The following is a 55699-nucleotide window of genomic DNA, read 5'->3' as shown; positions in this document are numbered from 1 at the left end:
GCTGCGGCGCGCCGCTGAGTTCGAACTGGCCGCCGGGCTCGAGGGAGATGCCGCCGACGGCACCCATGTTGCGTAGCCCGATCGGATTGCCGCGGTCGAAGAACGGATGCCAGCCGGTGCGCTTCTCGATGCCCGCGAGCAGGGCGTGGATGCCGTCATCGCCCGCGTAGGGGACCGGACGCACCGGGGCCTTGCGATAGACGTGCTTCTCGTGCTCGGTGCCAATACGCCACTCTGCCTTGGGCTTGCCGCCGCTAGCCATGACCTCGATCAGGTCGGCCCGCGACTCGATCAGCGGGGCATCTTCTTCACCGGACATGGACACTCTCTAAAGGCGGGCAACCCGGTTCCGACCGGACGGCGGCGAAAATAGCGGCCGTTTCGCTTAAAGCAATCGCTTTTATCGCCAATCGCCGATGATTGCCTGAACCACCGCCAATGCCGCGACAGCCGCGGTGTCGGCGCGCAGGATGCGGGGGCCGAGGCTGATCGGGACCACAAAGGGCTGCGCCAGCAGCAACTCGCGCTCGTCGTCGGAGAAGCCGCCCTCGGGCCCGACGATGAGCCCCACCGGCAAGCCGTCGAGGTCGCGCATCTGCTCCAACGGAGAGACCGAGGGCGCGCTTTCGTCGCAGAAGATCAGGCGCCGCAGCCCCTGCTCGTGCTGCCAATGCGCCAGGAGATCGGAGAGCGCCACCTCGTCCGCAACGGTAGGTACCGACAGCACCTCGCATTGCTCCGCCGCCTCGATGACGTTGGCGACGAGCTTGTCGGACTTCAGCCGGCTGACCTGCGTGTAGCGGGTGATGACGGGCTGGATCACCCCTGCCCCCATCTCCGTCGCCTTCTGCACCAGGTAGTCGAGCCGGCCGGTCCTGAGCGGCGCGAAGCCGAACCAGAGGTCGGACTTCGGCGTCTGGTGCTGGGTCTGCACCACCACTTCCAGCGTCGCGCCCTTGCGGTGATCGTCAGCGATGCGGGCCATCCAGGCACCATCGCTGCCGTTGAAGACGACGAGCGCATCGGCCTTCTTCATGCGCAGCACGGTCAGGAGGTAGTTGGTATGCTCGCGGCCCATCTCCAGCGTCGCGCCCGGGGCGAGCGGCGCCTCGACGAACAGGCGAGGCAGGGTCTTGTGCGATCTGGGCATCGTGGTACGCGTGACTGAAAAGTGGCCGGACGGCCATTAGCTCACAGCCGAGGAACGATGCAAACCCCCGAGAAGGCGACTGGCACGGTAGCGGACGCGGAGCGCGGCAACTGGGTCGATCGCTACGCCCCGGATTGGCTCAAGCCCTATGCGCGCCTGGCGCGCTGGGACCGCCCGATCCCGCTGCTGCTGCTGTTCTGGCCCTGCGCCTTCGGCCTGGCGCTGGCAACGCTCGACGAGCCGTCGCGCGGCTTCGACGTCATGGCGCTGGTCCTGTTCCTCATCGGCTCGGTGGTGATGCGGGGCGCCGGCTGTACCTTCAACGACATCGTCGATACCGATATCGACATGAAGGTCGCCCGCACCCGCTCGCGGCCGATTCCGTCGGGCCAGGTGAGCAAGCGGCAAGCGGCGTTGTTCCTCATCGCGCAGTGCCTCGCCGGCCTTGCGGTCCTCGTGCAGTTCAACGGCACCACCGTGCTGCTCGGCGTCTCCTCGCTGGTGCTGGTCGCGATCTACCCGTTCATGAAGCGGGTGACGTGGTGGCCGCAGTTCTTCCTCGGGCTGGCCTTCAACTGGGGCGCGCTGATCGGCTGGACCGCCGCCACCGGTTCGCTCGCCCTGCCCCCGCTGCTGCTCTACGCCGGCTCGATCCTGTGGACGATCGGCTACGACACCATCTACGCGCTGCAGGACATGGAGGACGATGCGCTGATCGGCGTCCGCTCCACCGCCCGCCTGTTCGGACGCCGGGCCCGGCTGTTCATCGCGCTGTTCTACGCGGGGACTGCGTTGCTGTGGGTCGCAGCGGGGCTCGCGGCCGGGGCACGATGGCCCTTCCTTGCGGCCATGCTGGTGCCGATCGGCATTTTCGCCTGGCAGATCCGCACCCTCGATCCGCGCGACCCCGGCAATGCCCTCGTGCGTTTCCGGGCCAACCACTGGGTCGGCCTGTCGCTGGCGCTGGCGATCCTCGTTGGGCTGATGTGACGAAGACAGCACGAGCGGGCCGGCCTCCAAAAAGAAGCGGGGCCGATCCATTCGGATCGGCCCCGGGCTCGTAAGTGCTTGGAGGTCGCTACGAGTCTTCTGCCGGCAGTTCAAACGTGCATGGGATCGCTGCCGGTTAGTGATCTGTTAACGGCCGGAGGGCCGGAAAGGTTGCAGCCTCAGGCGGATTCCCCCGGCTTGCGACGATTGAGGAAACGGGGGCGGCGCGCGGCTTCGGCGGCCAGCCGGCGGCGCTCGTGCACCGCACCGAGCGCGACGCCATCGACGGTCTGCGAGTAGGGAAGGAGGTTGCCGTCGCCGGCCTTGATGTAGAGCGGCAGGCGCAGTTTCTTTCCCCAGTTCTGCCACTCGGCCACGACGTTGGCGTTACCGACTTCCTCAAACACGCGGTAGTTGAGCGCGGGGTCGCCGTGCACGAGTTCGATGGTGCTCTGCAGCACGCCGTCCTCGGAGATCGAGGTGGACACGGCAACGCCGATGAACTCGTCGACCGGCACCCTGATCTTGATCTCGACGCCGCTCTTTTCCAGCCGCTTGCGCACGGTCACGGTCTTGACCGGCTCGCGGGGGCCGTTGTCGTTGGCCGGGCCGAAATGGCGGGGGATCAGCGGACGAGTGCGAGGCGTGCGTCCCTCGCCGAACAGCAGCACGACGGTCGAACCGTCGATCCCAACATGACCCTGCATCATCAACCTTCCTGTCAACTTTCGAGAGCTTGTTGTTGCCGCCCTCTTGTTGCCCCCAATCTAGCCGCCCCCCTTGCCGGCCCACTTAAGAAACTGGGTTAAGTTTAGGTTGTTTTGCGCGAGGGTTAGCGGGTCGTCACCAAGTGTAACGCGGCATTAAGTGCAAGTTGTTCCAACCGTTTAATGAATATTGCCGCGCGGTTTCCGGAGGCGCGGCGAGCCCCTGCCGGGCCTTGTTCGAGCGGCCTGTTGCGCCTAGAAGCACGGCAGCCTCGCGTACCCGGAATGCTGATGACGACTGGCACCGCAACCACTGCCGCCGAAGACCGCGAACTGTTGCGATCGGCCGCCGTCAATGCCGGCATCATCGCCGCGGGATATTTCCGCACCGAGTTCAGGACCTGGACCAAGGAGAACGCCTCCCCGGTCAGCGAGGCCGATCTGGTGCTCGACCAGTTCCTCGGCAACACCCTGCTCGGCGCGCGCCCCGATTATGGCTGGCTCAGCGAGGAGAGGGCCGACAATGCCCAGCGGCTGACGCATCGCCGCGTGTTCATCGTCGACCCCATCGACGGCACGCGCGGCTTCATCCGGGGCGAGGACAGCTGGACGGTGACGCTCGCGGTGGTGGAGGACGGCATCCCCATTGCCGGCGTGGTCTATGCGCCGGCGCGCGACGAGATGTATGATGCCGCGCTCGGGCACGGCGCCCGCTTCAACGGCCGGCCGCTCGTCCGCCAGCGCCATCCCGGCCGCACCGCGCCGCTCATTCCCGCCCCCGGCGCGGTCCACCAGGAACTGCAGGCCGGCGGGCTCGAGTATGCGCGCGGACCGGCCTATCCCTCGCTTGCCTACCGCCTGGTGCAGGTCGCGACCGGCCACCTCGACGCCGCCGTCACCCGGCGCGGCGCGCAGGACTGGGATATCGCGGGCGCCGCGTGTATCCTCAGGGAGGCCGGCGTGGGCTTCGAGGACGTGTGCATAGGTGCCTTGCGCTTCAACCGCCCGGAAATCCGGCATGGCGCGCTTGCGGCGTTCGGCGAGCCTTCGCTAAAAGCGCCGCTACATGCGGCGCTGGTCAAGGTCTATGGCTGCCCGCAGCCGCAGGAAGTCGATCTGGAGCGTCGTTAAGTCGTGAGCAAAGCCAAGAAGCCCCAGCCCAAGCAGCAGCTCTTGCACCTCGTCCTCGGCGGCGAAGTGGAAAAGGGCGACGAGGTCGTGTTCAAGGACCTCGATGCCGTCGATCTCGTCGGCGTCTATCCCAACTACGCCGCCGCCCATGCGGTGTGGAAACAGAAGGCGCAGCTGACGGTCGACAATGCCGAGATGCGCTATTTCGTTGTGCACCTGCACCGGCTGCTGAACCCGGAAGACGACGAGCAGGGCTGAGCGGGAAGGGCAGTCCGTCTCGGCGCGCGGCCCCAAGGAGCATCTCTTCTCCGGGAGGGCGCTTCCGCTAGTTGCCCACCACCTGCCCCACTAGTTCGGCCGCCAATGTGTCCAGCCGCTTTGCGGCCTCTTCCGATACGGTGCGGAATGCGGCGACCATCTCATCGCGCCGTGGTTTGTCGTCGACAAGCCCTGCGATGACGCCGGGCAACTCCTCCGCACTCGCCACCTGCGTTGCGCATCCCAAGGCCGACAGGGCCGCATGCAGCGGCTTCTGGCGCTCGACATTGGGGCCATAGACGCTGGCCGCGCCCAGGTGCAGCGGCTCGCTGAGGTCGTGCCCGCCGACATCGGAGAAAGTGCCGCACACCACCCCGACGGTCGCTTGGGCATAGACCGCCGCCAGCGCGCCCATCTGGTCGAGCCAGACGAGCGGCCCCGCTTCGGGCAGATCGCCGATCGTATCGATGATGCGCAGGTCCGCGCCGAAACCGGCGCTCAGCACCTCGCCCGGCGTCTTGCCGGGATAGCGCGGGACCAGCACGACGCGCAGGTCGGGTCGCGCCCGGCGCAGGGCGGCAATGGCCGGCGCAAGGCCGGCAATCTCGTCGCGGTGCACGTTGCCAAAGGCAACGAGGGGCGGCGGGGACCTGTCGATCGGACCGGCGGGGCGCGAGGGGACGAGTTTCAGGTTGCCGATCACCTCGATCCGATCAGGCGGCACGCCCAGCGCGGCATAGCGGCTGGCGATCGCCTCATCCTGCGCGTAGATGCGCCCGGCCCTGGCGATGGTGCGGCGGGCAACGGCCGGGTTGCGGCGATGGCGAGCAAAGCTCCGCGCCGACATGGTGGCGTTGACCACCAGCACCGGCACGCCGGCCTCCGCCGCGGCGGCGAACTGCGCCGGCCAGAACTCCGACTCGACGAGAATCACCAGGTCCGGCCGCACCGTGTCGAAGACGCGCCGCTGCGCCGCGAGCGTATCGAGCGGCATGATGAAGCTCGAGGCCTCGCCGGCGATGGCGGCGACGCGGGCAAAGCCGGAATAGGTCGTGGCGGAGAGGACGACCGAGAGGTCCGAGTCACGTTCGAGCAGGCGCTGGCGCAGCAGCTCGGCGACCTTGGACTCGCCTGCCGAGACGGCATGGATCCAGATGCGGCGCCCGCTGGCGGGCTGCGGCAGCGGCGGGGAAAGGCGCCTCCTGAACCACTCCGCGCCGCCCTCGTCGGACCGGCCGAGGCGCGACAGTGCGGCATAGTGCAGCCACGAGGCCGCGCCGACCAGCGCGCCATAGGCCTGCCACGCCAAGGAGACTGGCCGCCTCACCGCAAAGCTCTCAAGTGATCGGCACGACTGGATATCAATGTTCCCACCGGGTCATCCCCGCGAAAGCGGGACTCTCCGTTCTTGCCTCCGGCATCGCAAAAAGAGGTTCCCGCGTTCGCGGGAACGACGCGGATGAGGCTGCGACGCCAAGCTGACTGCCAACCGCTCTAGCCCGCCCGCCGCCCGGGCACAACCTTGCGGGCCTTCGACAAATGCTGCTAATCCAGCCGGCATGTCTTCAGCCAGAAGCGGGCCGGGCCCACAGGTGCGCTACCCCATAGCCAACGATGCGCGACTGCAGCAGCTCAGCCTCGACGAGGCGCGGGCCGCGATCCGCATCGAAGCCGAAGGGCTGGGCGCGCTCGCCGAAACGCTGGACGGCGCGTTCGTGGCGCTGGTCGAGCTGATCCAGCGGGCGCCCGGCCGGGTCGTCCTCTCGGGGGTGGGCAAGAGCGCTCACGTGGCGCGCAAGGTCGCCGCCACCCTCGCCTCGACCGGCACGCCGGCGCAGTTCGTGCACGGCGCCGACGCCAGCCACGGCGACCTGGGCATGATCACCACGGCCGACGTCGTGCTCATGCTGTCGAAATCCGGCGCCACGGCCGAGCTCGAGCCGCTCGCCAACTACTGCGCGCGCTTCGGCATTCCGCTCGCGCTCATGACCGCCCGCCCGCAGTCGCGCCTCGGTCAGGCGGCCAATATCGTGGTTGCGCTGCCGCCGGCGCCCGAGGCCTGCGACGTCACCTCGGCGCCGACGACCTCGACCACGATGATGATGGCGCTCGGCGATGCGCTGGCCGTGGTGCTGCTCAGGCGGCGCGGCTTCAAGGCCGCCGATTTCCACGTCTTCCATCCTGGCGGAACGCTGGGCAGCGCGCTGCTGACGGTCGGCGAGGTGATGCATCGCGGCGACAAGCTGCCGCTGGTCGCGGCCGAGGCCAGCGTTGCCTCCGCCATCCTCGAAATGACCTCCAAGGGCTTCGGCTGCACCGGCGTGATCGACGAGAATGGCGACCTGCTCGGCATCATCACCGACGGCGACCTGCGCCGGCACATGGCGGACGGCCTGCTGCAGCAGAGCGCCGATGCGGTGATGACGACCAACCCGCGCGTCATCTCGGCCGAGGCCCTGCTCAGCGAGGCGTTGCGGCAGATGACGACGCTGGCGCCGCGGGTCACGGCGATCTTCGCCATGGACGGCGCCAGGCCGGTCGGCATCGTGCACCTGCACGACTGCCTGCGCGTCGGGCTCGCCTAGTGGCCGACCTCATCGTCATCCCTGCCCGCTACGGCTCGACCCGCCTGCCGGGCAAGCCCCTGCACCCGATCGCGGGGCGCCTCCTGCTCGAGCGCGTCGCGGGCATCGCCATGGTCGCCGCCCGCAAGCTCGGCGATGTCGAGGTGATGGTTGCGACCGACGACACGCGCATCCTCGACAAGGCCCACGAGATCGGCCTGCACGCGGTCATGACCTCGCCCGACATCACCTCCGGCTCGGGACGCGCGCTCGCCGCGCTCAGGGCCAGCGGCCGTTCGGCGCAACTGGTGGTGAACCTGCAGGGCGACGCGCCGTTCACGGCGCCCGACCATATCGTCGAGATCGTGCGCCACGCGCGCCGGTCGACCGCCGATGTCACCACTCCGGTGGTGCAGCTCGACTGGCCGCGGCTCGATGCGCTGGTGGCGCACAAGCAGATGACGCCGGCCAGCGGCACCACCTGCATCCGCGCCGCCGATGGCCGGGCCCTGTGGTTCTCCAAGACCGTGCTGCCGTTCATGCGCAAGGAAGCGGAGCTGCGGGGGGAACTGCCGCTTTCGCCGGTGCTGCAGCATATTGGGCTCTACTGCTATCGCACCCCGGCGCTCGAGGCCTTCGAGGCCGCGCCGCCCTCGCACTACGAGGTGCTGGAAGGGCTGGAGCAGCTGCGCCTGATCGAGCTGGGACTCGATATCCGCGCCGTGCTCGTCCCCCCGGCCCGCATCACCATGAGCGGGGTCGACAGCCCGCTCGACGTGGAACGGGCCGAGCGGCTCATCGCCGAGCATGGCGATCCGTTCGTTGACTGGCGCGCATGACCCGGCTCGTCATCGTCAGGCATGGCAATACCTTCGAGGCCGGCGAGGCGCCGCGCCGGGTCGGCGCGCGCACGGACCTGCCGCTGACGGAGGCGGGTGTCGAGCAGGCGCGGGCGCTCGGCTGGCATTTTGCCAGGAACCGGGTCGCGTTCGACCGGGTGTTGAGCAGCCCGCTGATCCGCGCCCGGCACACGGCCAGCGAGATCATCGACAAGGAGCCCGAGACGGCCGAGTTCCTCAACGAAATCGACCACGGACCGGACGAGAACCTTTCCGAGGACGCCGTGGTCGCGCGGATCGGACGGGAGGCGCTGGAGCGCTGGGAGCGCGACCTGGTCGCGCCGCCGGGCTGGGACGTCGGCGCCGAGTGGCGCATCGCGGCCTGGCACGAGTTCGCGCGGACGGCCGATGGCACGATCCTCCTCGTCACCAGCAATGGCGCGGCGCGATTTGCGCTTGCGGCGCTGGGGCTGATGCGCGAGGACGGGGCAATGAAGCTGCGCACCGGCGCCTATGGCGTGATCGATATCTACGCGACCTCGGCGCGGCTCGTCGGCTGGGACCAGAGGCCGGGCGCACCCGGCGACAGGGGATTGTTCTGATGCAGGTTTTCGTCGAGGCACCGGGCGGCAAGCGGGTCGAGTTCGGCAGCAGGCTGCCGCTTGCCTTCATCCTCGGGCCATGCGTGATCGAGAGCCGCGACCATGCGCTGAGGACCGCGACCTTCCTCGCCGAACTGGCGGAGCGGCAATCCATCCCGCTCGTCTACAAGTCCTCGTTCGACAAGGCCAATCGCACCAGCGCCAGCAGCTATCGCGGGCTCGGCATGGACGAGGCGCTGCAGATCCTTGCCGACGTGAAGGCGGCGACCGGCCTGCCGATCACCACCGACGTGCATGAGCGCGAGCAATGCGCGCCGGTGGCCGAGGTTGCCGATATCCTGCAGATCCCGGCCTTCCTCAGCCGGCAGACCGACCTGCTCGTCGCGGCGGCCGCGACCGGCAGGGTGGTGAACGTCAAGAAGGGCCAGTTCCTCGCCCCCTGGGACATGAAGAACGTGGCGCGGAAACTGGACGGCGCCGGGGCTTCGGGCGTGCTGCTCACCGAGCGCGGCACGAGCTTCGGCTACAACACGCTGGTGGTCGACATGCGCGGCCTCGTGATCATGGCCGAGACCGACAAGCCGGTGATCTTCGATGCCACCCATTCCGTGCAGCAGCCGGGCGGTCGCGGCGACTCGTCCGGCGGCGAGCGCCAGTACGCGCCGGTGCTGGCCCGCGCCGCCGTCGCCGTCGGCGTCGCCGGCGTGTTCATCGAAACGCACGAGGACCCCGACAACGCCCCCTCGGACGGCGCCAACATGATCCCGCTCGGCGAGATCGAGACGCTGGTCGCCGACCTCAAGGCGCTGGATCGACTGGCGAAGGGGCTACAGTGAAGTTGCGGCGAAGCCTGCGCCGTTTGCGCCACTGGCGCGCATTCGCCGAGTTCCGCGATCCGGTTGCGAACGAGAAGAGCCTCGGGGCCCTGCTGTCGCTTCTCAAGGGCGCCCACGTGGCCATTGTCGGAAATGCCCAGTCGCTGCTGGATACCTCGTACGGCGACGAGATTGACCAGCACGACGTGGTGCTCCGGCTCAACCGCGGGTTGATCAAGGTGCCGGCGGCGCAGGGGACCCGCACGGACATTCTCGGTGGCTGACACCGATCCGCGAGTTGATGACTGACGACCTGCTCAGTCGGCAGCCGAGCTTGCCGTCGTGCCGATTCCGGCGTGGCATCAGCTTCAGCTGAGGATTGGCGGAGCGCGTCCTTCGGCCGGGCTGATCTTGCTCGACCTGCTGATTCACCGTGGCAACTGCGCCGGGATCGACCTGTATGGGTTCGACCGGAAGGCATTAAAGACGTTCTACCACACTGACGAACGCCACCAGCGGGTCAGCGCCAAGCGCCGGTGGCACGACTGGCCGCTGGAGCGGGAACTCGTGCTGCGCTGGGCGGCTGAGAACGCGACGATCCGTATCCGCTAGACGGGCAGAGGCATCGGAGGCGGGCGCAAACGATCCGTCTACTGGTACCGTGGCCGCCCGAGTTGCGAGGCTTCCCAAGAGCGCCACCTGGCTCTTTTGAGGCTTAAGCCTGATCTTGCGAACTGACCGAATGCCTACGCTGTCGGCATGGTTCTGCGATAGACCCGCGACGGCCCGACTTTCCCGCTGACTTCCAGATCGCCTACCGGCGCGAAGCCCCCATTCATGATCATTTCGTGCAGTTCGTCGAAATGGCGCAGTGGCGTACGGGCAACGAAAATGTCGCTGGAGCGACCGAGGATTGCCACTGTCAGGTGCTGCAGGGCCGCTGGTGACATTTGGCCCTTCAGGTGGTGGTGCATGCCGAGGTAGCACACGATGTCGTACTTCGGCCGGAGGGGAAGCGCCGAGAGCGCTGAGGCCCCCCCAGTCAAGTCGACTACGTGAAAAGCTGATCCTTCAAGTTGGACCCTTTCGTTGGCAGTATCTACGGCCGCCCTGGAGATATCGCAGCCCTCCACGCGAATCGCTCCGGCCCGCGCAAACGCCTGAGCTACGGTGCCGTCATGGCATCCTATGTCAAGAACAGTGCAGCCAACCGCTCCTGCCAGAACAGCGTCGAGACCAAGCAGCCGATCCTGTGGCGTCCCAGCTACGAGTCTGGAAGTGTCGGTGACGGTCTTTGCACGGCGCTTGTAGCGGTTGGCGCGATACGCGCGAAGGAGTGAACTGATCTTCATTCGTGATCTAGACCCAAAAATAGTAGCGCGGTCAAGCGATGCGCTCCGGTCCCCCTTGGTAGGCAAGCATCGGCGCGAGCCTCCCCTATCCTGACGCGGCAGCCAGAACGACGCACGACGACGCCACGGGGAGACGGAGTCATCGGGTCGGTCATGGGTCCAAGAGATGCGGTCTTCCCGTGGCCGGCAGGACCGTCTATAGGCACAGACTGTAGCTTCGGTTGGTGCAAGCCGCACGAATGTATTTTCATGCTTTTCGCTTTGCCGGCAGGAAGCGTCGTATCGTGAAGGCGCTTGCGGCGGCAGGCGACACCATACGCTTTGTCTGGATTGGCGGCATCTCATTCTCGGGTTTTCCGGAGACCGGAAAGCGAGCGGCCGAAGCCTTGGCCACTGCCCGCTCACAGCGACGAAGTGCCTGGCTCAACCGCCTGCGATTGGGCCTGTTTGGGCTGCAGTACAACTACTGGCGGCGGTATTTCGGGGGCAATCCGGTCGCCGTCGCGGTTGCCTGGAACGGACTCGTGAGTTCGCGGCGCATCTTCATGCTCGCGGCGCGCGACGCCGGGGCACGCACCCTGTTCCTCGAACGCGGTCCCTTGCCCGACACGCTCACCGCCGATCCCGTGGGGGTGAACTTCCAGAACGGTCTGCCGCGCCTGCCGGCGCCCTACCTCGCCTGGCTGGCCGCGCATCCCGAAGCCGATGGTGCGTGGCGCCCTGTCGCCGAGCGGTTGCGCCAACGCCCCGCCACCGCCCGGCATGATCCCGGCGAGCGCCCACCGCCGCCGCTTGAGGCGCCTTTCGTCTTCCTGCCGCTGCAGAAGCAGGGCGACACGCAACTGCGCTTCTTCGGCAAGGCATGTACCGGCGTGCGGGAAACCGTTGCCTTTGTCGCCGCTGCGGCCCAGGCGCTGCCGGCTGGCTGGCATCTTCGCCTGAAGCAGCACCCGAGCGACAAGTCGCGCTTTGCCGACCTGCTCGCCCCCTTCGAGGGCCTGCCGATCTATCTCGACAATGCCACGGACACCTTCGCGCAGGTGCGCGCCAGCCGGCTGGTTCTGACCGTCAACTCCTCCGTCGGGCTCGAGGCCATGCTGCTCGGTGCTCGGGTCGGAGTGATGGGCGAGGCCTTCTGGGCCATCCCCGGCTGCGTCGCCCCGGCCGGCACGTCCGCGGAGCTGGCGCAACTGCTCGGCAATCCCGACGCGGCGGCCTTTGACGACGCCGCTCGCAACGCGCTGCTCAGCTTCCTGGTCGCCGAATACTATCCGCGATTGATCCGGGGCCGTGATGGCGAGGTCGGTTTTTCCGCAGCCGATCTCGACCGGCTTCGTCGCCGGATATCTTCCGGTCGGGTACTCTGCATGGACGGGCAGACTGCATGAACGCCAAGCCGATCAATGTCGTCTGCATCAAGTGGGGCGAGAAGTACCCTGCCTATTACGTCAACCGGCTGTATCGCGGCGTGACGCGCTTCCTCGATCGCCCGTTTGCCTTCCACTGCTTCACCGACCGGGGTGAGGGCATCGACGACGGCGTCGTGCTCCACGACCTGCCGCGGGAGGATTTCGAGGCCGACCTGCTCGCTGCGATGCAGCGCCGGGGCCGCAAGGGCGCGTGGCGGAAGGTCTCGCTGTTCCGTCCGGGCCTTGCCGGGATGGAAGGCCAGATGCTCGGCTTCGACCTCGACGTGGTCATCACCGGGGACCTTGCCCCTATCGTCGATACCGCCCCGGAGAAGGTCGCGATGCGGCGCGAATGGCGCTATGCCTGGAAGGGCCTGCCGGGCGGGCATGGCTCGGTCTTCGTCTTCGACCCGGCCAAGCACCCCTACCTCTACGAGGACTTTGCCCGCGACCCAGCCGGCGCCGTCGCCGCAAACAAGGGCAGCGAGCAGTACTACACCTCGATGAGCGCCTATCGGCGGGGCGAGCTCGTCTACCTGCCCGGCGACATGGTCTCGAGCTTCAAGTACGATGCGGCGCGGCTGTTTCCGCTCAACCATCTCCTGCCGCCGCGCCTGCCCGGCAACTGCCGGGTGATGTGCTTCCATGGCAGGCCGAAGATGGAAGAGGCGGTAGAAGGATTTCGCGCCGGGCCGCTGGACTCGACGCTCGCCGCCGACTGGCTCCGGCGCTACTGGGTCGAGGCGTGAGCACTAGCTGGGATAGCCGAGCGCCGTGAAGTCGTCGCGATAAAGCTCCGCCACCAGTTGCCGTCGCGCCGGGGTGTAGAACCTGCCCATCTGCTCTGTGGCAGATGTCTTCTTGTCCCGGTCGCCCGGCAGCACGTCTTGAAGGAGTTCGGGCGCGACTTCGATTTTCCACATCTGGAGGAGCGCGCGCATCTCCGATGCGAAATTCTCGAACCGGATGACCGTATCGTATCTGTCGAGCGGCCAGACCATCAGCTTGGTCTGAAGATCCCAGTGTGGATCTTTGTTCAGCCCCCCTGCCTTCAGCCAGGCCAGGAAGGCATCGAACCCGTCTGGATCCAGGGCGAACGCTCCATACCGCTTCCGAAACTCGTGATGTCGGAACTTGTCCAGGAATGCTGACAATACCCTGGAGTATGGATCACGAATGACGATGAAGTAATGATAGCGGGTCAGGCGGCCGAGCTCCGGCAACGGCAGGTCAAACAGTCCGGAGGTACGCCACTTCGCTTCGCGACGACTGACCGACCCGACGCCATCGATTTGGTCGAGCAGCAACACCACCGAGGTGTTCGCGTTCTTCTTCAGCTTGTTGTAGCTGAGACCGAGGCGCGGCCAGTACCCCAGTCTTCGCAAGGCTCGAACGCGGGTACGCCGAGCAGGAAATGCGCGGACAAACGATATTATGGCCACAGGCCAGAACAGAGCCGCCCGGACTTGCTTGACTATGCGCGGAAGATTCACAGTTTGCAGTCCCCCACTGCGGTCTCGGCGGCCTGCAGCGGCAGGCGTGTCCCTGCTGCCCGTTCGGTGCTGCTCAATGTTGCAACTGGCCCGTTTGACTGGTAGCGCAGCCTTGACGCACGGAGGCAGGACCATGCACGCGACCGCGCCTTTCATTAGCGAGTCCGCCCCGCAAATCAAGGACCTGGGGCGCGCGGCGCTCGCCATCATCGTGGTGGCGACGGTGCTGCGCGTGGCGCTCGCGGCGGTGCTGCCGGCGGGCGTGGACGAGGCCTACTCCATTGGCGTTGCTCGACAATTTTCGCTGAGCTATTTCGACCACCCGCCGCTGCATCTGTGGTTGGTGGGCGCATGGGCGCGGCTCACCGGCAGCGAGAATCTGCTCGTGCTGCGGCTGCCGTTCATCGCGCTCGGGGCGGTGTCGTCGTGGCTGATGTACCGGCTCGGGGCGACGCTGTTCGGCGAGCGCGCCGGGTTCTGGGCCCTCATCCTGTTCACGCTGGCGCCGGTGTTCGGCGTCGTGCACCTGACGATGATCCTGCCGGACGGGCCGCTGATCGCGGCGGCGCTGGGGGCGGCGCTGGTGGTGGCGCGGATCGCGTTCCGGCCTGGCGAGCGGACGCTCGGGCCGTGGGCGCTGGCGGGCCTGCTGGCCGGGCTGGCGCTGCTGTCGAAGTATCACGGGGTGCTGCTGATCCTCGGGGTGCTGCTCTTCCTTCTGACGACGCCGGAGGGGCGGAGGCAACTGCTGCGCCCGGGACCGTGGGTGGCGGCGGCCATCGCCGGCCTGTGTTTCCTGCCGGTGCTTGTCTGGAACGCGCAGAACGACTGGGTTTCGTTCGGCTTCCAATCGGGCCGCAGCGGCATCGGCAGCGGCCTCAGGTGGCTCGGACCATTGGAATCATTGGCGATTCAGGGGGGATATCTGCTGCCATGGATCTTCGTGCCGCTCGCCTGGGCGCTGGTGCGCGCCATCGCCGGCGGACCGCAGAACCAGCGGCGCTGGCTGCTCGCCTGCCTGGCGTTGCTGCCAATCGCGATCTTCACCGCGCTGACGCTGTTCAGCCGCGGGCTGGCCCACTGGCAGATGCCGGGCTGGCTGTTCGCGATCCCACTGGCCGGAGAACTGCTGGCCGATGCCGGGAAACGGTTGGGGCGCGCGGCGCGAATTGTGGCGATCGGAACGGGAGTGCTGCTGGTGGCGTTGCTCGGCATCGGGGCGCCGCAGGCGCGGTGGGGGACTTTTGACGCTGTCTTCCACGCATTGGGCGATCCTGCCGACGCTTTGGTTTCGTGGGAGCAGCTTAAGCCCGAACTGGAGACGCGGGGATTACTCGGGCCGCGGACCTTCATCGCCAGCTCGAACTGGATCCGGGCGGGACAGCTCAACGCCCTGTTCGGCAAGGACATTCCGGTGCTCTGCCTGTGCGAGGACGCGCGGCAGTTCCGCTGGCTGAACCCGCCGGAACGCTATGCCGGCTGGACCGGAATCATCATCGACACGCCGAAGCGGATCAACGAGACGAACTGGCCGTTCGCCGAAATTGGGGAGGCGCAGGAGATGGACCTGATGCAGGCCGGGCGCGTGGCCCTGCGGCTCAAGATGCTGATCGGCAAGGATTTTACGCCTTAGCGGCAGGGATTCCGTAGCGCTTGTAGGCTTCATAGGCGGCGGCGGCGTTGGCGTAGGCCTCCTGCCGGTCGACGTTCCAGTAGGTCAGTTCGTCGAGCGGAATGGGCGCGCCGGTGATCGCGCAGCGGACAAAAGTGCCAGGCCGCAGAACGACATAGTCGGCATCGAGATACCGGACCTGGGCCTCGGACGGGCTGAAACTCTTGTCGAAGATGTTCATGGCCAAACCTATAGGTCAGTCCCGCTGCCTTGGGAACACCCCAAGCCTGCCATGCGGATGAACGGATACTGAACAGGTTTTGGGGCGGATTTCGGGTGCCGTCGCCTGTGTGCCCAACAAAGGCCCCCTCACCCGCCGCTACGCGGCGACCTCTCCCCCAGAGGGAGAGGTGAACCGAGGACGCGGCGCTACCCATGCGCTACCTCTCCCTTTGGGGGAGAGGTCGGCCCGAAGGGCCGGGTGAGGGGGCCTTGCCAAAAGCACAGCCCCCGGTGATCAGAACAGGCTGCCCTGGTTGTCTTCGCCCGGTGGGGGCCTGATGCGCTTGCGGGGGCCGGGGGCGCCGCCGACGGTGACGCCGATGGTGCCGTCGGAGACCTGCACATGCAGCGGGTCACCGGGATTGACCTGGGCCGCATGCTTGACGATGCGGCCGTCGAGGTCGGTGACGACGGCGAAGCCGCGGTCGAGGATGTTCTTGTAGCTCACCGCCTCGAGCAGCTTGCCGGCCGCTTCGAGGCGCTTCCGGCGGTCGTCGATCATGCGGGCGAGCGCGGGGGCGAGGCGGCTGGCGGCGGGGGTCAGGCGGGCGCGCAGGTTGCGGACCTCGCCGCGAAGGGTGTTGGGCGACAGGCGCCCGGAGACGCGCTCGAAGGCGATGCGCTTGCGCTGGCCGGTGTGGCGTAGCGCGGCGGCGAGGTTGGAGGCGGCGTGATCGAGGCGCTGGCGGGCCGAGGCGACGAGATCGAGCGGACGCGGCAGGCCGGCCGCGGCGGCGCGCAGGCGATCGCGATAGTTCGAGGCGGTGCGGCGCATGGCATGGCGCTGGCGGCCACCGATCTCGTCGACATAGCCGATGAGGTCGGCGCGGACCGGCACCGCGGCCTCGGCGGCGGCGGTCGGCGTCGGGGCGCGGTGGTCGGAGGCATAGTCGACGAGCGTGGTGTCGGTCTCGTGGCCAACGGCGGTGATCACCGGGATGCGGCTCGCCGCGACGGCGCGGACGACGATCTCCTCGTTGAAGCCCCACAGGTCCTCGATGGAGCCACCGCCGCGGGCGACGATCAGTACGTCGGGGCGCGCGATCGGGCCGTCGGGGCGAAGCGCGTTGAAGCCGTTGATGGCGGCGGTGACTTCGGTGGCGGCGGTTTCGCCCTGCACGCGCACCGGCCAGACGATGACATGGCTGGGGAAACGGTCGGAGATCCGGTGCAGGATGTCGCGGATCACGGCGCCCGTGGGCGAGGTGATGACGCCGATGGTGCGCGGCAGGTAGGGCAGTTCGCGCTTGCGCTCGGCCGCGAACAGGCCCTCGGCGGCCAGCGCCTTGCGCCTCGCCTCGAGCAGGGCCATGAGCGCGCCAGCGCCGGCCGGCTCGAGCTGCTCGATGACGATCTGGTATTTCGAGGAGCGCGGGAAGGTGGTCATGCGCCCGGTGACGATGACCTCCATGCCCTCCTCGGGCTTGAAGGCGAGGCGCGGCCAGGTGCCCTTCCAGACGACGGCGTCGATCGAGGCGTTCTCGTCCTTGAGGGTGAAATAGGCGTGGCCGGAGGAGTGGACGCCGCGGAAGCCAGAGATCTCGCCGCGCACGCGGACATGGCCGAACTCATCCTCGACGGCACGCTTCACGGCGCCGGCAAGTTCGGAGACGGTGAATTCGGGGGCGTTGGTGAGCGGGGCGACCATGGGTGAGAGGTGCGGGATCGGGGCGAGTCCGTCAAGGGTGGGGTGCCGAGATGCGGACACCAGCCGCAGGGCGTGCGCAGGGCTCCCCTCACCCTGACCCTCTCCCCAGAGGGGCGAGGGGACGCTTATGGCACTGCCGGCGCGCCCATCGCCCCCTCGCCCCTCTGGGGAGAGGGCCGGGGTGAGGGGCGACAAGCGTCCAGGCGCCTACTCCGACTTCATGCGGAAGTTGAGGTGCGGCGGGACCGGGTGCTGCTTCAGGCGGGCGGTCACCTCGTCCGCGGTCGGCTCGCGGCCCAACGCCTCGCGCAGGCGGCCGTGCTGCAGGCTGTTCCAGAGCTGGTCGAGGAGCATTTCGCCTTCGCGGATGGTGGCGAAGCGGCGGTCCAGCAGGGTTTCGAGCAGGTCGAGGTCGCCCTGCCGGGCAGCGACACGGGCGCGGCCGAGGTGGACGCGTTCATCGGTGAGCGCCGAGTCCGGGAGATCGGAAACGAAGGCTTCGAGTTCGGCGAAGCGGTCGTGCCGGACAAGGAAGTCGACGATCTCGGCGGCAAGGGCCGGCGGGGCGTCGCGCGTGACCCAGGCGGCGAGATAGTCGCGCGCGGCCGTGTCGCCATCGGTGGCGACGAGGGCCCGCTGGCGCAGGCCGAGCCAGGTGGGCTTCTGCGCTACGGACTGCTCGAACAGCAGGGCGGCGCGGGGGCGATCGTCACGGTCGAGGGCGGCGATGCCGAGCAGCAGGGCGTGCAGCCAGGTGTCGCCGTGCGCCTCGCGGCTCTGCTCGAGGGCCTCGACCCAGAGGTCGGAGACGGCGAAATCGGTGGGGACGGTGGCGCGCGCCGTGGCGGAGAAGCGGCCGGTGTCGCTCAGCTCGTCCCAGGCGTCGGCGGGACGCTCGACGGAGAAATCGAGCCCTTCGGCGAGGGGCCGGAGGGTGAGGCGCTCGTGGCGGGCGCCCCAGGGCGAGCCGGCCGACAGCCGACGCGTGACCGGGCGGCGCGCGGCGGTGGCGAGGAAGCGGTCGGTCTCGGCGAGCGCGGCCTCGGGGAAGCGGCTGTCGATGGCCGCCGTGGTCGCGGCGACGGCGATCGAGTAGTTGGGCTCGTGCGCCTTGCGTGGATCGACCTCGAGCGCGCCGTAGACCTCGGTCCATTCGAGCTGAGTGCGCGGCGGCAGCTCGAAGCGCTGGTTCTGGGTCGGGGCCACGCCGGACTGGATCTCGATGTAGTCGCCCTCGCCGGGGCGGGCGAGATAATCCATCCACTGCTGGCCGCCGGGGGCCATGCCGAAATAGAAGAACTTTCGGCCGACGAGGGCGCCGGTCGAGGCCTCGGCGAGGCCGAAGCCGGCTTCGTCGAGGGCGGCGATGTAGCGGCGGCGGGCGGTGGGGGCGCGGAAGAACACCGAGGTCGCGTCCTGCCAGCGATCCGGGTAGGAGCCGTCGAAGCGGGCGGGATCGGGAAAAGGAAAGCGGGCGAGCTCGTTGCCGGGCAGGACATGCTCGATGGAATAGTCGGCCGGGCTGATGACGCGCATGCCCTGGCGCATGGGCGCGGCGACGTTGGTCCACCAGTAGGCGAGCTTCATGGTGTCGGCCGCGTTGGCGATGCGCCCATGGACATAGAGGCGGTCGTCATCCGCGGGCAGGAACAGGTCGACCTGCCAGGTGGCCTCGACGATACGATCGAATTCGTAGAGGCGCAGGATCGGGCCGCGCTCGGTGTCGACGATGCCGGCGAAGATGCGGGCGGTGGTGAAGGGGGTGTGGCCGGGGATGAGGCCGTTCCATTCGATGCCGCCGGAGAACCAGGCGTTGAGCGCGGCGAGGTTGGCCGGCTGGAACACCGGGTTGGTGAAGACGAGGTCTCTGCCGCGCTTCAGGTCGCGCAGCGACATCAGGCGGCCGCCGAGTTGCGGGGCGACGGTGACCTCGAGCCGGCCGTTGCCCATGGCGATCAGTTCCATGTCGGCGTCGACGAGATGGCGGTCGTAGTCGTCGAAGACGCGATAGGGCAGGATCGAGTCCTTGCCCCACTGGAAGCCGTGGCGGCCTTCCTCGGGCGAGAGGCCGCGATTGGGCGGGGTATCGGTATCGGCGATCGGCTGCTGCCAGCGGAAGCGCGGCAGGCTGCTGGGCGGCCCGAGGCGGGACATCGGCATGCGGCGCGTGGTCGGGGTGATGGTGGTCGGCATGCGAGTCCTCGGTGTGGTGCGGGGGAGGATTGCTGGAACCAGGCGCCAAGGGCAAGGCAGCTCTTGGGAGCAGGACGGCTCCAAGAACTCGATTGTCATCCCTGCGAAAGCAGGGATCCAAGCTTCCACTTGCGCGGGCTGCGAGCTGGGTCCCTGCTTTCGCAGGGATGACAGCTGGTGAGTGGGCTGGATCGCAGATGGAACCTTGCACGCAAGCATGCTAGAGGGCCGTCGAAGCTGGCGCTTCTGGCCGCCCCCTCCACCAGCTTCGCTGGTCCCCCTCCCCCGCTTCGCAGGGGAGGACGACCCTCATCCGGCCTTCGGCCATCTTCTCCCACAAGGGGAGAAGGCGATCACTGCGACTATCGAGGACCCGCATATGCGCATTCTGGTGATTGGCTCGGGTGGACGCGAACATGCGCTGGCTTGGGCTATCGCCAAATCGCCGCGCTGCGAGAAGCTGTTCGTGATGCCGGGGAACGGCGGGACCGAAACAATTGCCGAGAACGTGGCGGTGGACATCACCGACCATGCGGCGGTGGTGGCGTTCGCCAAGGCTAACGGGGTGGATTTCGTGGTGATCGGGCCGGATGCACCGGCGGTGGCGGGGCTGGGCGACGATGTGCGGGCGGCGGGGCTGCTGTGCTTCGGGCCGTCCAGGGCCGCGGCGCAGCTCGAGGGCAGCAAGGCCTTCACCAAGCAGCTGTGCGACGAGGCCGGGGTGCCGACGGCGGCCTATGGCCGGTTCGACTCCGAAATCGAGGCGCTGGCCTATGTGCACGACCAGGGCGCGCCGATCGTCATCAAGGCGGACGGCTTGGCGGCCGGCAAGGGCGTGACCGTGGCGATGACCATGGAGGAAGCGGCCGACGCGGTACGCGACTGCTTCTCGGGCGCGTTCGGGGAATCCGGCTCGACGGTGGTGATCGAGGAGTATCTCGAAGGCGAGGAAGCCTCGATCTTCGCGCTCTGCGACGGCACGAGCATCAAGATGCTGCCCAGCGCCCAGGACCACAAGCGCGTGTGGGACGGCGATCGCGGGCCGAACACCGGCGGCATGGGGGCCTATTCGCCGGCCCCGGTGATGACGCCGGAGATGACGGCGCGGGTCGAGAACGAGATCATCCTGCCCTCGATCCGGCGCATGGCCGAGCGCGGCACGCCGTTCACCGGGGTGCTGTTCGCCGGCATCATGGTGACGCGGGACGGGCCCAAGCTGATCGAATACAACGTGCGCTTCGGCGATCCGGAGTGCCAGGTGCTGATGCTGCGGCTGCAGTCGGACGCGCTCGACCTGCTCGAGGCGACGGCGCGCGGCACGCTGGCGGAGGTCACACCCGAATTCAGCGACGAGGTGGCGCTGACGGTGGTCTATGCCGCCAAGGGTTACCCGGTGAACCCGGAAAAGGGCAGCGAGATCAAGGGCGTCGACGGGCTCGACGGCGACAAGCTGAAGGTGTTCCACGCCGGCACGGCGCGTCGCGACGGCAGGCTGGTCGCCAATGGCGGCCGGGTGCTGAACATCACCGCGCTGGGCGCCACGGTGGCCGAGGCGCGGGAGCGCGCCTATGACGCGATCGACCGGATCGACTGGCCGGAGGGCTTCTGCCGCCGCGATATCGGCTGGCGTGCGATCGAGCGGGAACTGAAGCGCACCTGAAGGAGTTGTAAAGGGGTCGAGCGTACCCTCGTTTCCCATCGTGACCCACGAAATGACAGTGTCGGTCTGGCCCACTCCGCTGCAGCGGCGGGGACAGGAGATTGTCGACCGGCTGCGCGGGCAGTTTCGCGAACATTCCTCCCGGCCGAGCGTGGAGCCGCGCATCGGCGTGGCGCTGGGCGGCGGCTCGGCGCGCGGGCTGACCCACATTCCCTATATCGAGGCGATGGACGAGATGGGGCTGAGGCCCAGCGTCATCGCCGGCACCTCGATCGGCGCGCTGATCGGAGCCGGCTGGGCCAACGGCATGAGCGGGGCGGAGCTGCGCGAGCACTCGTTCGCGGTGCTGGGGACGCTCAAGATCATCGCCGCCCGGCTGTGGGGCGCGCAGGTGCGGAACCTCGGCAATTTCTTCGGCGCCGGCTTCAACGTGCAGCTTGACGCCTGCCGGGTGGTGGATGCGTTCCTGCCCGAGCCGTTCCCGCACGATTTCAAGGATCTCGAGACCAAGTTCTACGTGGTGGCGACCGACTTCCAGTCCTGGCACCAGGCGGTGTTCTCGGAAGGGGCACTGCGTTCGGCGGTGGCGGGGTCGCTGGCCATCCCGGGGCTGTTCAGGCCGGTGCCGTTCGCCAACCACCTGCTTGTCGACGGCGGCGTGGTGAACCCGCTGCCGCTCGACCAGGCGTCCGCCGATACCGACATCCTCATCGGCATCGACGTCAACGGCGACCCCTCGGAGCAGCTGACCAAGACCAACCACAACGTGCTCGACGTCTGGTTCGGCTCGGCGCAGATCATGATGCACTCGCTGACGGCGCACATGATGGCGGCCTATCCGCCCGATGTGTACGTGCGGCCGCACCTCAGTTCGTTCGGGGCGCTGGAGTTCTGGCGCGTGCGCGAGATCGTGGCGCATGTCGAAAAGGACAAGGACAACTTCAAGCGGGCGCTGGAGCGGCGCGTCGAGGCCTTCATCCGGCACGAGGCCGAGACGATGCGGGCGGAGGATCGGTAGGGGCCGGTCACCCACCACTCTCGTCGGCAGTCAGATCCGGCCGACCTTTCGGCGATAGACCGGCACGGTTCGGGCTCGCCCACCCACCGAGCAGTGGGTCCCGACTTTCGTCGGGATGACGGCTGGTGGTCAGCGAGGGCGGCTAGCGCAGGCCTTTGAAGAACTCGCGTAAGAGCTCCGCGGAACGCTGCTCGCCCAGCCCCGCGATGACTTCGGGGCGGTGGTGGCAGTTCGGGCTGGAGAACAGGCGGACGCCGTTGTCGACGGCGCCGGCCTTCAGGTCCTCGGCGCCGTAGTAGAGGCGGCGCAGGCGGGTGTGGGCGATGGCGCCGGCGCACATGGCGCAGGGCTCGAGCGTGACATAGAGGTCGCAGCCATCGAGCCGGCCGGTGCCGCGCGCGGCGAGCGCCGTGCGGATGGCGAGGAACTCGGCATGCGCCGTCGGGTCGTCCAGCTCGCGCATGCGGTTGCGCTCGGCGGCGAGCACGCGCGTGCCTTCGACGATGACGGCGCCGACCGGGGCTTCGCCGGCGGCGGCGGCTTCGGCGGCGAGGGCGAGGGCCTGGTCCATGGGGGTGGGCATGGCTGCGATGTAGCATCTCATGCCGGTGGCTTACACCCCTCACCCGTCCCGGCCTTGCCGGTCCACCCTCTCCCCGACGGGGAGAGGAACAGGGGTGATCGCCGATGCCGCAGTGTTCCCCGTCGGGGAGAAGGTGCCGCGTAGCGCCGGATGAGAGGGACAAGCCCCGCTTGAGAGGGTAATTTCGGCGCAGGAGAATCGCCCTTGCCCATTCGCCAGCTGCCAGAGGACCTCATCAACCGCATCGCCGCGGGCGAGGTGGTGGAGCGGCCGGCGAGCGTTGTGAAGGAGCTCGTCGAGAACGCCATCGATGCCGGGGCGAGCCGGATCGCCATCACCACGGCGGGCGGCGGGCAGAGCCTGATCCGCATCGAGGATGACGGCGTCGGCATGGACGAGGCCGACCTGCTGCTGTCGGTGGAGCGGCATGCGACGTCCAAGCTCGCCGACGACGGTCTCGACGACATCCGCACGCTCGGGTTTCGCGGCGAGGCGCTGGCCTCGATCGGCTCGGTGGCCGAACTGACCATCTCGTCGCGGCGGGCCGAGGATGCTAGCGGGCTCCGGTTGGCGGTCAGGCACGGGATCAAGGCGCGGCCGGTGCCGCTGGCGATGAACCGGGGCACGATCGTGGAGGTGCGCGAGCTGTTCGGCAACGTGCCGGCGCGGCGCAAGTTCCTCAAGTCGGAGCGGGCCGAGGCGGCGGCGATCACCGATACGGTGAAGCGGCTGGCGATGGCCAATCCGGGCGTGCAATTCGTGCTCGACGGGGCGGACCGGACGGCGTCGAACTGGCCGGGGCACGCGGGCGAGGGCGCGCTGCGGGCCCGGCTCGGCGACGTGCTGGGCGCCGATTTCGGCGAGAATGCCGTGCCGCTGGCGACGATCCGGCACGGCATGGTGGTGACGGGGCTCGCCGGGCTGCCGACCTATACGCGGGCCAACTCGCTGAGCCAGTACTTCTTCGTCAACGGCCGCTCGGTGCGCGACAAGGTGCTGGTCGGGGCGATCCGCGCGGCTTACGCCGATTTCGTGTTCCGCGACCGCTTTCCGGTGGTGGCGATCTTCGTCGCCGTCGATCCGGCCGACGTGGATGTGAACGTCCATCCGGCCAAGGCCGAACTGCGGTTCCGCGATGCCGGGGCGGTGCGGGGCGCGGTGATCCGGGCGATTACCGATGCGCTGGCGGCGGCGGGGCATCGGGCGAGTTCGAGCGTCGCCGAGGATGTGGTGGGGGCATTCCGGGCGCCGGAGTTTGGGGCCGCAGGGACGTCCGCGGGTTTGGCCGCCCCCTCCCCCAGCTACGCTGGGCCCCCTCCCCCGCCCCGCGGGGGAGGATCACCGACTGCCACCTCGTTGCGCTTTGCGGACTTCGCTGAGCCAAGTGCGCGGTATGAGCCGGCTCCGGTCGATGAACCGTCGGTGTTCCCGCTCGGCACGGCGCGGGCGCAGATGTTCGACAATTTCATCGTGGCGCAGAATGGCGACAGCCTGTTGCTGGTGGACCAGCATGCGGCGCATGAGCGGCTGGTCTATGAGCGGTTCAAGGCGCAGCTGGCGGCGGGGCCGGTGGCGAGCCAGCTGCAGCTGATCCCGGTGGTGGTTGAACTCAGCGAGGACGACTGCGCGCGGCTCGCGGAGGCGGCCCCGGTGCTGGAAAAGCTCGGGCTCAGCCTCGAGCGCTTCGGGACGCGGGCGGTGGCGGTGCGGGAGACGCCGGCGCTGCTGGGTCAGCCGGACGTGGCCGGGCTGGTGCAGGACCTTGCCGACGGCCTCGCGGAGTGGGACTCGACGGCGGCGCTGGCCGACCGGCTGGAGGCGATCATCGGGCGCATGGCCTGCCACGGCTCGGTGCGCTCGGGGCGGCGGCTGAAGCTCGAGGAGATGAACGCGCTGCTGCGCGAGATGGAAGCGACGCCGCATGCGGGGCAATGCATCCACGGCCGGCCGACCTATGTGGAGCTGAGGAAGGCGGACATCGAGCGGTTGTTCGGGCGGACGCGGTAGGGGCGGGGCGCGACGTCGGCAACGTGCCCGCCACCCCTCACCCGTCTCGTCCTCGGCTTTCGCCGGGGCCGATCCACCCTCTCCCCGACGGGGAGAGGAACAGGGGTGACCGCAGAGGGTGCAGGATTCTTCTCCCCGTCGGGGAGAAGGTGGCGCGTAGCGCCGGATGAGGGGTCAGGCCACCGCCCGGATGAAATGCACCGCCGCAGCGCCGTACTCGCGGCGGTCGTCGACCTCGAAGCCTTCGGGGAGAGCCAGATCGACCGCCGATGACTCTTCCAGCACGATGGTGGCGTTCCTGGCCAGCCAGCCCCCGGCCTTGAGCGAGGCCAGGGCCTGCTCGCCCAGGCCCCTGCCGTAGGGCGGGTCAAGGAAGACGAGGTCGAAGGGTCCCATGGTGCCCGCCTCGCCCAGCGCCGTGGCGTCGCGGCGGAGCAACTTGGCGATGCCGGCGATGCCGAAGGCTTCGATGTGGTCGCGGATGATGCCGCGGGCCTCGGCGCCGATATCGACGAACACCGCGCCGGACGCACCGCGCGACAGCGCCTCGAGGCCGAGCGCGCCGGTGCCGGCGAAGAGGTCGAGCACCTTCAGCCCGTCGAGATGCACGCCGATGCGGCTCGCGAGGATGTTGAACACCGATTCGCGGGCGCGGTCGGAGGTGGGGCGGATGCTGTCGTCGGTGGGCGACAGCAGCGCCTTGCCGCGGAACTTGCCGGCAACGATGCGCAAGGCCTACTCGCGCGGCTTCTTGGGGCCGCGCGGGCGGTCGCCGGAGGGACGGCCGCCGCCAGCCGGCCGGCTGCCGCCGGGCTTGCCGGTGAACGGCTTGCCGCCACGCGGGCCGCCTGGCTTGCCGGCAAAGGGCTTGCGGTCGCCGCCTTCGCGCGGCGGACGGGTGCCGTAGGGCTTGTCGCCAAACTTGCGCGGCGGGCGGTCGCCGGCGTCGGCGCTGCGCGGGGCATAGGGCTTCTTGCCGAAGCCGCCGCGGGCGGGACGGTCGCCGTCAGCACGGGGCGGACGGTCGCCATAGGGCTTGTCGCCGAACTTGCGCGGCGGACGATCACCGGCGTCGGCGCTGCGCGGGGCATAGGGCTTCTTGCCGAAACCACCACGGGCGGGACGGTCGCCGTCGCGGGGCGGACGGTCGCCGAAGTCGCGCTTGGGACGATCGCCGAAATCGCCGCGCGGCTTGTCACCGAACTTGCGGTCGCCAAACTTCTTGTCGCCGAACTTCTTGTCGCCGAACTTGGGCTTGTCGCCGAAGCTACGCTTCGGACGGTCGCCGCCTTCGGGGCGCGGGCCGCGGGCGGGCCGGTCCTCGTGGTGGGCGGGACGGCCGAAGTTGCTGGCCGAGCTGTCGTCGGGATCCCAGCCGCGCGTGCGCTCGCCGTCGCCACGATCGGGACGCTGTGGCCTGACGCGAATCTCGGCCTCGCGGCCATCCTCGAAATGGATGGTGCGGATCTCGCTCGGATCGACCGGACGCGGGCGGCTCGGGGCGCGGGCGGGCTTCTTCTCGAAGCGGCCACCGGGGCGATCCTGGCGCGGACGCTCGGCCAGCGCGGCAGCGGCGGCGGCCTCGGTGTCGTCGTCCTCGAAGCGGAACTTGCTGTCGCGCGACTTGCGCGGCGAATCCTTGACCAGGGCCTTGCCGGGGGCAGCGGCACGGAGCTTGGGATTGGTCGCCTTCTTGTGCAGCAGCTGCTGCGCGCCTTCGGGCATCTCGCTCTCGAAATCGGCATTGGCCTCGGCGGCGAGGCGCTTGCCGAGCTGCTCGCGCAGCACGCGGGCGGCAACGACCTCGACCTCGCCCTCAGGCAGGTCGCCGAGCTGGAACGGGCCGTAGCTGACGCGGATCAGGCGGTTGACCTGCAGGCCGAGCGCGCCGAGGACGTTCTTGACCTCGCGGTTCTTGCCTTCGCGCAGACCGAGCACGAGCCAGGAATTGGAGCCCTGGGTGCGCTCGAGCACGGCGTCGATCGGGCCGTACTGGATGCCCTCGATTTCGATGCCGTCCTTGAGGCCGTTCAGCTGTTCCTGGGTGACCGAACCGAAGGCGCGGACGCGGTAGCGGCGCAGCCAGCCGGTGGCCGGCAACTCGAGCACGCGCTTCAGCCCGCCATCGTTGGTGACGAGCAGCAGGCCCTCGGTGTTGATGTCGAGCCGGCCGATGGAGACGACGCGCGGCAGGCCCTTTTCGTCGAGGGCCTCGAAGATGGTCGGGCGGCCTTCCGGGTCCTTCTCGGTGACGACCAGCCCGGCGGGCTTGTGGTAGAGCCAGACGCGCGTGCCCTGGCGGGCGGCCAGCGGCTCGCCATCGACCTTGATCTTGTCGGAGATCGAGACGTTGAAGGCCGGGGTCAGCACCTTCTTGCCGTTGACGGTGACGCGGCCATCCTTGATCCAGCCCTCGGCATCGCGGCGGGAGCACAGGCCGGAACGGGCGATGACCTTGGCAAGGCGATCGCCGTCCAGCGGGACGGCGGGAGAATCAGACATGTGCTAACTCCTGCGGGACCTTGGCCGAGCGGGATGCCGGCGGGTCAGCGCATCTTTCGAGTTGATGTTACTGGGCCTGGGCCAGCAGAGCCTTGCGGATCTCGGGCGGGCAGGCCTTGTCGTCGAGGGGAACGAGATCGCCGTTGGCGGCGAGGCAGACGGTGTCCTTGCCCTTGACGGTGGTGAAATATTCGTCGGGCGGCAGGTAGAGCGGACGCGGCCCGCTCTGCAGTTTCGCCGCGGTCATGCGGGCGGTCAGCTGGCGCTGCTCGGCTTCGGTCAGCGGCCGGCCGGCAATGGTGCGCAGGTCGACGACGCGCGCGTTGCGCAGGCGCTTCAGGTCTGCCTCGGACAGGTTGGTGGTGTCGATCTGGACCGTGCTGGAGTCCTTGGGCAGCAGCTCGGCGGTCTTGTCGGCCTTGGCGTCCGCGGGCGCGGGCAGCACGGCGGCGGACTTGGGGATCACCAGGGGGCCGCGCGGCACGACGTTCTCGTCCTTCTGCTCGCGGTCCATCATGCCCATGCCCTTGAGCGTCTCGACGGCGACTTCGCGCTCGAAGGTCCCGACATCGGTGAGGGCGTTGGTGCCCTCGGTCGTGGTGCAGGCGCTGAGACCCGCGCCGACAATGAGGCTGAAAGCCAGCAATCCGCCCCGGGACACGGCACTGTAACTGGGCCGCCGCCCGGTCTTACCACTCAGCATTGAGACTTCCCTTGTTCCCCACGTCGGCCCACCCGCAGCGAGACGGGCCTTATAAACCATGAAGGGCCGTAAGGCCAGATTGAGGCACCTTTGCGATCAGGCGGGCTTGCCGCGGCCGATCCCGATGAAGTCGAGGAGCAGCAGCAACACTCCCAGCGTGATCGCCACATCGGCGAGGTTGAAGATGTAGAAGCTCCAATCCTGCCAGTGAAAGTGAAAGAAATCGGCAACGGCGCCATAGAGCAGGCGATCGAGCGCATTGGACACGGCGCCGCCGATGGCGAGCATCAGGCCGAAGCGGACGAGAACATCGGCCGTGCGCGACCACCAGACGAAGAGCGCGGCGATGGCGACGATGGCGATGCCGCCCAGGGCCCAGACCGGCAGGTCGTTGAGCAGGCCATAGGACACGCCGGGATTCCAGACCAGCACGTAGTCGAAGAAGCCGGTGACGGGAACGACCTCGCCGCCGCGCCAGCCGAGGGTGTCCACCTGCAGGAACTTGTGGCCGCGGTCGAGCCCGAAGGCGAGCAGCCCGGCGAGGAGCGAGGGGATGAGCCAGGGGCGGGCAATCATGGGCATGAGGCTGCCACATCGAAGTCAGTGCGTGGGGCACCCCCACCCTTTGTCCCTCCCCACAAGGGGGAGGGAGACGATGGAACCGATCGTGCGGCGCGCGCCTCCCTCCCCCTTGTGGGGAGGGTAGCGCAGCTAGGGCTGAAGGCCCGTAGCGAAGCTGGGTGGGGGTGGTCAGCCACCAGTGCTACCGCCCCGCCGCCTTCAGTTCCCGCATCGCCTGGGCGTCGCGGAGGCTGAGGTCTGGGTATTCGGGGTCGGTGCCGACTTCGGGGAGGATGCGCCAGGAGCGGGCGCAGCGATTTCCCTCGGCCTTGCGGAAGACCACCGCGACACCGTTGACCTCGTCGAGGCGGAAGGCCGCGCCAGGGCCTTCGCCTTCGATCACCTCGATGGCGGAGGTGATCGAGATTTCGGCCATGTCGCTGCCGCGGACCGCGGCGGCGAGCTTGTCGTCGGCGATATAGACCGTGGGCGCCGCCTCGAGCGAGGCGCCGATGACCTTGTCGCGGCGGGCGATCTCGAGGGCGCCGGTGACGACCTTGCGGACCTCGCGGATGGCCTCCCACTTGGCTTCGAGCTTCTCGTCGGTCCAGCTCCCGGTGAGTTTCGGGAACTCGCGCAGGTGCACCGACGAATCGGCGCCGGGATGCCGCTCGAGCCAGGCCTCTTCCATGGTGAAGACGAGGATCGGCGCCAGCCAGGCGGTGAGCGCGTCGAAGACGTGGTCGAGCACGGTGAGGCTGGCGCGGCGGCGGACCGAGCTGATCGGGTCGCAGTAGAGCGCGTCCTTGCGGATATCGAAGTAGAACGCGCTCAGGTCGATGTTCATGAAGTTCGACAGCGCGGCGACGATGCGCTTGTAGTCGTAGCTCTCATAGGCATCGCGCACGAGGGTATCGAGGCCCTTGAGCTTCGAAAGGATCAGCCGCTCGAGCTCGGGCATGTCGCGATGGTCGACGGTCTCGTCGGCCTTGCGGTGGGCGAGGTTGCCGATCAGCCAGCGGATGGTGTTACGGAGCTTGCGATAGCTGTCGACGGTGGAGTTGATGATCTCCTTGCCGATCCGGAGGTCGTCCGAATAGTCGGACTGGGCCACCCAGAGGCGCAGGATATCGGCGCCGTACTGCTTGATGACGTCCTGCGGGGCGACGGTGTTGCCCAGCGACTTCGACATCTTCTTGCCCTCGCCGTCGAGGGTGAAGCCGTGCGTCAAGACGCTCGCATAGGGGGCGAAGCCGTTGGTGGCGCAGCTCTCGAGCAGCGAGGAATGGAACCAGCCGCGGTGCTGGTCGGAGCCCTCGAGATACATGCCGGCCGGGAACTGCATGTCCGGCCATTTCTGCGGGTTGCGCAGCACCCAGGAATGCGTGGTGCCGCTTTCGAACCAGACATCGAGGATGTCGTCGATCTTGGTCCAGTTCTCCGGATCGGGCACGGCATTGCCGAGGAACCGCTCCTTGGCGCCGGGCTTGAACCAGGCGTCGGCGCCCTCCTCCTCGAAGGCCTGGCCGATGCGCTCGTTGACCAGTTCGTCGACGAGGATGGTGTCGGTCTTCTCGTTGTAGAACACGGCGATCGGCACGCCCCAGGCACGCTGGCGGGACAGCACCCAATCGGGGCGGTCGGCGATCATCGAGCGCAGGCGGTTCTGCCCGGCGGGTGGGTAGAATTTCGTCGCATCGATGGCGGCGAGCGCGCGGGCGCGCAGGGTGTCGCCCTTTTTGCCCTGGATGTCGCGGTCCATGTAGACGAACCACTGCGGGGTGTTGCGGTAGATGATCGGCTTCTTGGAGCGCCACGAATGGGCGTACTGGTGCTTGATGCGGCCGCGGGCGAGCATCATGCCCTTTTCGGCGAGCGCAGTGATGACGCGCTGGTTGGCGTCGCCCTTCTTGCCCTGGTCGTCGATGACGCGGGCGCCCTCGAAGCCCGGGGCGGCGGCGGTGTAGAAGCCGGCGTCGTCGACGGTGAAGGGGATGGCGGTGTCGATGCCCAGGTCCTTGAGGTGGCGGGCTGAACTCATCCAGATCTCGAAGTCGTCGAGGCCGTGGCCGGGCGCGGTGTGCACGAAGCCGGTACCGGTGTCGTCGGTGACGTGCTCGCCGTCGAGCAGCGGCACCTCGAACCCGTAGCCGCCGGCGAGGCCGCGCAGCGGATGGTTACACGAGACGATCTTCGCACAATCCACGTCGTGCAGGCGCACGAAGGCCTCGACCTTGGCCTTCTGCAGCGTCTCCTCGGCGAGCTTGTCGGCGAGGACGTATTTCTCGCCCTTCGCTGCCCAGTTGCCCTCGGGCGCCGCGGTGACCTCGTAGAGGCCGTAGCTGATCCGGCTCGAGTACGAGATGGCGCGGTTGGCCGGGATGGTCCACGGGGTGGTGGTCCAGATCACGACGTATGACGAGCCGAAATCCTCGAACGAGCCGGTGCCAAAGGCGCCGTTGGCCGAGTGGATCGGGAACTTTACCCAGATCGCGTCGCTCTCGTAGTCCTGGTACTCGATCTCGGCTTCGGCCAGCGCGGTGCGCTCGACGACGGACCACATCACCGGCTTGGAGCCGCGATAGAGCTGGCCGGAGGCCGCGACTTTCATCAGCTCGCGGGCGATCTGGGCTTCGGCGTCGAAGCTCATCGTCAGGTAGGGGTTCGACCAGTCGCCGACGACGCCGAGGCGCTTGAATTCCTCGCGCTGGGTGTCGACCCAGTACTGCGCAAAGCTCCGGCACTCGCCACGGAACTCGTTGATCGCCACGTCGTCCTTGTTCTTGCCCTTGGCCCGGTACTGCTCCTCGACCTTCCACTCGATGGGCAGGCCGTGGCAGTCCCAGCCCGGCACGTAGGCCGAGTTGTAGCCGAGCATGGTCTTGGAGCGGCTCACCAGATCCTTGAGGATCTTGTTGAGCGCGTGACCGATATGGATGTTGCCGTTGGCGTAGGGCGGGCCGTCATGCAGCGTGAACAGGGGCTTGCCCTGCCCGGCGGCGCGCTGGCGGGCGTAAATGTCCATGTCTTCCCAGCGCTTCAGCCAATCCGGCTCGCGGGCAGGCAGCCCGGCGCGCATCGGGAACTCGGTCTCGGGCAGGAAGAGCGTCGCGGAATAGTCGGTCTCGGCGCCGCTGGTCGCAGTATCGTTCATCACAAAGTACCTTGGAAGCTGCGGGCTTTTAGCAAGCGGGGGCGGTTGGTGAAAGGGGAAATGGCTGCCGGCGCCGACGTGGATGGGCACATTGCCTTCCGATCCCGCCATACCCACCGGCTGTCATCCCGGCGAAAGCCGGGACCCAGTGCTCCGCATGACGATCGCGCCCCCATCGTGCCGATCCAGCACGAAAGGCGGACCCTGGCCGTGCGAGGCCAACTTTCGAGCCGTGGGTCCCGGCTTTCGCCGGGATGGCGACCGAGGTTGAGGCGGGGAGGTCTCTACCCTCTCGCGGTATCTGAACAGCCTACCGGAAGAACCCCAGCTTCTCGTCCAGTTCGGAGACCGGCAGCGTGGCCTGGAGGATGTGGCGGGCGGTGGCGGCGTCGCGGTTGACAGCGGCGATCAGCTCGTCGAGGCCCTTGAACTTCTCCTGGCCGCGGACGGTGCCGAGCAGGGCGACTTCGAGGGTCCGGCCGTAGATGTTCTCGTCGAAATCGAAGATCCAGGTCTCGAAGGGCGGGCGCTCGTTGTTGAACATCGGCTTGCCGTAGCTGGCGACGCCATCGAGCAGGCGGCCGCCGAGCTTGGCGCGCACGGCATAGACGCCCTGCATCAGGCCGAAGCCGGTCGGGGTGGCGACATTGGCGGTGGGGAAGCCGAGCTCCCTGCCGCGCTGGTCGCCCTTCACCACGACGCCGGAGAGGAACCAGTGGTAGCCGAGCAGCTGCGCAGCGCCGGCGACGTCGCCCTCGCCCAACAGGGTGCGGATGCGGGTGGAGGAGATGTGGTCGTCGCCCTCGTCGAGCATGCCGAGGATTTCGACGTCGAAGCCGTGGCGCTGGCCGGCGTCCTTGAGGAAGGCGGGCGTGCCCTTGCGCTGGAAGCCGAACAGGAAATCGGCGCCGACCTCGACACCGCGCACGTTCAGCGCCCCGACGAGGAAGCGGGTGACGAAGTCCTCGGCCTCGATCTGCGAGAATTCCCGCGAGAACGGCATGACGACGATGCCGTCGAGCCCGAGCGCCTCGGCGATCTCGGCCTTCTGATCGGCATGGGTGAGGCGGAACATGAACGGAGCGGGCGCGAAGACGTCGCGCGGATGCGGCTCGAAGGTGAGCATCAGCGCCGGCACGCCGGCGGCGCGGGCACGGGCGATGAGGCCGCGGAAGACATGCTGATGGCCACGATGGCAACCATCGAAGTTGCCGATCGCGACCATGGCGCCCCTGAGGGAGTGCGGGACCTCGTCCAGTCCCGCCAGCCGAATGAAGGTCAAGTTCCCACCCGCCCTTTGAAGTGAAGGCGATATGGCAAGAAAGCCCGGGGATGGCAAGGCGACGTTGGGATGGGCGGGTATGCCGGGGACGCAGGTGGGGGGGAAGTTGTCCTGCGGTCACGCCACTGCCGTCTCGGTCGTCATCCCGGGGACCCACGGGATCCCGCAGCCGTCGCGGGGTCCGCGGATCAAGTCCGCGGATGACGACTGAGGGATTGGGTTTGGGGATGGGAGGGGCGCCGTGCCTGTGGCCGCCCCCTCCACCGCCACGCGGGGGAGGATCAAGAGAGCGGCTTCGCCGCTACCAAGCCAGCTTGGCCATGAAGCCGGCCATAGTGGCGCCACTTGGCTCGACCAGGCGGCGGACGGCCTCGGGGTCCGGGTTGCCGAAGGCGTCGAGTTCGGCGGCGTGGATGGAGCCGGTGATGAACAGCAGGTCCAGCCCTGCCCCGGCGGCGCCGATGGCGTCGGTGCGGACCGAGTCGCCGATGGCGAGGATGCGCGACCGGTCGAGGCTGCGGCCGGCGGCCTGTTCGGCAAGGCGCAGGGCCTCGGTGTAGATCGGCTTGTAGGGCTTGCCGACCATGACGATCATGCCGCCACGCGCCTCGTAGAGGTCGGCGAGCGCACCGCCGCAGTAGATCAGCCGGTCGCCGTGCTCGACGACGCGGTCGGGGTTGGCGGCGATCAGCGGCAGGTTGTGGTCGAGCCAGACGGTGATGCGATCGTTGTACATGTCCGGCGTGTCGCTGTCGGTGTCGAGGTCAGTGACGACCACGGCCGCGGCGGCCTCGGCCGGGCCGATGGTGATATCGAGCCCCTCGAACAGCGAGTCGTTCTCCCGGGGCGGCCCGACATAGTGCACGGTCTGGCCGCGATACTGCTCGAGGATGACGCGGGTGGCATCGCCGGACGTCACCACGTCGTCATAGGCGTCGCGCGGCACGCCGAACCCATCCATCATGGCGATGATCGGCCCCTTGGGCCGCGGGGCGTTCGAGATGAGGACGACGCGGCCGCCCTGGCGCCGGTAGCTGACCAGGGCCTCGACGGCGAGCGGATGGGCGCGGACGCCGTTGTGCACGACGCCCCAGATATCGCTCAAGACAGCTTCATAGCGGGAGGCGATGCCCCCCAGTCCTGCAAGTGCATGCATCGCGTGATCCTGTAGTTCAGGCCTGCCGGCGCTCCGACTCGCGCGGCCGTTCGACCACGAGATCGGCCCGCACCGGGCCAGGCCGGCCGATGTGTGGTCCCTGTACCAGCCCGATGCCGTCCTCGAACAGACTCAGGAGCTGCTGCTCGTCGATAACGCCGGTTGCACACAGTTCGATGTCAAAGCGCCGGGCATAGGGCGCAACGTCGGCGGTGTGGAAATCGGTGAAGGTTTCGGGCCGGTCGAGGAAGCGGGTGGCATCGAACCGCACGGTGGAAAAGCCGAGGCCCTGGAGCTCGGCGAAGTCGATGCGCAGCGAGTCCACATCGGCAAGGACGAACCCCGCGCCGGACTTGCCGAACTCGCCGAGGGCCCGCTTGTCGGCCGCGGACAGCGCCTTGAACTGCGCCTGCTGGATGGCAAAGGCGAGCGAATTCGTGATGGCCTGGTTGGCAACCAGCGTCGCCATGACGAGGTCCAGCGCCTTGCGGTCGGCGATGGTGGCACGGCTCATCGGCACGAACAGGCGGGTCGGCTGTCCGGAGGTCCGCGAGCGGCGCGCGATGGTGACGGCCTCCTCGAGCGCCAGCGCCTCGATGCGCCGGATGAGGTCCTCGCCGCCGCGGCGCGGCATGAAGTCGGGCGCATCGGCGAGCCCGCCCGCGTCCTGCATCAGGCGCGGCACGAGGTCGTAGCCGACAGGCTTGCGCGCCGGCAGCATGACGACCGGCTCGATGTGGAAGACGAGGCGATTCTGGTCGAGCGCGGCGCGCAGCTCGGCCTCGGGAATCAGCGGCTCGTGGAAACTGTCGTCGTCCGACATGCCCGCCGGTTCGGCGGTGACGGCCGCCGGGCGCGAGTCGCCGGCGCGGCGCGCTTCCTCGAAATCGGCCATGGCCTCGGCGAGCTGGCGCGTGACGGTGCCGAGCACCGAGATATCGGCTTCGATGCTCTCGAGCCGGCTGCCGACATTGGTGTCGGTGATGGCGTTGACGCGCTGGCTCAGCACCTGCCCGGCCTTGGCATCGGTGGAGAGCAGGCGCGCCAGGTCCTCGACGGCGCGCTCGAGGCGGGACTCGGAACGCTGGCGCAGGCGCCGCTCCATCAGCATGACGGCGACGGCGCCAAAGGCGATGGCGGTGACGAAGGCCTCGATCGGCGAAAAGGTCAGCCCGAAATAGGCCGCCGCCGCAACGCCGAGCGTGGCCAGCGCGATGAAGATGTAGACGAGGCCTTGCACGGCGGAAACGCGCTCCCAGAGCGGCGGGATTCGACAGCTGGTGTCTTAGCATCGGCACGGGGCGGCAGAAAGGCGCGGCCGCACCTCAGCTGTGGCAAACGCATGGCGGGCGCGGCGCGCGGCGCGGCAGGTGGCCGGGGAACGGTTTGTTTACCCAGATCGTCAACACTCCGTTCAGCACAAGACTTGTCCGAAGGACGTTCCATGCCTGCCGCTGGCCAGGAGATCGCTGCCCGGATCCTGCTCGTCGACCGCGACGAAGCCGGATGCCGCGCCCTGATCGACGTGCTGGATGCCTGCTTCGTGCGTGCGCCCGAGATCGTCGTGGCCGGCACCGGCCGCGAAGCGTCGGAGCGGCTGCGGGCGAGCTACTACCACCTGCTGCTGGCCGACCTTGCCAGCCTCGCCGACCTCGCCGCCGAGGCGGAGGAGGCGGTGGCGCGACTGGCGCGGCTGGCGCAGGGCGCGCTGCTGGTCACGCTGTCGGATGGCGGGTCGGTGTCGGCGACGCTGGCGGCGCTGCAGGCGGGCGCGCACGAACACCTGACGCGCCCGATCGACGGCATCGCCTTTGCGGCACGGCTCGGCGAACTGGCGCAGCGCCATGCGCGGCCGATCGCCGGGGCGTTCCGCGGCCCCGCCGACCGCGAGCGGCTGGCCGGCCTGATCGATGCCTCGAACCAGCTGCAGACAGTGCTCGACTTCGTCGCCCGCGACCTGCCGGGGAGCGTCGAGCATCTCGAAGGCGTGGCGCGCCGCATCGTCGCCATGTTCGACGGGAGCGCGCCCGCCGCGCACGCGCCGTCGCCCGCCGAAGGCATGGCGGATGCCGTGCGTCCGGCCGTGCTGCCGATGTGGCGGCAGGAGCAGAAGATCATCGAGGACGCGATCGAGAGCTTCGGCGGCAATATCGCGCTGGCCGCGCAGGCGCTGGAGCTGAGTCCGTCGACGATCTATCGCAAGCGCCAGGCCTGGGCCGAGATGGAAGAGGGTCGCGGGGCGGCTTAAAGGTTCAAATCCCGTGGCCGATGGCCTATATTGCTTCCTCGATCGGAGGTAGACATGTCGAACGCGGATTGGGCGGAAATCGAGGCGGATACTTCCGCGTGGCTCGAGCGTCTCGAGAAGAATCGAACCAGGGCCGGCGAGCTTCTGGCGGAAAAGGGCCTGACGATCCACCAGGCCACCGACATTCTGTTTTCGCGGATCGCCGAGAGCGGTGTGGTCCCCGAAATATTGCTGACGCCTGAGGACGAGTACGATGCCTGGTTCCGCGCGAAGGTCCAAGAGGCACTCGACGATCCACGTCCTTTGATCCCTGGCGAGGAAGTCGAAGCCTACTTCGCTATGAAGCGGGCCGCGCTGAGCGCACGAATCGCAAACGGCGAAAAGTAGTGCGTGTGAAGTGGTCGCCAGTTGCAATGGCTGACCGCGAGAGCAACTTCGATTTCATTGCCAGCGACAGCCCTTTGGCAGCACTTGCCGTTGACGAGAAGGTCGCCTCAGTCGAGTTGCAGCTGACGCAATTTCCGCACAGCGGACGAAAAGGCCGCGTGCAAAACACCCGAGAGCTTGTCATCCACGACACGCCGTATATCGTCGTGTACGAGGTGCGCGGAGATGTGGTGGCCGTGCTCCGCGTCATCCACGGCGCGCAGCAGTGGCCGCCGCGCCGGTCGACCTAGCCCTTGGCCAGCTTGTCGCGCATCTTCTTGGCCGTGGCGAAGGCGCGGGCTTCCTCGCCGAGGGCCGAGCCCTTCTTGACGACATTGCCTGCGGCGTCGACCAGCGACCAGTCCCACTTGGTGTTGGGGCCGACGCCACCGGTGCGGCGGAGCTTGATTTCGAGTTCTGCGCTTACCGCCATGTGAACACCTTTGTAACCGAGTAGTTGAAGACGACGCTCATCAGCACGCCGAGCAGGCCAGCGATATAGAACTGCCCGTCGAAGGCATAGATCCAGCTGGCGACCGAGACGTTGGCCAGCGCGCCAATGGAACAGACGGCGTAGAAGGTCAACAGGCCAGTGAAGTAGCGCCAGCCGCGCAGCTTCCTGTTGGCATAGGTCAGTTCGTTGTTGAGCACGAAGTTGAAGGTCATGGCAACCAGCGTCGCCAGCGTCTGGGCCCAGACGAAATCGAGCGACAGCCGCTCGTGGGCGAGCCACAGCGTGCCCATGTGGACGATGACGCCGAAGCCGCCGACCAGGCCGAACAGCAGGAAGCTGGTGGGGAGCAGGCCGCGCGTCAGCTTGGAGACGATCAGGCCCAGGAACTGGACCACCACGATCGGGCTCATCTTGCTTTCGCCGGCGTGACGGGGCCGGAAGGTGTAGGGCACCTCGCCGATCCTGAGCCGCTTGCCGCGCAGCGCATGGAAGCGATCGGCCGAGACGATGATGTCGAGCAGGATCTTGAAGCCTTCGTCGCTCAGCGAGGGAGCGATCTGGTCGAAGACGTCGCGGCGCATCAGGAAGAAGCCGCTCATCGGGTCGGAGAGGCCCTGGCCGGTGAGGATGCCCGACAGCAGGGTGGCAAAGCGGCTGCCCGCCTCGCGCGCCTTCGACAGGCCTGCGCCGACGCTGCCCTCGCCGCCATAGCGGGTGCCCACGACGATGTCGTCGCCGGCCATGGCCATCTCCAGCATCGTGGGGAGAATGGCCTCGTCGTGCTGCAGGTCGGCATCGATGACGGCGAAATAGGGCGCGGAGGTCGAGGAGATGCCCTCGATCACCGCCGAACTCAGGCCGCGGCGCCCGATGCGGCGGATGGCGCGCACATTGGCGTGCTGCTGGGCCAGCTCGCGCACCACGCCCACCGTGCCATCGGGCGAGTTGTCGTCGACGACGATGAACTCGAACGGGATGCCGCCCAGCGCGGTCGTCACCTTCTCGTACAGCAGCGCGACGTTGTCGCGCTCGTTGTAGCTGGGGACGATCACCGCCAGTTGCGGGGCCACCCAGGCCTGGGTGGACGTCTTGTGGCTCTCGAACTGGATGACGCTCACGTCGGCTCCACGGGTTCCTGCGGCGGTGGGTAATGCGGTCGCCGCCACTTGGCAACTTAGCATCGGCCGGGTTTACGGATTCTGTCGGGCGAAGGCGCCGCCAGCGGTCGTGGCGCGAACTTGACTCCTTCCAGGGCCCCTCCTATATCCCGGCCAGCGGTTGGCACTCCTCGATTGCGAGTGCTAACAGCGACGAGATCATTGAGGCTTACAGGAGCAAAAATGGCTTTCCGTCCCCTGCACGACCGCGTGGTCGTCCGGCGTGTCGACAGCGAAGAGAAGACCGCTGGCGGCATCATCATCCCCGATACGGCCAAGGAAAAACCCTCCGAGGGCGTGATCGTTTCCGTCGGCCCCGGCGCCCGCGACGAAGCTGGCAAGCTGGTTCCGCTGGACGTCAAGGAAGGCGATCGCATCCTGTTCGGCAAGTGGAGTGGCACCGAGGTGAAGCTCAACGGCCAGGACCTGCTGATCATGAAAGAGTCCGACATCATGGGCGTGATCACCGCGTAAGGCCCTCGCCTCACCCGGTTCTTTCCCACTCGAACGTAAGGAGCGCCTGCAATGGCCGCTAAAGACGTGAAGTTCTCCACCGATGCCCGCGACAAGATGGTCCGTGGCGTCAACATCCTCGCCAATGCGGTGAAGGTGACCCTCGGCCCCAAGGGCCGCAACGTTGTGATCGACAAGTCGTTCGGTGCCCCGCGCATCACCAAGGACGGCGTGACGGTTGCCAAGGAGATCGAACTCGAAGACAAGTTCGAGAACATGGGCGCCCAGATGCTGCGCGCCGTGGCCTCCAAGACCAACGACATCGCCGGTGACGGCACCACCACCGCGACCGTGCTCGGCCAGGCCATCGTCAACGAAGGCATCAAGCTCGTTGCCGCCGGCATGAACCCGATGGATCTGAAGCGCGGCATCGACCTCGCCGTCGCCGAAGTCGTCGAGAACCTCGGCAAGGCCAAGAAGACCATCTCGTCGAACGCCGAAGTCGCCCAGGTCGGCACCATTTCGGCCAACGGCGAGAGCGCCATCGGTGACATGATCGCCAATGCGATGCAGAAGGTCGGCAACGAGGGTGTGATCACCGTCGAGGAAGCCAAGACCGCCGAGACCGAACTCGACGTCGTCGAAGGCATGCAGTTCGACCGCGGCTACCTGTCGCCGTACTTCGTCACCAATGCCGAGAAGATGACCGCCGTCCTCGAGGACCCGGTGATCCTGCTGCACGAGAAGAAGCTCTCGAACCTGCAGTCGATGCTGCCGATCCTCGAAGCCGTCGTGCAGTCGCAGCGTCCGCTGCTGATCGTGGCCGAGGACATCGAGGGCGAGGCGCTGGCCACGCTCGTCGTCAACCGCCTGCGTGGCGGCCTCAAGGTCGCTGCCGTCAAGGCTCCGGGCTTCGGTGATCGCCGCAAGGCCATGCTCGAGGACATCGCGATCCTCACCGGCGGCCAGGTGATCTCGGAAGACCTCGGCATCAAGCTCGAGAACGTCACCCTCGACATGCTCGGCACCGCCAAGCGCGTGGAAATCTCCAAGGAGAACACCACGATCGTCGACGGCGCCGGCTCCAAGGAAGACATCCAGGGCCGCGTCGCGCAGATCAAGGCGCAGATCGAGGAAACCTCCTCGGACTACGACAAGGAAAAGCTGCAGGAACGCCTGGCCAAGCTCGCCGGCGGTGTTGCGGTGATCAAGGTCGGCGGCTCGACCGAAGTCGAGGTGAAGGAGCGCAAGGACCGCGTCGACGACGCGCTGAACGCCACCCGCGCCGCGGTTGAAGAAGGCATCGTGCCGGGCGGCGGCGTCGCGCTGCTGCGCGCCTCGAGCGCCCTGACCGCCAAGGGTGTGAATGCCGACCAGCAGGCCGGTATCAACCTGGTCAAGCGCGCCCTGCAGGAGCCGATCCGCCAGATCGTCAACAATGCGGGCGACGAAGGCTCGGTGGTTGTCGGGAAGATCCTCGAGAACTCCAACGCGAACTTCGGCTACAACGCGCAGACCGGCGAATATGGTGACCTGATCACCATGGGCGTGGTCGATCCGGTGAAGGTGGTTCGTACCGCCCTGCAGGACGCGGCGTCCGTTGCCTCGCTGCTCATCACCACCGAGGCGATGATCGCCGAGGTGCCGAAGGACGCTGCTCCGGCGATGCCGGGCGGCGGCGGCATGGGCGGCATGGGCGGCATGGACTTCTAGGTCCAGGCAACAGCCAAGACATCCGATCTTCTCACGAAGGTCACGAACGGGAGGGCGGTCCACACGGGCCGCCCTTTCGTATTGGGGTGTTGAAGCGCGCAGGCGTGTGTATTATCTTACACGGCGAGGGCGCGATGGAACGGAACAGCCGAAAGCTGATCAAGCTGCTCGAGGCAGATGGCTGGTATCTCGTGGCGGTACGTGGCGACCATCACCAGTACCGTCATCCGACCAGAAAGGGACGTGTCACTGTTCCCCATCCGAACAAGGACATTGTCGCCGGCACCTTGCGTTCTATCTATCGACAAGCCGGCTGGCTGAAGTAGGAACGACATGCGCTACACAGCACTGATCCATAAGGATCCGGACACTGACTTCGGGGTGAGCTTCCCGGACCTCCCCGGTTGCATCGCGGTTGGCGAGACGCTGGAAAAAGCCCTCGACAGCGCGGCCGAGGCTCTTGCTTTCCACGTCGACGGGATGGAGCAGGATGGCGATGCTGTCCCGGCGCCACGCCCGCCTGACGAGATCATGGCCGACCCAGCCCTGGTCGAGGACCTCAAGGGCGCTGTGCTCGCTTCCGTCCCTCTCGTTCGCGACCTGGGCTCGACCACCCGCATCAACGTGTCGCTCGATCTTGGCCTGCTGCAGGCCATCGACTCCGAAGCGAAGCACCGCAAGCAGACCCGCTCTGCCTTCATCGCCTCGGCTGTGCGCAAGGAACTGGCCGCGTAGGCGTGGATTGACTCCGCCCCTGCCCTCGCGCGAATGCTCGAGCAGGCAGCCCAAGGAGTCCCCCAGATGAGCGTCGTGCCGCCGATGATGGCCGTTCCGCCGATGACGGAGCAGAAGTCCAGTCCAGACCAGCCGCTGGACCGGGACTGGTGGCGCGGGGCGGTGATCTACCAGATCTATCCGCGCTCGTTCCAGGACCACAACGGCGACGGGGTGGGCGACCTCGTCGGCATCACCGAGCGGCTCGACTATGTCGCCGACCTCGGTGTGGATGCGATCTGGCTCAGCCCGTTCTTCACCTCGCCGATGAAGGATTTCGGCTACGACGTCTCCAACTACCGCGACGTCGACCCGATCTTCGGCACGCTCGGGGACTTCGACCGGCTGATCGAGAAGGCGCATTCGCGCGGGCTCAAGGTGATCATCGACCAGGTCATCTCGCATACGTCCGACAAGCACCCCTGGTTCGCCGAAAGCCGGCAGAACCGCAGCAATCCGCGGCATGACTGGTATGTGTGGGCCGACCCCAGGCCCGACGGCACCCCGCCCAACAACTGGCTGTCGATCTTCGGCGGCTCGGCGTGGAACTGGGACAGCCGGCGCATGCAGTACTACCTGCACAACTTCCTCACCTCGCAGCCCGACCTCAACTTCCACAATCCCGACGTCCAGGACGCGGTGCTCGCCGACATGCGCTTCTGGCTCGAGCGTGGCGTCGACGGCTTCCGGCTCGATACGGTGAACTTCTACTTCTGCTCGCTGGGGCTCGAATCCAACCCGGTGGTGAAGCCGGAGGACTTCAACGCCTCGACGGCGCCGGCGGTGAACCCGTACAATTTCCAGGAACACATCTACGACAAGAGCCGTCCGGAGAACCTGACGTTCCTGAAGCGCCTGCGGGCGCTGGTGGACGAGTATCCGGGCCGCACGACGGTGGGCGAGATCGGCGACAGCCAGCACCAGCTCGAGGTCATGGCGCAGTACACCTCGGGCAACGACAAGCTGCACATGGCCTACACGTTCGACTACCTGGGCGGCTCGTTCGATGCGGGGCATTTCCGGAAGGCGATCGACCTCACCGAAAAGGATGCGCCGGACGGCTGGATCTGCCTCGCCTTCTCCAACCATGACGTGGTCCGGCATGTCAGCCGCTGGCTCAGCCACGGCGACCGCGAGGCGTTCGGCAAGCTGACCGCCTCGATGCTGCTGACGATGCGCGGCTCGGTCTGCCTGTACCAGGGAGAGGAACTCGGCCTGACCGAAGCCGAGTTGTCGTTCGAGGACCTCGTCGATCCCTACGGCATCGAGTTCTGGCCCCAGTTCAAGGGCCGCGACGGATGCCGCACGCCGATGGTGTGGCAGAGTTCGGCGCATCTGGGCGGCTTCTCGACGGCGCCGCGCGCCTGGCTGCCGGTGCCGGGCGACCACCTGCTCAAGGCGCCGGACCTCCAGGAAAAGCGGAACGACTCGCTGCTGCACCACTACCGGGCGACGCTGAAGTTCCGCAAGGATCACAAGGCGCTGATCAAGGGCACGATCAGGACGCTGGATGCCCCGGCGGGCGTGCTGATGTTCGTCCGCGAGGCGGGGGGCGAGGCGATCCTATGCGCCTTCAACATGACGGAGAGCCCGGTCATCGTCCCCCTCCCCGACGGTGTCGTCGTCCGCGCGATCGACGCGCCCGGCTCGGTTCCCGCTCCCGTCGGCGACCGGCTCGACCTGCCCGCCTTTGGCGGGTTCATCGGGGCGGTCGTCGGCTGAACCGGCCGGGGCGGCAGGGGGCTCGGGCGACGGCTCCGCCACCGGCGGGGCTTCGGCGGGTGCCGGTCCGGGCGACGGCGGCATCGGCGGCGGCGCCTCGGGGTAGCGCGGCGTGACCAGCGTGCGCGTGGTCGGATGCGCGCCGCTCTCGAACAGGTCGGCGGGCTTGCCGGCTTCGACGACGCGGCCCTGCTCCAGGACGACGATGCGATCGCAGAACTGGCGCAGGACCTCGAAGTCCCGGCTGGCCCAGAGCAGGGTGAGCCCGTAGTCGGACCGCACGCGATTGAGCAGCACGATGAACTGGGCCGCCGCGACCGGATCGAGCCGCAGGGTCGGCTCATCGAGCATGACGAGCGCCGGGCGCCCGGCCAGGGCGCGCGCGAGGGCCAGCCGCTGCAGGTCGAGCGGCGTGAAGGCGGCGGGCAGCCGGTCGAGCACCTCCGGCGACAGCCCGACGACGCGGACGGCTTCAACCAGCCCTTCGGCCTGCTCGTCGATCAGCAGCTGTTCCTCGACGCGAAGCGGCTCGGTCAGGGTCAGCCCGACGGGCAGGTCGGGATTGAAGGCGGCGTGCGGATCGGGAAACAGCATGGCGATGCGGGCCCGCACCTCGCGCGGGATGTCGCCACCGCGATAGCGCTGGCCGGCGAAGGCGAAGCTGCCGGCGCTCGCCTGCCCCAGGCCGGCGGCCAGCCGCAACAGCCGCGACTTGCCGGCGCCGGCAGGACCCAGCAGGCCGACGGCCTGGCCACGCCGGACGGCGAAGTCGACGTCGAAGAGTTCGGCTGCGGCCGGCGCGCGCCGGAACGGCCAGCCGGCGGGTTGCCTGACGCGCGTGGTGATACCCTGCAGCTCGAGCAGGGTATCGCCGACCGGCGGGCGCGCCATGGTGCGGGTCCGCGGCCGGCTGGCGGCGACCAGCTGGAGGGTGGCCTCGTGCCTGGGCAGGGACAGCAGGACATCGGCTGGGCCGCGCTCGACCACGTGACCGTCGGCGAGGATCGCGGTCTCGAGCGCCATGGCGAGGGGAAGGCGGAAATCGGCGGTGAGGATGACTACGGTGACGCCGCGGTCGCGGTGTGCCCGCTGCATGGCGCCCAGCAGCTCGCGCTGGGTCGCCGGGTCGCGGGCGCTGCCCGGGTCGTCGCCGACGATCAGGTCGGCGCCGGGGTCGAGCTGGGAGGCATCGGCATGCGGGCCGACGATCCTGCCGCCCTGCCCGGCCAGGACGCGCGCCAGCCCGGACTTGCCGCTGCCGGGCCGGCCGACGATGGCGAGCAGCGTCCCCGGCTCGACGATCAGGCCGGCCAGCTCAATGCGCGGCATCGCGACCTCCGCGCAGCCCGCTGGCGACGAGCATGAAGGCGATGGCGGTGCCGATCGCGACGAGGCCCGGGGCGATGACCAGCAGCGGACGCAGGGCGAGGAACTGCTGGCCGTCGCGCAGCACGAGGCCGAGGCTGGCTCCGGGCGGCAAGGTGCCGAGGCCAGCGAAGCTCAGCGTCACCTCGACAAGCAGCGCGGCGGCGAGCAGGTCGAGGCCGATGGCGAGCAGGACCGGCAGGAAACGCGGCAGCACGTGGCGCTGCGCGGCGGAGACGGGACTGAGCCCGGCGAGGCGGGCGGAGGTCACGTAGTCCCTCTGCCACAACGGTCGGAAGGCGCGGGCGACGGCGGAGGCCACGGCGACGCAGCCGGGCAGGACGACGCCGAGGATGACGGTGAGGTTGCCCGGCGCACCCAGGCCGGAGACGACGAGGCCGATGGCGAGGGCGGGAGCCGGCAGGGCGAGCAGCGACAGGTCGGGGCCCTCCCTCCCGAGCCGTACCGCAAGCAGGATGCCGGCGGGAACGGCGAGCAGCAGGGTGACGAGAGCCGCGAACCAGGCCAGCAGCAGGCTCGACAGGGCGGACGACATCAGCAGCGAGACGAGCTCGCGGCCGAGCGGGTCGGTGCCGAGCCAGCGCGTGGCGTCGGGCCCGGCGAGGGGCGTGCCGGCGGTGGTGCCGAAGGGCGTCCAGACCAGGGCGGCGATGGCCGGCAGGACGAAGGCGGCGACGAGGATGAGGCCGAGCGCGAGCGGCCAGTTGAGCGGGGAACGCCGCGGCGGAGCGAGGACGAGGTCGGCGGTCACCGGCGTGGCTCCGGTTCGAACGCGCGGCGCGACAGGGTGGCGGCGAGGAGGCCGGCGGAGGCGACGAGGATGAGGACGAACAGGCCGGCGCGGAGCGTCGGGAGATCGTGCTGCTGGGCCGCGCCGAGCACCAGCCGCCCGAGGCCGGGCAGGTAGAACACGGTCTCGACCAGGGTGGCAGCGACCAGCAGGGCGGCGAAGCTGCGCCCCAGACTCGGCAGCAGCGCGGCGGGTGGCCCATCCCGCAGCTGCAGCGCGACACGGCCGGCATAAGGCAGCCCGAGGGCCAGCGCCGGCAGGACGAGCGAGGCCAGCGCGGCGGGCGGATTTGACCACGGCACGAAGCCGCCGGCCGGCAGCAGCCGCCACAGGCCGGCAACAAACAGCGACAGGAGCAGGCCCAGCCAGAACGGCGGCAACATGCCGAGGAGCGCCGCGAGGCCGCGCCGCAGGGTGGGCCAATGCCGCAGCCGGGACAGGCCGAGGCCGCCGAGCATGGCGATGGCGAGGGCGAGGAAGACGAGCGGAAGGGTGACGGACAGCCGCTGCCACTCATCGGCGGTTCCGAGCAGGGAGAGCAGACGTACGTCGATGCCGGCATCGGGCGCCGAGGCGCCCGGCAGCAGGTCGAGCACGATGAACAGGACCAGGGCACTGCCCAGCACTGCCCCGATGAAAGCCGCAACGCGCGCGAGGACGAAATCTCTCATGTTTCGGCGCCCCCCGCCGACCATCCATGGGAATAGTCCGATGGGGTAAGCCTAGAGCGGTTCACATTCAGACGGAAGCGGTTAGCGCACGTTGCTGGGGTAGTCCTCCCCCGCGTGGCAGGCGCGTGTGCATTGGGTCATTGCCGCGGCAGCGGGAACCTCTGTTTCCGGCGCGCGCCGAACGCAGATCCCCGCTTTCGCGGGGATGACCCGGGACCGCACTGCAACAATGCTCGGTGAGCACTCCCCCTTCGCAGGGGACGATCAGTCGCGTACCAGGTCGGCCGGGATCAGCAGCGAGAACATGTTGCCGACGCCGACCACGGGATCGACCGACAGCTGCAGGGCATTGACGGCGAGCAGCGAGCGGGTGAGCGCCAGGCCGACACTGGAGCGGACGGGCTGGAGCAACTGGCCGTCCTTGCCGGTGCCGTCGCGGAAGACGACGAAGCGCTCGCCGAGGTCGCGGCGGGTCTCGCCGCCGTCGCGGACATTGACGATCACCGCGCCGTCGTCCTCGCGCTGGGCCGACAGGATCACCGAGCCGCCCGCCGGGGTCTGGTCGATGGCGCTGGCGAGCAGGTTCAGGATGCCCTGGGTCAGCGAGGCCCGGTCGGCGGTGATGCGCGGCAGGCGCTCGGAGACGGCGCTGCGGACGAGGACGCGCGCCTCGCCGGCCTGCCTGCGGACGCGGGCGAGGCAGCTCTCGAGCAGCGCGGCAAGGTCGATGTCGCCGGGCTCGGTGGGATAGCGCCCGCCCTTGAGGCGGGCATAGTCGTCGAGCTCGTCGACGAGGTTGGCGATCTCGGTGCCGGCAGTCTTGATGTCCTGGGCGTATTCGGACTGGCGCTGCGGATCGCCGGCCGAGGCCTGGATGAGCTCGGCAAACCCGATGACGGCGTTGAGCGGCCGGCGGACGCTGCGGCTGATGCGGGTGAGCATCGACGGCTCGACCTCGTCGGCCGGGGCGCGGCGCGGCGCCACGGCAGCCGCGGACGGCGACGACAGCTTGCGCAGGAAGGCGAAATACCCCGAGACGATGCCGGCCTGGCCCTCGGCGAAGACCGAGACACGCACGCCCGGATTGGCGCCGCTGAACAGGATCGCCGGACGCGCCGTTTCGGCGAAGCGGGCGGGACGCTCAAGGAAGGTCTTGAGTTCGGCCAACTGGCCCGGATCGATGAAGGCGGCGAGCGGCCGGCCGACGATCTCCTCCTCGGTGAGGCCGAGGACGATGCGGCCGTGCAGCGAGACCGCAGTGACGATGCCGGCGCGGTCGGTGGCGAGGAAACCGTCGTCGGCGGTCTCGGCCGCAAGCTCGGCGAAGGCATGGACGGCGGCCTCGTGGCCGAGGCGGGTCTCGCTGGCGCTGGCCGACAGCATCAGGGCGGGCCGGCCATGCCAGGTGATCGACTGGAGGCGCGCATTGACCGGGGCGAGCGAGCCGTCGCGGCGCACGAGCCGCGTGACGGGGCCGGAGGCGTCGGTATCCTCCGCGGGGAAGATGGCGGTGAGGCCGGCGGCGCGCAGGCTCTCGATGCTCTCGTAGCCGGCAAGGTCGGTGAGCGCGCGGTTGGCGAACAGCACCTGCTGGTCGCGGAACACCAGGATGCCGAGCGGCAGCCGGTTGAGGATGAAGGTTTCGCCGGTCAGGTTGATCAGCGCGCCTTCGTGGGCGGGCTGCGCCTGCACCGGTTCCTCGGGCCTCAGGGCCGCGTTGTGCTGGCCGTTGACGCGGTCGGTAAGGATGCGGCTCAGCTCGTCGAAATTGTAGCGCGAGACGCGCTCGACGGCCTCTGCGTCGGGCGGGAGCGTCGTCTCAGGCGGCCGGGCGGGCCGATCGACGAGCGAGGGCGGCTCGGCCGGGGATGCCGCGGCGGCGGCGGTGAAACCGCGGCCGATCACGCGCCAGGTCGTCGGCGTCGGAGCCGGTTCCGCGTCGGCACTCTCGATGAGGGCGGCGATGATGTCGGTCGGCTCGGGCGAAGCCGCCTCGACGGGCACGGGGGCCTGCTCCGCCTCGCCCGCGAGGAGCGGCTCGGCGACGGGCTCGGGTGGCGGGCCGGCGAACTGCTCGTCGCGCACCGTCAGCGGGGTGTAGAGGTCGGTATCGTCGGCCAGCCGGTCGAACAGGGAGGACAGCGTTCCGGGCGTCTCGATGGCTGCCGGGATCGGTTCGACCCAGTTGTCTTCCTCGGCCAGCACCGGCTCGTCGTCGGCACGCTCGGCCGGCGGCAGGCCGAGCGGCAGCAGCGGCTCGGCCGGCGCCGCTTCGACTGCCGAGGGCGCCTCGTCGCTGGCGAACTCGCCTTCTTCGGCCCGAATTCGAGCGATGTCGGGCCGGGGCGCGGATTCGGCGGCCCGCGGCCCTTCAAACAGCAGCAGCAGCGCGTCGTGCGGGCTGGCGGTGAAGCGCGTGACGGTGACGCTTTGCCCGGCGAGCGCGATCGCCTGGCCATCGCCGATGCCGGACAGGCCCTCGCTCTCGATGACGGGGGCGAAGCGCTCGAGCGCATGCCGGCTGCCGCCGGCGATCTGGCCGTCCTCGTTGACCAGCAGGAAATCGGCGTGCGGCGGCAGGATGCCGGTCGCCGCCTCGTCCGGCTGCTGCGAATCCGCCGCGCCGAGCAGTTCGGGCTCGATCGGGTCGACGCCGACGATCAACAGGCCGGTGCTGCCGTCGGCAAGGCGCAGCGGGGTGCAGGTGCAGGTGGTCGAGATCGGACGCTCGCCGGCGAGCAACTGGATGCGGCTGAGGCTTGGACGGCCCATCGAACCGAGCCGGATGAGGCGCGCGATCTGGCCCTTGATGGGAACCGCCTCGGGCGCAAGCCTGACGCCGTGCTTCTTGATCCGGCCGTGGAAGAAGCGGGCCGCATCGTTGCGCCACAGCAGTGTTTCGCCGTCATGGGACCAGAGCCATGCGGGACGCGCATCGGCCCAGTGCACCAGCACCAGGCGTGCCGTCGGCGATTTGATCCACTCAGCGTCCACGCCGTACTCTTTTCCAGCCTTGTGCCAATTTGACACAAAGCGAACTCGGAACTTAATCTTCTCTAAATACCGTGCACCCCCTGCCCGGTCCATATGCGCGCGGGCGCCGGCGGCGTCATTCGGCGCCGATGGTTAAGCGCATTTCGGCGGGCGTGGATGGGGCAAAATCGATGCTTGCCAGCGCGGGGAACTGAAACTATGGTCCGCCGCGCTTGCCGGGCCGCCTTAGCTCAGTTGGTTAGAGCGCTAGATTGTGGATCTAGAGGTCCCCCGTTCGATCCGGGGAGGCGGTACCATTTTCGGGGTCAGGCGACAGACCCCACCGGCTTACGGCAAGCCATCCTCCAGCAGAATGCTCAGTGCGTCCGGCCCCGGATGCCCAGTCCTGCCTGAACCGAAACTGAACGGTGCGTTGGCCGCGGGTTCAAGGCGGGTCGACGAGAAGTCCCGTCAACGCTTCCTTCACCACTTGCCGGGGCCCCCCATGTCGATCCGCTCGCTGTTTGCCGCTACCGCCTTCGTCTCCGCCGCACTGACGCTCACGCCCGCTTTCGCCGCGCAGTCGCCGGCCGGCACGTGGCAGACCGTTTCGGGGGAGTCTCGGTTCGAGGTCACGCTGTGCGGCGATGGCACCGAAGTGTGCGCCAAGCTCGTCTGGCTGCGCGCCGATGCGCGGACGCCGGAGAACCTGCCCTATCTCAACAGCTACGTGCTGATGGGGGCCAAGCGCGCGCTCGACAACAAGTGGCGCGGCAGCGCCGAATACATGGGCGAGACGGTGAAGGGCACGCTGACGCTGGTCGACGGCGACACCATCACCATCAACGGGTGCAAGGGCGCCCTGTGCCAGAAGTTCGAGTTGACGCGGATATGATCGGCCGGGTGCACAATTGGGGCAACTTGCGCCGCATTCATCGCGTTGTTGGTTGGTCCAGCAAGAGGACCCACAGCATGGAGCTTCGTGTCGTGCACCTTACATCGACCCCTGCCGGCGGCCGCGGGCGGCCGGCGCACGCCGCCGCTCCCGCTTCTGCCGTGCGTTCCAGCCTGCATGTGGCGCGCATCGACGAGCCAGAGACGATCATGACGATCAGCTTCGAGGGCCTGACCGAACGCGAGCAGGAGGCGGCGCTGGCCGCCTTCCCCGGCGGCCGGCGATTCGTGCTGGCGAACTGACTACTGCGACAGGCGCAGGTTGGCGAGTTCGTCGGCGATCTTCTTGAACACCGTCACCAGTTGGCTCGAGTCGGTCGGGAAATAGGCCATCGAGGCCGTGGTCGCGCAATTGGTCAGCAGGTCGATGGTCTTCTGGTTCGGCGGGTTGAGGCCGATCGTGTAGATCGCGATGCCCTCGGCCTTGGCGTTGGTGCAGGTTTCCTCGGTGCGGGTGTCCATGGCGGCAGTGACGTCGGCGTCGCTGGCCGGATAGGGATGGTCGGTGCTGTAGATTCGCCCGTTGTAGGAGACGCCGCCGGTCTGCGAGCGGACGCCCGGCCAGCCGTAGGCCTGGAAGGTGTTGGCCATGTTCAGGGCGTTCCCGCCGTAGCTGTTCACCGTGTTCTCGCCGTCGGTCATGATGATCATGACCTTGGAGGTCGCCCCGCCATAGTCGGCGCCCTGGGTCAGCGGCTCGGTGGGCGAGAGCATGTGGAAGCCCCAGATCGCACCCTGGTGGATGTTGGTGTAGCCCTGCGACGCCATGGCGTTGATGGCGGTCTTGATGTCGGCCTTGGTCGCGGTCAGCGGCGTCATCGGGTTGGTCGGGCAGTCATCGTTGGGCGAGCCGCCACTGACGGCGTTGCCGCTGGCATACTTGCACAGGCGCTCCTGCAGGACGCGGTCCGAGAACTGGTAGCTGCAGGTCCGGACGAGAGACAAGGTGTAGGTGGTGACGGCATTCCTGCCGGAGCCGGTGGTGACCGTGACGCTGGTGTAGGAGTTCGAGCAGGTCGCCGCGATGGGGGCGCCGTTCTGGGCCTGCATCGTGGCGGGCTGGGTCGTGGCCGCCGGGGTCACCGCCGAGCCATCCCACTTGACCTGAGCATAGCTGTCGGTGGCGCTGCTGGTGCAGTTGGTGTACGCGGCCGCCTTCTTGGTCTCGTTATTGCCGGACCAGGTCGAGGCGCAGCCCGTCTTCTTTGACGTCTTGGTCCACGTGCCGCCGTCCTTGTTGGTGCAGGCACTGGGGCGGTCGTTGATATAGCTGTTGGAGTAGCCGCTCGGCGTGTCGGGCGCGAATTCGGGGACGAACAGCGTGTCCGGGTTGGCGGTCGAGGGCGGGGTGTCGTCCGTATCGTAGGGATAGGGCCGCGCTTCGACACAGCCGCGCCAGGCGACGCCGATCTTGGTGTAGAGCGAGAAGCGGTTGACCGCGCCGTTGTAGGGCGTGGCGTCGTTGTCGTCGTCGTCGAAGTTGTCGTTGGCGATGCTGGACAGACCGGTTGTATCCATCCAGCTGGCGTTCTTGTAGCCGGTGCCAACATTGACGAAGCCGGTGAAGGGCACGATGCCCATCCAGATGCGCTGCTCGGTCGGCGCCACGTCGTTGGTCGCGGTGACCTTGGCGTCGGTGCACTCGTCGAGGGCGTTGTAGAGCACGTTCATCGCGCACAGGGCCGCCTTCTTGAGGTTGGTCATGCGGCTCAGCTGCGCCATCGAGCCGGAGTTGTCGAGCACCAGGGCGACTTCGAGGTTGATGCGCTTGCGCGTGGCTTCCGAGACGACGCGCGCGGTCAGCGACGGGATGCCGACGAGCTGGACGAAGGCGGTGTTGACGGTGAGCGTCGCCTCGAGGTGCAGCGTGCCGTTGCCGGTATCGAAGGTGGCGACGTCGACCGCGGTGACGGCCGAGGAGTCGTTGAGCCGCTCGTTGAGCAGCGCCAGTGCACTGGCCTTGAGCGATGCCGAGGTGGGCGCGGGCGTGCTGAAGATCGTCGGCTGCAGGCCGAGCGCGGCCGAATCGAGCGCGACCTGGGCGCGCGTACGCGCGGTTTCGACCGAAGAATAGTCCACCGCAGCGCCGGCAAAGGCGACGAGGACGATGGCGAGCAGCCCGAAGATCACGGCGAACACACCGCGCTCGTCGGCGTGAAAGCGTTTCAGCAGATCGGCAAAGGTGCGCATGACGACCCGAAACCCCCAGAAAACCGGGCCTGAGTGTCGCCGAAAATCCTAACTAAAGAACAATCACCCGGGCGCCAATTTTTACGCGTTCGTACAAGTCCTCGACATCGGCGTTGACCATGCGGATGCAGCCCGAGCTGACGTTCTGGCCGATGGTCCAGGGCTCGTTGGTGCCGTGGATGCGATAGAGGGTCGAGCCGATGTAGATGGCGCGGGCGCCGAGCGGGTTGTTGATGCCGCCGGGCATGTAGTCGGGCAAGTTCGGCTGGCGACGCTTCATTTCGGCGGGCGGGGTCCAGCCCGGCCACTCGGCCTTGCGCGTCACTTTGTGCGTGCCGCTCCACTCGAAGCCGTCGCGGGCGGTGCCGATGCCGTAGCGGATGGCCTTGCCGCCGGGCAGCACGAAATAGAGGAACTTCCTGCCGGTGTTGACGATGATGGTGCCGGGCGGCTGGTGGCCGTCATAGGCGACAACCTGGCGGCGGAACTCGGGCGCCAGCCTGACCTTGCCGCTGCGGACGCGCGTCTCGAAGCGCGGCCTGCCGTCGCTGAGCGAGCTGAACGGCGGCTCGAACAGGAAGAAGCGCTGGGCGGCCTGGGCGGCATCGGTGAAGACGGTGGCGGCGAGGACGATGGCGATCGCGGCGAGCACCGCGCGGGATTTACGCAGCATGGCACACTCATCAGACTGAGGCCGAAAGGCCGGGTGGCCGCGAGTCTTGACGAGAATGGCGAAGATGCAGTGAAGCGGCACGGTTAAGGGAGGGTGAGCGGATCGGGCGAGGCGTTATCCTCCCCCGTCTACGGGCAGGGCCGTAGCATGTGGTCCGCGCAAACAAGAAAGGCCCCCTCACCCGGCCTTCGGCCGACCTCTCCCCCCAGGGAGAGGTGCCGCTGTGGCGCCGGCAGTGCCCCCTTTCACCTCTCCCTTGGGGGAGAGGTCGCCGCGCAGCGGCGGGTGAGGGGGCCTTTTCATGCGCTGCAACAGCTGCCGGCCTGCCACGTGCGATGGCCCTGCGTTTCCGGGGGGAGGATACCCCCACGTCCGACCTTGCCCTACAGCAGGATCTGCTTGTCCCCATCGGCTTCGTCGAGGCCCCAGCCATCGGGCAGCAGCCGGCCGAGCAGGGCGGCGACCTGTGCGACGCTGAACGGCTTCACCAGGATCTCCGAGACGCCGAGTTCCCGCGCCCGCGCGAAGGTTTCCCGGTTGGGGTAGGCGGTGACCATGACCACGGGGACGCGGCCGTTGGGCGGAAAGCGCGGATGGCGCACGACCTCGAGCAGCGCCGCGCCGTTCATTTCCGGCATGTACCAATCCATGAACACGATATCGTAGGGCGTGCCGAGGATGGCGCCGACCGCCGCGGCGGCGCCGGACTGCTCGTCGACGGCGACGATGCCGAGCCTTTTCAGCGTCGCGGCCATGGCCGAACGTGCATAGGCATTGTCGTCGACGATCAATGCCTTCAAATCCTGCGGAACGATCACCGGCGCACGGCCCCCCAGCCGATTCGCGTCGAAGCCACTATTGACCCGGAGACCGCCATGTCAACGCCGACCCTCGTTCGCTGCAGCTGGGCGGGCAGCGATGCCCTCTATATCGACTACCACGACCGCGAATGGGGCCGGCCGGTGGTCGACGACAACCGGCTGTTCGAAAAGCTCTGCCTGGAGGGGTTCCAGTCGGGGCTGGCGTGGATCACCATCCTGAGGAAGCGCGAGAACTTCCGGGCGGCCTTCCTCGGTTTCGAGATCGACCGGGTGGCGGCGATGGACGAGGCCGATGTCGAGCGGCTGGTGCTCGATGCGGGCATCATCCGGCATCGCGGCAAGATCGCCTCGACGATCAACAATGCGAAGCGGGCGCAGGCGATCCGGGCCGAGTTCGGCTCGCTCGCCCGCTACATCTGGCGCTTCGAGCCGGAACCGGTGGCCGGGCCGGTGACGCTGGGGCAGATTCCGGCCCAGACCGAGGCATCCAGGGCCCTGAGCAAGGACCTGCGAAAGCGCGGCTTCAGCTTCGTCGGGCCGACGACCGTGTACGCGTTCATGCAGGCCATGGGGCTGGTGAACGACCATGTCGAGGGCTGCTTCTGCCGGGCGGAGAGCGCGGCGGCGCGCGACGGGCTGGTGCGGCCGTAGATCCTCCCCTGCAACCGCAGGGCAATCGCATATGGGTACGGAGGTTGCGAGGTCGCCTTCTCCCCTTGCGGGAGAAGGTGCCCGAAGGGCGGATGAGGGGTCTGTCTCAGCCCTCGCCCTCGCTCGTCGTTTCACTCCGATCGCGCAGACTGCGTCTGCGAACCCCTCATCCGGCGCTGCGCGCCACCTTCTCCCGCAAGGGGAGAAGGAAGGCCGGAACCTGCTTCGCCGTATGCGATTGCCCCGCGTTTCACGGGGGAGGATCAGCAAGCCTCACGACCGGCTGAGGAACAACGCCATCAGCTCGAGGCCGCTGAGGCTGGCCACCGGCGGCAGGTTGTCGCCGGGAAGACGACCCCGTGCAGCCGGTTGGGACGGCTCGACGGGTCGTCGCGGGCGGCGGAAGATGGGGAAGCGTGAAGACAACATGGTTCGTTTCCGGACGCTTTGTGCGCCGGCTCCTTGATCTGATCGGTGGTGGCGCCCCAGAGACGAGCCGGGGCGCGGGTCAGTCCGGCAGGCCGATATCCCGGCGCAGCCAGGCCGGCAGGTCGGCCACCCGGCCGACCGGTACGGGCCTCAGCGTGCGCTTCAGCATCGCGTTGGCCTGCCGTCTGAGGACGAACAGGCGGAGCCGGTCGAGCGCCCCCAGTCTTCGCTCGTCCTCGGTGTCGAGCGCAGGCTCGATGCGACCATCGTGGTGGTCGCGCAGAAGGGTGATCATCTGTCCCTCGCGAATGTGTCGGGACAGGCCGCGGAGCCCGATGCTCCGCGGCGCTGCCCTCAGCGATAGTCCCAGTGGCTCCTGGGCTCGAGCACTTCGGGCAGCAGCCCGAGGTCGCGCCGGAGGTGGGATGGCACGGGGGGCGAGCCGCGCGACTTGAAGCGTCGCGCGGTGCGCGCCAGCTGGGCATTGGCCAGTGTCGTGACGACAGCTGAAACCAGGGCGCCGGCAATGCCGATATGGGTGCGCGCAGACGCGCGGGTGGAGCGTGCCGGAGCACGGTTCTGGACTTCGAGAGTCATGGCGTTGTCCCGGACGCAGGGCGCGACCGGTCCTCTGGTGACGAGATGGTTGGATGGCGACGCGAGCGGGACGGAAAACGCCCTGCGCGAGCCGGTTACTAGGCGGTAGGCTGGCTAGTTTGAGGCTGGAAGACGGGCCCCGGGGTGGGGCCGCACGCGCTTAGGCGCGCTGGAGTCCAGCTGGTCGAAGGCCAGGGCCGGTGACGTGAATGAACATGGTCATATGCACGCCTCCTCTGTTGCTGGCGTTGGACGGGTGGGCTGATACGCCCGATTCCGTTCGGCGCCAACCCCTATTGCGACAGGCTGACGCAGGCTGTAAGGCACTGTTGCCGTATCGACACACCTGCCTTCCTTGAGTCAAAGGGGGGTTTCCGTTAGGAACCAGCCTCAGATTCCGGGCTCACCCAAATACCGATCATGACCGACAAGAAGAAGCTCATCGCGCCGCGGCTGCCGCGCGGCTTCGAGGACCGTTTGCCCGCCGAGATCGCGGCCGTCGACGAGATGGTGCGCAAGATCCGCGCGGTCTACGAGCGCTATGGCTTCGATCCGGTCGAGACGCCGCTGTTCGAGTACACCGAGACGCTGGGCAAGTTCCTGCCCGATACCGATCGGCCGAACGCGGGCGTGTTCAGCCTGCAGGACGACGACGAGCAGTGGCTGAGCCTGCGCTACGATCTCACCGCGCCGCTGGCCCGGCACTTCGCCGAGAACTTCAACGACCTCGCCAAGCCCTATCGCAGCTATCGCGCCGGCTACGTCTTCCGCAACGAGAAGCCGGGGCCGGGGCGCTTCCGGCAGTTCATGCAGTTCGACGCCGACACGGTCGGCGCGGCCGGCCCCGAGGCCGATGCCGAGATGTGCATGATGATGGCCGACACCATGGACGCGCTCGGCCTCGCCGGGAAGTACGTGGTGAAGGTGAACAACCGCAAGGTGCTGG

General features: G+C 68.2%; 55 protein-coding genes, 1 tRNA gene and 1 pseudogene (2 of these 57 only partly in view). 28 read left to right on the top strand and 29 right to left on the bottom strand.

What is annotated here, in order from left to right:
• Together J0I99_RS14500 and J0I99_RS14495 are read right to left on the bottom strand one after the other, a co-directional pair.
• Positions 1-319, bottom strand: the beginning of a protein-coding gene (locus J0I99_RS14500) for a glutamate--cysteine ligase (RefSeq protein ID WP_291398398.1). It extends 1046 nt beyond the left edge of the window; 319 of the gene's 1365 nt are visible here — the first part of the coding sequence; it begins with the start codon at positions 317-319; the stop codon falls past the left edge of the window.
• Between the two features lie 81 nt (positions 320-400).
• Complete coding sequence (locus tag J0I99_RS14495) at positions 401-1150, bottom strand: 16S rRNA (uracil(1498)-N(3))-methyltransferase (protein ID WP_291398397.1); 750 nt, start codon at positions 1148-1150, stop codon at positions 401-403.
• A gap of 57 nt (positions 1151-1207) precedes the next feature.
• Between J0I99_RS14495 and ubiA the strand changes: the two genes are divergently transcribed.
• Positions 1208-2140, top strand: a complete 933-nt coding sequence (gene ubiA / locus J0I99_RS14490; RefSeq protein WP_291398396.1) for a 4-hydroxybenzoate octaprenyltransferase — start codon at positions 1208-1210, stop codon at positions 2138-2140.
• Between the two features lie 179 nt (positions 2141-2319).
• Here the strand turns inward: ubiA and J0I99_RS14485 are convergent, their stop codons facing one another.
• Positions 2320-2850 carry a DUF6101 family protein gene (locus tag J0I99_RS14485; RefSeq protein ID WP_291398395.1) on the bottom strand — a complete coding sequence of 177 codons (531 nt, stop codon included), beginning with the start codon at positions 2848-2850 and terminating at the stop codon, positions 2320-2322.
• A gap of 288 nt (positions 2851-3138) precedes the next feature.
• Between J0I99_RS14485 and J0I99_RS14480 the strand changes: the two genes are divergently transcribed.
• Positions 3139-3978 carry a 3'(2'),5'-bisphosphate nucleotidase CysQ gene (locus J0I99_RS14480; protein ID WP_291398394.1) on the top strand — a complete coding sequence of 280 codons (840 nt, stop codon included), beginning with the start codon at positions 3139-3141 and terminating at the stop codon, positions 3976-3978.
• A gap of 3 nt (positions 3979-3981) precedes the next feature.
• Complete coding sequence (locus J0I99_RS14475) at positions 3982-4236, top strand: DUF4170 domain-containing protein (protein ID WP_291398393.1); 255 nt, start codon at positions 3982-3984, stop codon at positions 4234-4236.
• 67 nt (positions 4237-4303) lie between these two features.
• Here J0I99_RS14475 and J0I99_RS14470 read toward each other — a convergent pair whose 3' ends face one another.
• Positions 4304-5563 (bottom strand): glycosyltransferase N-terminal domain-containing protein, encoded by a 1260-nt coding sequence (locus J0I99_RS14470; protein WP_291398392.1) that lies wholly within the window; start codon positions 5561-5563, stop codon positions 4304-4306.
• Between the two features lie 265 nt (positions 5564-5828).
• Between J0I99_RS14470 and J0I99_RS14465 the strand changes: the two genes are divergently transcribed.
• From J0I99_RS14465 to J0I99_RS14440, 6 genes are all read left to right on the top strand, one after another.
• Positions 5829-6821, top strand: coding sequence for a KpsF/GutQ family sugar-phosphate isomerase (locus J0I99_RS14465; protein ID WP_291389728.1), 993 nt, complete (start codon positions 5829-5831; stop codon positions 6819-6821).
• On the top strand, positions 6821-7639 hold the full coding sequence (locus J0I99_RS14460; RefSeq protein ID WP_291398391.1) for a 3-deoxy-manno-octulosonate cytidylyltransferase: 819 nt from the start codon (positions 6821-6823) through the stop codon (positions 7637-7639). The genes J0I99_RS14465 and J0I99_RS14460 overlap by 1 nt, the downstream gene beginning before the upstream one ends.
• Positions 7636-8241: a histidine phosphatase family protein gene (locus J0I99_RS14455; protein ID WP_291398390.1), complete on the top strand. Its 606-nt coding sequence runs from the start codon at positions 7636-7638 to the stop codon at positions 8239-8241. Before J0I99_RS14460 ends, J0I99_RS14455 begins: the two co-directional genes overlap by 4 nt.
• Complete coding sequence (gene kdsA, locus J0I99_RS14450) at positions 8241-9077, top strand: 3-deoxy-8-phosphooctulonate synthase (protein WP_291398389.1); 837 nt, start codon at positions 8241-8243, stop codon at positions 9075-9077. Before J0I99_RS14455 ends, kdsA begins: the two co-directional genes overlap by 1 nt.
• Positions 9074-9340: a glycosyltransferase family 29 protein gene (locus tag J0I99_RS14445; RefSeq protein ID WP_291398388.1), complete on the top strand. Its 267-nt coding sequence runs from the start codon at positions 9074-9076 to the stop codon at positions 9338-9340. The genes kdsA and J0I99_RS14445 overlap by 4 nt, the downstream gene beginning before the upstream one ends.
• Positions 9341-9467: 127 nt before the next feature.
• Positions 9468-9668 carry a hypothetical protein gene (locus J0I99_RS14440; RefSeq protein WP_367115431.1) on the top strand — a complete coding sequence of 67 codons (201 nt, stop codon included), beginning with the start codon at positions 9468-9470 and terminating at the stop codon, positions 9666-9668.
• 134 nt (positions 9669-9802) lie between these two features.
• On the opposite strand, the gene J0I99_RS14435 is transcribed toward J0I99_RS14440, so the two are convergent.
• A complete protein-coding gene (locus tag J0I99_RS14435) occupies positions 9803-10408 on the bottom strand; it encodes a bifunctional 2-polyprenyl-6-hydroxyphenol methylase/3-demethylubiquinol 3-O-methyltransferase UbiG (protein WP_291398386.1) in 606 nt (201 codons plus the stop codon).
• A gap of 284 nt (positions 10409-10692) precedes the next feature.
• On the opposite strand from J0I99_RS14435, the gene J0I99_RS14430 reads away from it, so the two are divergent.
• Together J0I99_RS14430 and J0I99_RS14425 are read left to right on the top strand one after the other, a co-directional pair.
• Complete coding sequence (locus J0I99_RS14430; protein WP_291398385.1) at positions 10693-11796, top strand: hypothetical protein; 1104 nt, start codon at positions 10693-10695, stop codon at positions 11794-11796.
• Positions 11793-12566: a hypothetical protein gene (locus tag J0I99_RS14425; protein WP_291398384.1), complete on the top strand. Its 774-nt coding sequence runs from the start codon at positions 11793-11795 to the stop codon at positions 12564-12566. Before J0I99_RS14430 ends, J0I99_RS14425 begins: the two co-directional genes overlap by 4 nt.
• Before the next feature lie 3 nt (positions 12567-12569).
• Here J0I99_RS14425 and J0I99_RS14420 read toward each other — a convergent pair whose 3' ends face one another.
• Positions 12570-13310, bottom strand: coding sequence for a sulfotransferase family 2 domain-containing protein (locus J0I99_RS14420; protein WP_291398383.1), 741 nt, complete (start codon positions 13308-13310; stop codon positions 12570-12572).
• Between the two features lie 133 nt (positions 13311-13443).
• Here J0I99_RS14420 and J0I99_RS14415 point away from each other — a divergent pair, with 133 nt between their 5' ends.
• A complete protein-coding gene (locus J0I99_RS14415; RefSeq protein ID WP_291398382.1) occupies positions 13444-14943 on the top strand; it encodes a glycosyltransferase family 39 protein in 1500 nt (499 codons plus the stop codon).
• On the opposite strand, the gene J0I99_RS14410 is transcribed toward J0I99_RS14415, so the two are convergent.
• From J0I99_RS14410 to J0I99_RS14400, 3 genes are all read right to left on the bottom strand, one after another.
• Positions 14933-15163 carry a DUF2093 domain-containing protein gene (locus tag J0I99_RS14410; protein WP_291389717.1) on the bottom strand — a complete coding sequence of 77 codons (231 nt, stop codon included), beginning with the start codon at positions 15161-15163 and terminating at the stop codon, positions 14933-14935. The genes J0I99_RS14415 and J0I99_RS14410 overlap by 11 nt on opposite strands.
• A gap of 276 nt (positions 15164-15439) precedes the next feature.
• Positions 15440-16852: an exodeoxyribonuclease VII large subunit gene (gene xseA / locus J0I99_RS14405; RefSeq protein WP_291398381.1), complete on the bottom strand. Its 1413-nt coding sequence runs from the start codon at positions 16850-16852 to the stop codon at positions 15440-15442.
• A gap of 207 nt (positions 16853-17059) precedes the next feature.
• Complete coding sequence (locus J0I99_RS14400; protein WP_291398380.1) at positions 17060-19045, bottom strand: DUF5107 domain-containing protein; 1986 nt, start codon at positions 19043-19045, stop codon at positions 17060-17062.
• 379 nt (positions 19046-19424) lie between these two features.
• Here J0I99_RS14400 and purD point away from each other — a divergent pair, with 379 nt between their 5' ends.
• Together purD and J0I99_RS14390 are read left to right on the top strand one after the other, a co-directional pair.
• Positions 19425-20705 carry a phosphoribosylamine--glycine ligase gene (purD, locus tag J0I99_RS14395; RefSeq protein WP_291398379.1) on the top strand — a complete coding sequence of 427 codons (1281 nt, stop codon included), beginning with the start codon at positions 19425-19427 and terminating at the stop codon, positions 20703-20705.
• Between the two features lie 58 nt (positions 20706-20763).
• A complete protein-coding gene (locus J0I99_RS14390) occupies positions 20764-21723 on the top strand; it encodes a patatin-like phospholipase family protein (protein WP_291398378.1) in 960 nt (319 codons plus the stop codon).
• Positions 21724-21865: 142 nt separating this feature from the next.
• Here J0I99_RS14390 and J0I99_RS14385 read toward each other — a convergent pair whose 3' ends face one another.
• Positions 21866-22306, bottom strand: a complete 441-nt coding sequence (locus J0I99_RS14385) for a nucleoside deaminase (protein ID WP_291398377.1) — start codon at positions 22304-22306, stop codon at positions 21866-21868.
• Positions 22307-22510: 204 nt separating this feature from the next.
• Here J0I99_RS14385 and mutL point away from each other — a divergent pair, with 204 nt between their 5' ends.
• On the top strand, positions 22511-24313 hold the full coding sequence (mutL, locus tag J0I99_RS14380; protein WP_291398376.1) for a DNA mismatch repair endonuclease MutL: 1803 nt from the start codon (positions 22511-22513) through the stop codon (positions 24311-24313).
• A 174-nt stretch (positions 24314-24487) separates the two neighbouring features.
• On the opposite strand, the gene rsmD is transcribed toward mutL, so the two are convergent.
• From rsmD to J0I99_RS14340, 8 genes are all read right to left on the bottom strand, one after another.
• Complete coding sequence (gene rsmD / locus J0I99_RS14375; RefSeq protein WP_291398375.1) at positions 24488-25045, bottom strand: 16S rRNA (guanine(966)-N(2))-methyltransferase RsmD; 558 nt, start codon at positions 25043-25045, stop codon at positions 24488-24490.
• A 3-nt stretch (positions 25046-25048) separates the two neighbouring features.
• Complete coding sequence (locus J0I99_RS14370; RefSeq protein ID WP_291389572.1) at positions 25049-26815, bottom strand: pseudouridine synthase; 1767 nt, start codon at positions 26813-26815, stop codon at positions 25049-25051.
• Positions 26816-26882: 67 nt separating this feature from the next.
• Positions 26883-27518 (bottom strand): hypothetical protein, encoded by a 636-nt coding sequence (locus tag J0I99_RS14365; protein WP_291398374.1) that lies wholly within the window; start codon positions 27516-27518, stop codon positions 26883-26885.
• Positions 27519-27614: 96 nt separating this feature from the next.
• Positions 27615-28100: a signal peptidase II gene (gene lspA / locus J0I99_RS14360; RefSeq protein WP_291398373.1), complete on the bottom strand. Its 486-nt coding sequence runs from the start codon at positions 28098-28100 to the stop codon at positions 27615-27617.
• Between the two features lie 181 nt (positions 28101-28281).
• Positions 28282-31233 (bottom strand): isoleucine--tRNA ligase, encoded by a 2952-nt coding sequence (ileS, locus tag J0I99_RS14355; RefSeq protein WP_291398372.1) that lies wholly within the window; start codon positions 31231-31233, stop codon positions 28282-28284.
• A gap of 310 nt (positions 31234-31543) precedes the next feature.
• On the bottom strand, positions 31544-32515 hold the full coding sequence (locus tag J0I99_RS14350) for a bifunctional riboflavin kinase/FAD synthetase (RefSeq protein WP_291398371.1): 972 nt from the start codon (positions 32513-32515) through the stop codon (positions 31544-31546).
• Between the two features lie 301 nt (positions 32516-32816).
• Entirely contained in the window at positions 32817-33671 is an 855-nt protein-coding gene (locus J0I99_RS14345; RefSeq protein ID WP_291392675.1) for a TIGR01459 family HAD-type hydrolase, read from the bottom strand.
• Between the two features lie 16 nt (positions 33672-33687).
• A complete protein-coding gene (locus tag J0I99_RS14340; RefSeq protein WP_291398370.1) occupies positions 33688-34911 on the bottom strand; it encodes an EAL domain-containing protein in 1224 nt (407 codons plus the stop codon).
• Positions 34912-35115: 204 nt separating this feature from the next.
• On the opposite strand from J0I99_RS14340, the gene J0I99_RS14335 reads away from it, so the two are divergent.
• The 3 genes from J0I99_RS14335 to J0I99_RS14325 are packed head-to-tail and all read left to right on the top strand — an operon-like array spanning position 35116 to position 36596.
• A complete protein-coding gene (locus J0I99_RS14335) occupies positions 35116-35919 on the top strand; it encodes a helix-turn-helix domain-containing protein (protein WP_291398369.1) in 804 nt (267 codons plus the stop codon).
• Positions 35920-35973: 54 nt separating this feature from the next.
• Positions 35974-36306, top strand: coding sequence for a type II toxin-antitoxin system RelB/DinJ family antitoxin (locus J0I99_RS14330; RefSeq protein ID WP_291392669.1), 333 nt, complete (start codon positions 35974-35976; stop codon positions 36304-36306).
• Positions 36306-36596 (top strand): type II toxin-antitoxin system RelE/ParE family toxin, encoded by a 291-nt coding sequence (locus J0I99_RS14325; protein WP_291398368.1) that lies wholly within the window; start codon positions 36306-36308, stop codon positions 36594-36596. The genes J0I99_RS14330 and J0I99_RS14325 overlap by 1 nt, the downstream gene beginning before the upstream one ends.
• Here J0I99_RS14325 and J0I99_RS14320 read toward each other — a convergent pair.
• Positions 36593-36778: a hypothetical protein gene (locus J0I99_RS14320; protein ID WP_291392667.1), complete on the bottom strand. Its 186-nt coding sequence runs from the start codon at positions 36776-36778 to the stop codon at positions 36593-36595. The genes J0I99_RS14325 and J0I99_RS14320 overlap by 4 nt on opposite strands.
• Complete coding sequence (locus J0I99_RS14315; protein ID WP_291398367.1) at positions 36769-37917, bottom strand: glycosyltransferase family 2 protein; 1149 nt, start codon at positions 37915-37917, stop codon at positions 36769-36771. The genes J0I99_RS14320 and J0I99_RS14315 overlap by 10 nt, the downstream gene beginning before the upstream one ends.
• Before the next feature lie 222 nt (positions 37918-38139).
• Here J0I99_RS14315 and J0I99_RS14310 point away from each other — a divergent pair, with 222 nt between their 5' ends.
• The 5 genes from J0I99_RS14310 to J0I99_RS14290 all read left to right on the top strand — a co-directional run bounded on the left by J0I99_RS14310 (position 38140) and on the right by J0I99_RS14290 (position 42618).
• A complete protein-coding gene (locus J0I99_RS14310) occupies positions 38140-38430 on the top strand; it encodes a co-chaperone GroES (RefSeq protein WP_291392664.1) in 291 nt (96 codons plus the stop codon).
• Positions 38431-38481: 51 nt separating this feature from the next.
• Positions 38482-40122, top strand: coding sequence for a chaperonin GroEL (gene groL / locus J0I99_RS14305; RefSeq protein WP_291392661.1), 1641 nt, complete (start codon positions 38482-38484; stop codon positions 40120-40122).
• 134 nt (positions 40123-40256) lie between these two features.
• The gene (locus J0I99_RS14300; RefSeq protein WP_291398366.1) at positions 40257-40448 is read left to right on the top strand and encodes a type II toxin-antitoxin system HicA family toxin; all 192 of its coding nucleotides are present in this window, start codon (positions 40257-40259) and stop codon (positions 40446-40448) included.
• 7 nt (positions 40449-40455) lie between these two features.
• Entirely contained in the window at positions 40456-40857 is a 402-nt protein-coding gene (locus J0I99_RS14295; RefSeq protein ID WP_291392657.1) for a type II toxin-antitoxin system HicB family antitoxin, read from the top strand.
• Positions 40858-40959: 102 nt separating this feature from the next.
• Entirely contained in the window at positions 40960-42618 is a 1659-nt protein-coding gene (locus J0I99_RS14290; protein WP_291398405.1) for an alpha-glucosidase family protein, read from the top strand.
• A 345-nt stretch (positions 42619-42963) separates the two neighbouring features.
• Here J0I99_RS14290 and J0I99_RS14285 read toward each other — a convergent pair.
• The 4 genes and pseudogenes from J0I99_RS14285 to J0I99_RS14270 all read right to left on the bottom strand — a co-directional run.
• Positions 42964-43509 (bottom strand): annotated as a pseudogene (locus tag J0I99_RS14285) (ATP-binding cassette domain-containing protein); the annotation flags it as partial.
• 424 nt (positions 43510-43933) lie between these two features.
• Positions 43934-44755, bottom strand: coding sequence for an ABC transporter permease subunit (locus J0I99_RS14280; protein ID WP_291398365.1), 822 nt, complete (start codon positions 44753-44755; stop codon positions 43934-43936).
• On the bottom strand, positions 44752-45465 hold the full coding sequence (locus J0I99_RS14275; RefSeq protein WP_291398364.1) for an ABC transporter permease subunit: 714 nt from the start codon (positions 45463-45465) through the stop codon (positions 44752-44754). The genes J0I99_RS14280 and J0I99_RS14275 overlap by 4 nt, the downstream gene beginning before the upstream one ends.
• Before the next feature lie 264 nt (positions 45466-45729).
• Entirely contained in the window at positions 45730-48459 is a 2730-nt protein-coding gene (locus J0I99_RS14270; protein ID WP_291398363.1) for a PAS domain-containing sensor histidine kinase, read from the bottom strand.
• 219 nt (positions 48460-48678) lie between these two features.
• On the opposite strand from J0I99_RS14270, the gene J0I99_RS14265 reads away from it, so the two are divergent.
• The 3 genes from J0I99_RS14265 (at position 48679) to J0I99_RS14255 (ending at position 49635) form a co-directional block, all read left to right on the top strand.
• Positions 48679-48755, top strand: a tRNA-His gene (locus J0I99_RS14265).
• Between the two features lie 188 nt (positions 48756-48943).
• A complete protein-coding gene (locus tag J0I99_RS14260; protein WP_291394097.1) occupies positions 48944-49333 on the top strand; it encodes a DUF2147 domain-containing protein in 390 nt (129 codons plus the stop codon).
• A 77-nt stretch (positions 49334-49410) separates the two neighbouring features.
• Positions 49411-49635 carry a hypothetical protein gene (locus J0I99_RS14255; protein WP_291398362.1) on the top strand — a complete coding sequence of 75 codons (225 nt, stop codon included), beginning with the start codon at positions 49411-49413 and terminating at the stop codon, positions 49633-49635.
• Here J0I99_RS14255 and J0I99_RS14250 read toward each other — a convergent pair whose 3' ends face one another.
• The 3 genes from J0I99_RS14250 to J0I99_RS14240 form a co-directional block, all read right to left on the bottom strand.
• A complete protein-coding gene (locus J0I99_RS14250) occupies positions 49636-51582 on the bottom strand; it encodes a TadE/TadG family type IV pilus assembly protein (protein ID WP_291398361.1) in 1947 nt (648 codons plus the stop codon).
• Positions 51583-51634: 52 nt separating this feature from the next.
• Positions 51635-52255, bottom strand: coding sequence for a L,D-transpeptidase (locus tag J0I99_RS14245; protein ID WP_291398360.1), 621 nt, complete (start codon positions 52253-52255; stop codon positions 51635-51637).
• Positions 52256-52638: 383 nt separating this feature from the next.
• A complete protein-coding gene (locus J0I99_RS14240) occupies positions 52639-53073 on the bottom strand; it encodes a response regulator (protein ID WP_291394101.1) in 435 nt (144 codons plus the stop codon).
• A 57-nt stretch (positions 53074-53130) separates the two neighbouring features.
• Here J0I99_RS14240 and J0I99_RS14235 point away from each other — a divergent pair, with 57 nt between their 5' ends.
• Positions 53131-53727 carry a DNA-3-methyladenine glycosylase I gene (locus J0I99_RS14235; RefSeq protein ID WP_291398359.1) on the top strand — a complete coding sequence of 199 codons (597 nt, stop codon included), beginning with the start codon at positions 53131-53133 and terminating at the stop codon, positions 53725-53727.
• A 508-nt stretch (positions 53728-54235) separates the two neighbouring features.
• Here the strand turns inward: J0I99_RS14235 and J0I99_RS14230 are convergent.
• Together J0I99_RS14230 and J0I99_RS14225 are read right to left on the bottom strand one after the other, a co-directional pair.
• The gene (locus J0I99_RS14230) at positions 54236-54451 is read right to left on the bottom strand and encodes a hypothetical protein (protein WP_291398358.1); all 216 of its coding nucleotides are present in this window, start codon (positions 54449-54451) and stop codon (positions 54236-54238) included.
• A gap of 59 nt (positions 54452-54510) precedes the next feature.
• On the bottom strand, positions 54511-54753 hold the full coding sequence (locus J0I99_RS14225; RefSeq protein WP_291398357.1) for a hypothetical protein: 243 nt from the start codon (positions 54751-54753) through the stop codon (positions 54511-54513).
• A 420-nt stretch (positions 54754-55173) separates the two neighbouring features.
• On the opposite strand from J0I99_RS14225, the gene hisS reads away from it, so the two are divergent.
• Positions 55174-55699, top strand: the beginning of a protein-coding gene (gene hisS / locus J0I99_RS14220) for a histidine--tRNA ligase (RefSeq protein WP_291398356.1). 968 nt of this gene lie beyond the right edge of the window; only the first 526 of its 1494 coding nucleotides appear in the window; the start codon lies at positions 55174-55176; its stop codon lies off the right edge, out of view.

It is taken from the genome of Devosia sp. (assembly GCF_017307495.1).
Lineage (GTDB): Bacteria > Pseudomonadota > Alphaproteobacteria > Rhizobiales > Devosiaceae > Devosia_A.
The sequence above is the reverse complement of the archived record's forward strand: the minus strand, read 5'-3'. Positions and strand labels throughout refer to the sequence as shown.

Excerpts from the sequence above, each read along its gene's own strand:
- J0I99_RS14495 (WP_291398397.1), bottom strand. The coding sequence starts at position 1,150 with ATGCCCAGATCGCACAAGACCCTGCCTCGCCTGTTCGTCGAGGCGCCG.
- ubiA (WP_291398396.1), top strand. The coding sequence starts at position 1,208 with ATGCAAACCCCCGAGAAGGCGACTGGCACGGTAGCGGACGCGGAGCGC.
- J0I99_RS14485 (WP_291398395.1), bottom strand. The coding sequence starts at position 2,850 with ATGATGCAGGGTCATGTTGGGATCGACGGTTCGACCGTCGTGCTGCTG.
- J0I99_RS14480 (WP_291398394.1), top strand. The coding sequence starts at position 3,139 with ATGACGACTGGCACCGCAACCACTGCCGCCGAAGACCGCGAACTGTTG.
- J0I99_RS14455 (WP_291398390.1), top strand. The coding sequence starts at position 7,636 with ATGACCCGGCTCGTCATCGTCAGGCATGGCAATACCTTCGAGGCCGGC.
- kdsA (WP_291398389.1), top strand. The coding sequence starts at position 8,241 with ATGCAGGTTTTCGTCGAGGCACCGGGCGGCAAGCGGGTCGAGTTCGGC.
- J0I99_RS14435 (WP_291398386.1), bottom strand. The coding sequence starts at position 10,408 with ATGAAGATCAGTTCACTCCTTCGCGCGTATCGCGCCAACCGCTACAAG.
- J0I99_RS14425 (WP_291398384.1), top strand. The coding sequence starts at position 11,793 with ATGAACGCCAAGCCGATCAATGTCGTCTGCATCAAGTGGGGCGAGAAG.
- J0I99_RS14415 (WP_291398382.1), top strand. The coding sequence starts at position 13,444 with ATGCACGCGACCGCGCCTTTCATTAGCGAGTCCGCCCCGCAAATCAAG.
- J0I99_RS14410 (WP_291389717.1), bottom strand. The coding sequence starts at position 15,163 with ATGAACATCTTCGACAAGAGTTTCAGCCCGTCCGAGGCCCAGGTCCGG.
- xseA (WP_291398381.1), bottom strand. The coding sequence starts at position 16,852 with ATGGTCGCCCCGCTCACCAACGCCCCCGAATTCACCGTCTCCGAACTT.
- J0I99_RS14400 (WP_291398380.1), bottom strand. The coding sequence starts at position 19,045 with ATGCCGACCACCATCACCCCGACCACGCGCCGCATGCCGATGTCCCGC.
- purD (WP_291398379.1), top strand. The coding sequence starts at position 19,425 with ATGCGCATTCTGGTGATTGGCTCGGGTGGACGCGAACATGCGCTGGCT.
- J0I99_RS14385 (WP_291398377.1), bottom strand. The coding sequence starts at position 22,306 with ATGCCCACCCCCATGGACCAGGCCCTCGCCCTCGCCGCCGAAGCCGCC.
- J0I99_RS14370 (WP_291389572.1), bottom strand. The coding sequence starts at position 26,815 with ATGTCTGATTCTCCCGCCGTCCCGCTGGACGGCGATCGCCTTGCCAAG.
- J0I99_RS14365 (WP_291398374.1), bottom strand. The coding sequence starts at position 27,518 with ATGCTGAGTGGTAAGACCGGGCGGCGGCCCAGTTACAGTGCCGTGTCC.
- lspA (WP_291398373.1), bottom strand. The coding sequence starts at position 28,100 with ATGCCCATGATTGCCCGCCCCTGGCTCATCCCCTCGCTCCTCGCCGGG.
- ileS (WP_291398372.1), bottom strand. The coding sequence starts at position 31,233 with ATGAACGATACTGCGACCAGCGGCGCCGAGACCGACTATTCCGCGACG.
- J0I99_RS14345 (WP_291392675.1), bottom strand. The coding sequence starts at position 33,671 with ATGCATGCACTTGCAGGACTGGGGGGCATCGCCTCCCGCTATGAAGCT.
- J0I99_RS14335 (WP_291398369.1), top strand. The coding sequence starts at position 35,116 with ATGCCTGCCGCTGGCCAGGAGATCGCTGCCCGGATCCTGCTCGTCGAC.
- J0I99_RS14330 (WP_291392669.1), top strand. The coding sequence starts at position 35,974 with ATGTCGAACGCGGATTGGGCGGAAATCGAGGCGGATACTTCCGCGTGG.
- J0I99_RS14320 (WP_291392667.1), bottom strand. The coding sequence starts at position 36,778 with ATGGCGGTAAGCGCAGAACTCGAAATCAAGCTCCGCCGCACCGGTGGC.
- J0I99_RS14310 (WP_291392664.1), top strand. The coding sequence starts at position 38,140 with ATGGCTTTCCGTCCCCTGCACGACCGCGTGGTCGTCCGGCGTGTCGAC.
- groL (WP_291392661.1), top strand. The coding sequence starts at position 38,482 with ATGGCCGCTAAAGACGTGAAGTTCTCCACCGATGCCCGCGACAAGATG.
- J0I99_RS14300 (WP_291398366.1), top strand. The coding sequence starts at position 40,257 with ATGGAACGGAACAGCCGAAAGCTGATCAAGCTGCTCGAGGCAGATGGC.
- J0I99_RS14295 (WP_291392657.1), top strand. The coding sequence starts at position 40,456 with ATGCGCTACACAGCACTGATCCATAAGGATCCGGACACTGACTTCGGG.
- J0I99_RS14290 (WP_291398405.1), top strand. The coding sequence starts at position 40,960 with ATGACGGAGCAGAAGTCCAGTCCAGACCAGCCGCTGGACCGGGACTGG.
- J0I99_RS14275 (WP_291398364.1), bottom strand. The coding sequence starts at position 45,465 with ATGAGAGATTTCGTCCTCGCGCGCGTTGCGGCTTTCATCGGGGCAGTG.
- J0I99_RS14260 (WP_291394097.1), top strand. The coding sequence starts at position 48,944 with ATGTCGATCCGCTCGCTGTTTGCCGCTACCGCCTTCGTCTCCGCCGCA.
- J0I99_RS14255 (WP_291398362.1), top strand. The coding sequence starts at position 49,411 with ATGGAGCTTCGTGTCGTGCACCTTACATCGACCCCTGCCGGCGGCCGC.
- J0I99_RS14250 (WP_291398361.1), bottom strand. The coding sequence starts at position 51,582 with ATGCGCACCTTTGCCGATCTGCTGAAACGCTTTCACGCCGACGAGCGC.
- J0I99_RS14245 (WP_291398360.1), bottom strand. The coding sequence starts at position 52,255 with ATGCTGCGTAAATCCCGCGCGGTGCTCGCCGCGATCGCCATCGTCCTC.
- J0I99_RS14235 (WP_291398359.1), top strand. The coding sequence starts at position 53,131 with ATGTCAACGCCGACCCTCGTTCGCTGCAGCTGGGCGGGCAGCGATGCC.
- J0I99_RS14230 (WP_291398358.1), bottom strand. The coding sequence starts at position 54,451 with ATGATCACCCTTCTGCGCGACCACCACGATGGTCGCATCGAGCCTGCG.
- J0I99_RS14225 (WP_291398357.1), bottom strand. The coding sequence starts at position 54,753 with ATGACTCTCGAAGTCCAGAACCGTGCTCCGGCACGCTCCACCCGCGCG.